Genomic DNA, 57,671 nt, shown 5'->3' on the forward strand with positions numbered 1-57,671 from the left:
ATATACCATATACTAATTGAAAAATTTAAAGACCAAGAAAAACGCCATGTATGTTACATACTACCACCTCCATATCTATTGCCGGCAAGCAGTTTAACCAGTTTCATTCTCTGATGCTTGTACAGCAGCTGGATCAGCATCACTTTTTTGAGCTGAAGATTGGCAACGACTGGTTACAGCAATCCGGCTCCAGCGTTGTTGCCGCATCCAAGTCATTCCTTGGAAAGGAAGTGAATATTACTATTCAGCCTTTTGAGTCCATACAGCATTATGATCCGTTGATCTTCAACGGCGTGGTAATGTCTGTGAGCGCCGGTAAGGAAAGTGACGGTACACACGGTTTCTGCATTATACGTGGTTATAGTCCAACAATCCTGCTGGATAATGATTTGCATATCCAAAGCTTTGAGAACCAGGACCTGTCTGCTATCGTCAACGCCAGTCTGAAGGCCGGCGGCCCGTATATTTCAAAGTCTTCCGTAGACCCGCTCACGAAAGGCCCGCAGAAGTATGTTGTGCAATACAAGGAATCTACGTTCGATTTCCTGCAACGCATGTCCCAGCGCTTCGGCGAATGGTTCTTCTACAACGGACAGCAGGTGATCTTCGGTAATTATCAACCTAAAGAAGCCTCACTGGTGCACCTCGTGGATATGATGAGCTTCGATATAGAAATGAAGGTGCAACCGAACAACCAGCAAATGCATGGGTTTGACTACAGAAATAATAAGGCTGTAGAAGATTCCACCACATCGCAGTCGGCCGGGAAGGTGAATGATTATACCCAACATGTGGAAGGCATCAGTGAGAAAATGTTCAGCAAGCCTTCGCAGTACAAAATGTTACATCCTTTCACCAGCAATGCCAAGTCAGAACTCGACACCTTGCTCCGCCGCCAGAAAAAAGGACGTATGGGGGATATGGTGCAGCTCTCAGGCAGCAGTAAGCATACAGCGCTTCGTGTAGGTGATCATGTATCTATAAAAGAAAGTGTTTATTCACATGATGATCATGGCAAATTCATGATCTGGGGACTTACCCATCATGTAACCGGTAATGGTGATTACTATAACGATTTCCAGGGCGTTCCTGCCGAAGGTGCAGCACCACAGGCACACCTGGGCAAGATTCCTTTCTCAGAAGCGCAGAGCGCTGTGGTGGTAGACAACAATGATCCTAAGGATCTGGGCCGTGTGAAGGCCCGCTTCAGGTGGCAGCAGCAAGGTACTACACCGTGGATGCGGCTTGTATCACCACATGGCGGCGGTAACAAGGGGGTATATATGATCCCTGAAAAAGGAGAAGAAGTGATTGTTGATTTTGAAGGCGGTAATCCTGAGTTGCCTTTTGTACTCGGAACTACTTATAACGGTGAAGCCAAAGCTGGCTTCGGTACAGCCGGGAACGACAAGAAAGTGATTAAAACCCGCAGCGGTATCACCATACTCATGGATGACAGCGACGGCAGCATCACCATCTCCGATAAGAGCGGCAGCAGTATCAAAATGGATGGAAAGGATAATATCTCTATCTCTTCCAAAACAAAAATTGATATTACTTCCAAAGAGGTCAATATCTCTTCCGAAACATTTTCCGTTTCTGCCTCAAAAGATGGAGGCGTCATGGCAAAATCGCTTGTCATGTTAGGAAAAGAAGATGCCGCACTGACCTCCAAAAAGACGTTGGTAAACGGAGGGGAAACGCTGGATCTGACTTCAAAGGCTTTCTCTGCCAATGGTACCAACACTACCAAGATCTCAGGCGGAACATCTACCAATATTGACGGAGGCACCATCGGTATGAATGGAACAGGGGATGTAACTGTCTCCGGCGGCCTTGTAAAGATAAATTCGTGATCCCCAGTAATCAAGGCTTATGACAACCTCGCCATCTATTGCCCAGGAATTCTATAAAATAAGGAATGAATGGGCTGCCATTGATAGAAAACGCCACTGGCAGCTGGCCATATGGTCAGTACAGTTTGCCGATGTGGATATCATCGACAAATTTATTGAGATAGAACGCACCGCTGTGGGTGTGTTTGAAGATATTTTCTTTCGCTTCGATACGCCATTCACGGAAGATACGGAAGCTTATGAAAAGGCGCTCTGGAATGAGTACGTATCCTGGTTTGAGCCGGTAGAACGTTCAGAATATGATATTTACGGCGCACTGAAGAAAGACGGTTTCCTGAAAGAGGAATATACACCTAATCTCAGTCTGCGCCCGTGCATAGACAGCATCTGGAGAGAACTGCTCCGTTTCAGGTCGTGTGTGAAGGTTATGGAGAAGCTACATTTCTGTATTTACTTCCCGCCGGTACGGCCTGATATGCCGGAACCGGGTCCCTGGTTTACTTCCATCCTGAAGAAAGGCGTGCCGGAAGGCATCCGTCTTGTTACCATTGATATAGTTACCAATCCTAAAGTAGTGCTGCCTCCGCAGTTGCTGCAAAGCAAAGTGGCTGTGCTTCAGCCGAAGCTGGAAATGGTGGCAGCCATCAATAATGAGATGGACAAAGGCGGTGGCAGTGCAGATACTATTAACGTTGATGCGCGCTTTCGCAAGCAGGTAAGAAAAGTGATGGAGTGTACATTGCAGCAGGATGTTTCTGTGATGGATACGGAGATCAGTACGTTGTTATCGCTCAGTAAAAAAATGGGCGGCACCTCCGCCGCTATTGCAGGGCTGATGATTGCTTCGCAGGCATATTTCATGATTAAGGAGTCAGACAGAAGTCTTCGTTACGCTGAGAAAGCCATTGCGAAGTCTGAGCTGGCGATGAAAGCCAATGATCCTGCGGGATATCCCACCTGGAAATCCTGTATGATGATAAAAGCCGCTATCCTGGTAGGTAAGAAGAAACGCAAGCAGGCAGTAGAGATCTATGAAACGCTGGCGGAAGAAGCGGCCAACAGGGCGGATGCCTTTATGATTATGGAAGGCTATCGCCTTAGCGGACATTTGTACTATGAGATGGGACAGATGAATACTGCCTTTGAATCATTGTTGCTGGCTATAGAAGGCGGCAGCTATATGGAGCTGTCTGTAAGAAGGCAGTCCACTTTCCTGCATGCGGCCTGCCTGGCTATGCATATAGGAGAGAAGATAAGGGGCGGTAGCGACGATATGGATATACTACGGGAACGGATACATGAATTATTAGGAGACGACTGGCAGGATCTGTTGCAGGAGGAGAATATGGAGAAAGCGATTATCAGGCGCAAGCCCTCACTTTTTGAGTTTAACTGATCCACGTTCCATAGGAACTAAATTCAATAAACATGGCTACTGAGAATAAAGGCTTCGGAGCATTGTTTGCGGAAAAGAAAAACCAGCTGGATCATATCCAGAAAAGCATGGCAAGCATATTACCGTCTTTCCCTGGTATGCCTGCCGCCAAGTATTTCGACTTAGGTATCGGCATTGATTTTCATGATACTGTTTTCCCACCGGCGCCGCTGCTGCCGGTTCCGCATATAGGGATGATATTCGATATTATCGGGGCTATTATGGGCGCTATTGCCAGCGTGGTGCCTCCTCCGCCTCCGCCGCCGGAAGTGGAGGAAGGTCAGGAACCGCCGCCCCAACCATTTTCACTGGCCAACACGGCCAAGATGCTGGTACATATGTTGAGCCCTTCTGTGAAGGTGCATAATCAGTGGATTGCCAACGCTGGTGCTACCATTCAGCATTTACCTGCTATTATTACGCATTTGCCTTTCCCTATTGTGAAGCCGATGGCTTCATCTGAAATGTGGATGGGCAGTTCTACCGTGCTGGGGGATGGCGGGCCTTTTTCTACGCAGTTTCACCCGGCATTGTCGTGTAACCTGGTGGGTATACCGGCGCCTTTCCGTCTTAGCAAGCCCAAAACCAAGATGGCGCTGATGGCGCCTACCTCTGTGTTGCTGGTGATGACGTCTGCCGGAAAGCCGGTATTGGTGGGCGGCCCGCCAACCATAGATCTGTTTCAGCTGATGTTTAAATTGGGATTGAAAGGAGTGACCAAGCTGGCAGGGAAGATCATGCAGAAATTCATCGATAAGATAAAGAGCCGCTTTCCCAGGCTGGCGGAGATTTTACAAAAGATGAAATGTAAGATGTTTGGTGAGCCTGTAGATGCAGCTACCGGCAGAGTGATAGCCAATAACATTGACTTTGAGCTGCCGGGACCTATTTCATTCGTCTGGGAAAGAAATTACTATAGTGATGCAGAAGTACCTGGGTCATTGGGTTATAACTGGCATCACAGCTATAATATGAGCGTGTATGATCTGGGTAATGGTTTCTTCAGCATCCGTTTACGTGATGGCCGTGAAACCGTTATGCCGGCGCTGGCTCCGGGAGAACGTTATTTTAACAGGGTAGAACAGTTGTGGTGGCATAATGACGGGAAGGAGTATTACCTGGAAGAAATTGCGGGTAATGAATACCGATTCTCCGGCAAACGCGCTCCGGATGATAGTCACCCGCTGGCGGAGATCCGTGATAAATCAGGCTTCAGGATTACCTTTAAGTATAACGGTACCGGCTATCTTGAAGAGATCATTGATAGTGGTAACAGGAGGTTAACGGTAGATACGGATAAGTATGGAAGAATTACGTGTATACATACACGTAATGGTGCTGAGGTTATCAAACTGGTACAGTATGCCTATGATGATGACGGCAACATGATCAGCACTACCAATGCGTTAGGTGTAAGCAAGTATTTCCATTATAAGGGCCATCTGCTGGTGAAACTCACTAACCAGAGCGGCATGAGTTTCTACTGGGAATACGAAGGCAAAGGAGATAATGCCCGCTGTGTGCGTACCTGGGGCGATGGCGGTGTGCTGGCCTATCAGGCCCGCTATGAAGAAGGCAAGACTATCACCACCAACAGCCTGGGACATACTACGGAATATTACTACGACGACAGCAAGCTGATATACAAAATCATTGATGGTAAGGGAGGTATTACTTTACAGACTTACAATGAGCACCAGGAGCTGGAAGTAGTGGTGGACCCCATTGGTAATACCATCAAGAACTTCTTTGATGAACAGGGACAACTCACTAAACACATCAATGAAAATGGGGAGGCCACGCTGTACTTTTATGATAAAGACAGCAGGCTTACGGGTGTGAAAAGCCCTGGTGGCATGCGACTGAGTTGGTCGTATAATGAAGATGGTTTGCTGGAAAGCAAGACACTGGTTGACGGCAACGTGCTACACTATGAATATGAAGGTATGCACCTACACCGTATTATCCACAGTAGCGGCCGTGCTTTCACGTTACATTATGATGAACAATATAACCTCTCGGACCTTATTACACCGGAAGGTGGTCACTACTTTTGGAAGTATGATGACCTTGGCCGTCTTACAAAGGAAATAACTGATCGTGGTTACTGGTACGAATATGCTTATGATGCCGCCGGTAATATGATCCATCTGGAAGAGGCTGATGGCAGTGTACATGGGTTTAAGTATGATGCCTCGGATAATATGATCAAAGCTGAAGATGGCCACCGCGAAGTATCTTTCACTTATGGGCCACTAGGTATGCTTACCGGTCGTAGCCAGAACGGTATTAGTGTAAGATTCAACTACGATGCAGAGTTGCAGTTACGCAGTATCGCCAACGAAGGTGGAGAGCTGTACCGCTTTGAGCTGGATGCCAAGGGAAACATTATTCACGAATGGGGCTTTGATGGATTGCACCGTGAATACCAACGTGATGAAGCAGGCCGCGTACGCAAGATACTCCGTCCCAATGATCAATGGACTACCTACGATTATGACGGCGTAGGCCGCACTGTTCGTGAAGAACATAACGATGGCAGCATTGCTGCGTATGGCTATAACAAAGATGGATTACTCACCGGCGCCTTCAATGAAGACGGCGCTGTTACTATAGAACGGGATTTCTGTGGCCGTGTAATAAGAGAAGTGCAGGGCGCTTATGAAGTAACGCGCCAGTACAATAAATTGGGTGATAGCACTTTTATTGGCAGTAACCTGGGAGCTGCTATCACATTGGAACACAATGCAGCTGGCTTCCTGGAAAAGATGCAGGCTGCTCAGGGGGAAGCAGTTTCCTGGCAGGCGCAGTGGCAACGTAATACCGACGGTTTGGAGCTGCAACGTGAGCTAACCGGTGGGGTTACGGTGCAAACACAACGCGACAAGCTCGGCAGAGTAGAACGACAGACTATCGGTGTGCATAATGTAGAGCAGAGTCGTACCCGCTATGAGTGGGGACGTGCATCACAGTTACGCCGTATTGTGAATGAGATCAGCGGCACACAGGCACAGTTCTCCTATGATGAATTTGACAACCTGGTGAGCGCTACCTACGCCAAGCAGGATGGTAGTGCAGCGGAAACCATTTATCGCGCACCGGATAAGCTGGGTAACCTTTTCAATAATCCTAATCGCACTGACCGCAAATATGGTAAAGGCGGGCGTTTGTTGGAATGCCCTTCTTATTACTATTACTATGATGGGGAAGGTAATCTTATCTTCAAAGAATTTAAACATAACAACAGTGCCTCCGCTGTTGACAGGCGGGTATATCTCAAAACGAGAAAGATAGAATCAAAAGGGAGCCGTACCGGATGGATATACGAATGGAAAGCCAACGGCTTGTTACATAGCGTACTCACGCCTACTAACACAGAGATCGTCTTCAGTTATGATCCGTTGGGGCGTCGCATTGCCAAAGTGAATAAGCGCCAGCAACAGGTGACCCGTTGGGTATGGGATGGTAATGTACCGTTGCATGAGTGGAGATATAATGGTGACTATCCACCGCATGTGCAATCTACGGAAGATGGAGATCTGCAACAACAGGAAGAACCAGTGGAAAACCTGGTCACCTGGGTATTTGAAGAAGGGAGTTTTGTGCCCTGTGCAAAGTTGGAAGATAGTGCTCAATATAGTATTATCGCTGATCACCTCGGCACGCCCACTCATGCCTTCGATGCATCAGGCAACAAGGTATGGGAAAGAGAGCTGGACTGTTATGGAAAAGTGCGCAAGATACATGGAGATAAAACGTTTTGTAGCTATCTTTATCAAGGGCAGTATGAAGATATAGAAACGGGTTTGGCGTATAACCGTTTTCGTTATTATTCGACCGAGGAGGGAATGTATATTAGTCAGGACCCAATAGGGCTGGATGGAGGTTTTGCACTGTATAATTATGTGATAGACCCTAACGAAGAGATTGATCAATTTGGATTAAGTCCTTATAGGCGAAAGAATGGTCAGTTTGGGAAGAAACCAGGGCCTAAGCCCAAACCGAAACCCAGTATACATGGTAATTCTCGAAACTCAACGCAACCGGCGGTTTTATATGGATTGTTTGATGATAAAGGAACTTTCCAAAAATGGGGAATTACGAATGAGGTGAAGAGCCCTCATAATAGATATGGAAATTCTATACCTGAGGGTTGGGATGTCCGGCCATACAAAAAAGGGAATAGATCTGATATGTTAGATCTTGAAAGGGAATTGGCTGAAAAAAGGCCGGGTCCATTAAACCATGAAAGCTGGGCTGGAGCAAAAAAAGGAGAAGCTCTAAGCAGCGATGCTGAGGCTGTTGCTAAAAAGGCGGGGCATCATTAATTTTTAAAAAAACAGATAAATGAAAATAGTATTAAATGGTAGACTTGGAGGAACCACTGAGATTGATGATCTGTTTCATCCTACTATTATAGCATTCAGGAAAAGTTTAAACGATGAATTTGAACCTATAGTTCCTGGTAATGATATTTCAACAATTCAGTACTTTATTTTCGTTAATGGTGAGGTTGCACATTATTACGATGAAATGGGTGTTTTGAATCCTATATATTTAAAGCAAAAAAAGGAAGTAAGGCTTGATTTAAGTCTTGCAAATCTATCTGAAAAGATAAAAGCACGAGAGGCGCAGGACATTTTAAGGAATTTATTGAAGCAGTCTGTTAAAACCATTGAAGATTTGTCAAAAAAAAAGAAACTTGACTTTGACGCCAGATTATTTGAGAATGCAATGGAAGCTGCTATAGATAAGCAACTATGATTGATTTTAAAGTTGATAAAGATATTTTATTGGAGATTAATCGTATTTGGATTCCCGTTAAGCAATTGAGGGAAGGGATAGAGCATGCCGTAAAAAATAAAATAGAATCGGTTTTTATTTGGAATGGTGGCGAAGCTGATGAACAGACTATAAATTTAGACTTACTGGTTAAAGTACCATTTGTCAAATCCTTAGAGATAGCAATACCGCTTAGTAAGGAGTCAAATATTGAAGGGATTTATTCTTTGTCCCAACTCGTTAGCCTGGCTTATTTTAGCTATGATCAATTCCCTTTGGAACACTCAGTGTTTAAGAAGTTGAGGTATCTATATACGCATTATTCAAAGAATCATCATACAGAGAAAAGCAGATTGAGCAGGTTGACTAATTTGGAATTTTTGAAGATCTGGCATGTTAATACTGAAGATTGTGAGTTTCTGATAGGTTGTAATAAAGTTACTAACCTGGAAATTACATGGGGAAGTGTTAATGCTCTATCAGGATTGAAAGACCTGCCAGCTTTGAGTGAAGTAAAGTTATATGGCTTGAATAAACTTTCTGACGTTGAGGACCTGTTATTGAGCAATTCAATCAAAGGTGTCAGCATTGAAAAATGTAAAAAATTGACAGATAACCTGCCGTATGGCTTATTTGGCAAGATCCAATCACTATTTATCGATAAGATAAATTCCTGGAATGGTGTAGAAAAGCTATTAGAAGTAGAGCATCTGGGATTTCTCAACACTGCAGATGGAAATCTGGAACCTTTACTGAAATTACCTAAAGTCAGTGAGATTTCTTTTTATCCGAATAAGAAGCAATATTCTCATACTAAAGAGGCACTTAATGAAATGCTGAAAGAGAGAAAGTAGGCAAGATAGTAAATTATTATTTCTAATTGGGGACTGATTTCTGCTGAAGATAGAGTTGCTATTGGAAGTATAAAGGAATACACTGCGAACAGAAAAGAAGAATTTCTCCTTATATCCGGAGAGTTTGAAATAACCTCTCCGGATTATGCGATGGGGAAAGTATTTTATGAAAATAGAGTTTATACCAGCATTTATGAAATATTTTCTTGAAAAAATGGGAAAGCACATTCCCATGGTAAAACGTATAGCTATCACTAACGGATGAAAAAATGCCTGAATTTCATAGTGTAGTAAAAGAGTTTAACAACCTAATTGAAAAGTATGAGTTTAAACTCCCCAAAAAATTGTGGTATGATAATGTTGTGATTCTATCCAAAAATATAGAAGATATTTTTTATTGCTACGTAATTGCACGTGTTTTCAAACACGATGGATCGTTGCAAACAGATTTTTGGATTGGACCTCTGAATCGGCCAGATGACGGTTTGGTGAATTTATCAGCAAACATAAATATACGGATTGGGTATACCCAAAAATTAGATGAGACATTTTTTATAAGCTGTGAGAAGAAAATTATCAACTTGCTTGAAGGGGGATGCGCCTCTAAATTGGTAGTATCAGCTAAAGAAGAATTGAAAAATCCTTCATTCAGAAATATCCGTTACGAAGTTTATACAAATTACATGCTTCCTTCTTTTCAGTTATTAGCAGATAAGTTCGGGGAAAAGAAGAAAACCTTGTCAAGTAAAAAAGAGCTTGAAGAAATTATTCCATCTTTATTAAAAGATGTACCAGAAGAGATGTCTTCCTTCTTTAAGAAACTTGGAGATAAAGCAACAATAGAGAAAATATGGGAATTATGCTATTTATATTCATTATAATGCCAAGCTAATTTTTTGATCAGTTTGTGAACTAAAAGGGAGGGAACCGGTTATTGACGATAAGAATGAGTCTTGGAGAGAAATGATCAAAAAATAAATTATGCATAATATTGAATCACTGAAATTAGTGTTACTTAAATCAGATTTTAAAGCATTGAAGGAAGCACTGGATTGCTATAATATCAACGAAACTGATAAGTTTGGTAATAATATTTTACATTATTATATCAAGGAGTCAGGACATCTTAAATTAGATTACAAGGCAGTAATAGATCTGATATTAAGTAAGGGGCTTGATATTAATGCTAAGCAAACAGAAGGTCCGTATAAGAGGAGTCCTCTGAATCTTGCTGTAACTTTAACATTAAAAGAAATAGCTGACTATCTGATAAAAGAAGGGGCTGATATTAATTCAACGGATGCAAATGGTAATTCTGTGTTATGGGCAGCTGTTATGTGGTATCGTGGAGATGGTTTCCTGATCAAGAGACTAATTGAGAGTGGGGCGGATGTGAATCAAAAGAATGATGCAGGAATAAGTCCTATAAAGCTGGCTAAGAGCATTGAAAATTATGATGCAGACAAGTTTTTCCCACGATAGGTAAATTGAATTTAAGGGATGTTTAGTAAAATTACGAAAGTGGAGCCGCTAAAGGGATAGATATCAGGTGGAAATAGATGAGTCGATGAACTTGTGTTTAAAGAAAGTTAAAGCTTGTTAGCGAATAGAATAATGTCAAGTATGATACATAAGACAGAACTTGGTAAAAGGATATTAAAATCTGTCATCAGCCATGATGAAAGCCTGCTGTTGGTTCTATTCGATAATTCACAGGAGTTTATAATATTAAAAATTAAAGAAACACGGCTTGATATATGGTATCATTTCGATCTCGGATTTATTATAACTGATGCGCAGTTCAATAAGAACAAGAATTCAATTCTTTTTAGTGGGTTGAATTCAGAGATTATTGAATGGGATTACAATAACCAAACGGTGTTAAACAGGGTAGGTTCGGTTGTTCCGAATTCACTGGATTCAAGTCTGAGCGGTTATTCATGTGTAGGCATATTTGAGAAGAGAAATCTGATTATCGCCGCAAATATTGGTACAAACAGACTGGATTTTTTTAGTCTTGACAAACTGGAAGCAAAGAAGGATATAAATGCGCTATGTGAAATATTTGCAAGACAGATTTGTATACATCCCGGTGGGGACGTTTTTGCGCTTTTAGTGACTGATACAGAAGATAGTGGAGTGATTAAGTTATATGATTGGAGTAGTGATGTTCCACGGCTGTACACAAAGTATATTAATACGCTTTTTGCTCCCGGTTCTTTTCAGTTTAATGCCGTGGGTAATTTTATATACATTACAGGGGGATATCCACCGTTTTCTTACCAGGTAACCGAATATCCGTCATTGGATCTTATTCATGAATACGAAGATGACAACGGCGCAGATATGCCCGAACCGTGGGGGAATGTTCATGGAATTTCATTGAACTGTGATATTATCCTGGGTAAGAATGATTTAATGTATGTTCCCTATTTTGATGGAAGCATTAAACAAATAGAAGGAAGTTCAGGAAGAATTACAGCGTCGTTCCCATGTAATACATCCACCTCTGTATCCCTGGTGAATGTTGAGTCAAAATCCAGGATAATATGTTCCTCTGTAAGCGGAGAGGTGTCTCTTGTGGACAAGTTGGTCGTTTCGGAGAAAGACGCCGGAAGTATTGTACTGCAACTACCTCTTGAAGACACTGTCACAAATTTAATGACACCTCTCGCAGATATGGATGCCGTTGTTTCTGATTTTGATGAGGCTACTGCCATTACTTATTAAGACTAAACAGTTTATGAAAATAGAGTTGATGCCATTAGTTGGCGCAAAGATTGAAGGAGCGGGTGAAATTAATTTCAAACAGACAATTCAGGAAGTGAAAAGTATTCTGGGCGAATCAACAAAGGACGAAGGCCGGAAGCTGTTTTATGATCAATTTGAGTTCAGGATTGATTTTGACAAGAAAGGAAAGCTGGAATTCATTGAAATGATATATGGCCCTAATTGTGAAAGGGCTGAGGTAGTTATCTATGATATTGATCCGTTTAAATTACCGGCACAGGAGTTGGTGGATTTATTAACCGTAAGAGGGGGTAACGAGGTGGATGATAGTGAAGCTCCATATTCCTATGCCTTTCCCCAAATATCTGTTGGCATTTGGCGTGACCTGACTGAAGAAACAATGCTGGCGTCCATTGAAGAACTGAGAAAAACGGGAGAATACGAGCAGGCAAAAGATAACTATGATGAAGACCTGGAGAAATCCAAGTTTTTTGGGACCATAGGCATTGGAGTGAAGAAATATTATGAATAACAACGTATAGTGCTCATCAAAAGCGAGACAGGTGATCTTATAGCCGAATGAACTAATAAACTATGTTTGATAAAACGGATGTTAACAATTTGTTTGACTCCTTTGAAAACAGGGAGAACATAATTAAGAATACGGATAAAATTCCGGTGAAAGATCCTACTTATCTATCTTTCATATCCAATTATCAGGAGATTGTGATTACTGCAGATATTCAGCTTTTGGGATACGAAGAGGCATTGAATGAAAATCGTTATGTGGAAAAGAACTATCCTGATCTGTATTCAAAAGCCTGGATGTTCGGACAGTCAGGCCAGGGGGATGAATGGTTTCTGGATAGGGAGACATCCTCTGTTTTGTACTATGCTCATAATAAGGGTGATTACGCAGGTATGGATGCGTTTCTGGATTTTCATATTGATTTTGCAAGATTTGTTCAGGCAGCGTTATTAGTACAACAATTAGAAAAACAGTTGGATGAAATAGAAGATGGAGGAGATGGTAGTATGGAGGATTTGGAAGCAGCGTTCAAAGAAATATTAAAAACCGTCGATTTAGAATTCTACGAGTTGTATCCCTATAAGTATTTTTAATTGGTACTGAAAGATGGAAAATGGGCAATAAAGTTATCACATTGGGTCAATTCTGATTAATGAAACGGAGAAGAGTATGAAAAACAAAGTCTCCATATGGGCAGGTAAATTCAGTTCGCAGGAAGAGCTGGAGAGCTACCTGGATTTCGTGTATAATGATAATGATGAGCTGTCGGTGTCACCCTTCCGTTCTGATTATGGGATAGGGCATTATGATGAAGATTTTCAGGAGGCGTATTGCGAAGATACGCTTACAGACCTGTATACACTGGCAGAGCCACTCTCTTATGCGGAAAGTTTTCTGCATCTGCTTCCAAAAGATGTATCCGGTATCAATACCATCATCGCTATTTATAGTTTTGCATATCCCGGAGAAGTGGAACGTGCAGGCAGGACATTCTTCGTAGGTGTGTATGACTATGAGTACGAGGAAGGATGAGAATAAAATCATATAACAATTCTCCCGAATAGTGTAATGTTCACGGGCTGCGCTGCAACTAACTTTGTTGCATCATATTAAAAAACGCCTTATGAACACACATACAACAACCGATACATCGAATGTCGCTATTAGCATGCATCTCTTAACCGGATCTTCTTCCCTTACAAGCGGAGAAAATGTTCAACTCTCTTTTAAACCGGTAAATCATCATGAGCCCTTTGCTATCGTGCCACTGGCAGTGCAGCATGAATCAGCTTTTCACCTGATCGTCTTAAGTGAAGATCTTCGGCTGTTTCAACACCTTCACCCCGAACTACAGCCGGATGGTACTTATAATGTTACGCTTACCTTCCCGGTTGGTGGTGATTATCTCCTTGTAGCAGACTATCAACCTGTAGGGCATGCACCGATTGTAGATAAAATTCCTGTACAGGTAAAAGGTGGCAACACCGGGAAACCAGTTGAAGATACAACAGAAACTTTAGTCTCTGTCGCCGACGGATTCAGGGTTAGTATTGAAGCAACATTACCTTTCCTTTCAGGAGCGCACAGCCTTATTCCTATCCGGATTGAGAGAGATAATAAAGCCGTGACAGCAGCAGATATAACACCGTATCTCGGCGCAGTGGCGCACATGATCCTGGTGAGCAAAACAGACAAAGACTTCCTGCACATACACCCGGAAGCGGGCACAGACTACCCGGTGGTTGGCCACACGTTATTCAGTAAGCCGGACATTTATCGCATGTGGGTACAGTTCCAGGTAGGCGACCACCTGCACACAGCCGACTTCACCCTGGATGTAAAGCAAGGTACAAGCCATCATGAGCATGCAGATGCACACGCACATCATCACCATCATTAAACGCGGGTTAGGTTTTAGCCTTTAACTGCTAAAGGCTAAAACCTCTCTTTCCTATCAACTGCAATCATTCCCGCCGTAATAATTCGTAAATTGGTAGTCCTTTTAACCCAATTATTTTTCATGATTAAAGCCAAAACCAATGCAGTACAAAGAAGAGGTGGAAAAAGCGCTCTTTTCTCCCAGACCTATAGAAGCCCTCAAAGACCTGGCGCTCTCCCTCAATGAGAAAGGTCTGGACAGGCACCAGATCTACAATATTTTTCTTTCGCTCCAGCAAGATTTGCAGAACAAAGACAAAGATGCAGAAATAGCCATACTGGAAGACGTTATGGACATGATCACCGATTGGTACTCACCGCTGAACCTCCATCTGAAATAAGGCGCCTCCTTTATATAAGAGACGCCTGAAAGATGATCAGGGCGCAGCTTCTGCATAAGAAGAAGCTATCTTTAATGCGCCTACGTAGTTGGTAAGGTCTTCACTGTCGCCGCCATATATTCCCCACTTTGGATCGCAGTAATCTGCATCCAGCGTACGTGCATAATAACGGGTGGAGCCATTGCTCAGCGTTTGCTGTACGCCATTGTACCAGAACTCTATATAGCCCTGGGTGGAATCTTTCGATACCCTGATCCGCATGACATAACTATTCCAGCTATTGGTGACTAATGTTGTATTCCAAAGCTCGGTACCGATCTTTCCCGGTGCGAAGTGGAACAGGCGCAGCTTTCCGCCGATGGTTTTTATCACGATCGGGAAGTTTTGCTGCATGTTGCTGCCATATGCTTTCCACTGAAACACGGCGTTAGTGGTGAGCCCCTGCGGCATTACCAGTTTGGAGCGCCACCCCAGATATATGTTGCTGCCTTCTACGGCCTGGAAGCCTTTGGCGCCGTGTCCTTCCGTGCGGTGGCTGCCGGCTGGTTTATAGAACTCCCACACCTTGCCATAAGCAGGATCAGTAGGGGTATTGATGGTACCTTCGCCTTCAATGTTTCTCACTTTCCATACGTTGGAGGAACCCAGCGATGCGTCGCCGTTCCATAGCAGTGATTCTACTGCCGGGGTACTGTTATTACTGCGGTCAGCGGAGGGCTGTGGTTGTGCGGCAAGGTCGGTGTCTTGTTTGAGGCAGCTGGTGAGTGTCAGGATGCCGGCGAGGAGCAAGCCGGAGATTGCATTGTGTGTTTTCATAGACGTTCGTGGATTTTTATAAAGGGTGATGAAATGCAGGGTTATTATTAAATTTAAACAAATGGCGGCCCTGATGCAGATACGATATTATCTTATCATTGTAGGATCTTCGTCCGCGGCAAGACAGCAGTGTTCTGAAGTGTTGCTGGCCCTGAAGCGGGAGTATGGATTGCTGATAAAGTTGTGACTTAATGTTAAGAAATTGAAAAAAGCCTTTGATTTCCGGATTTACTTACTATTTTTGTACCCGACATTATGATTATCAACATACATATCCATCATCACCATCATTTCTTACCGGAGCGGTAGGCTGGGATGATAATGTGTATAATTACCATATTAGATCATCAAAGGGGCTTACCACAACGGTAAGCCCCTTTTTTATTTTACCCGCAATGAAACTTAAAATCGCCATCCAGAAATCAGGCCGCCTGCACGATGATTCTATCAAACTGCTGAAAGAATGCGGCATCGACATCAATAATGGTGTCAACAAGCTGAAGACAGAAGCCAGCAACTTTCCACTGGAAGTATTTTTCCTGCGCGACGACGATATTCCGCAGTACATCGAAGATGGTGTGGCTGACATCGGGATTGTGGGTGAAAATGTTGTATTGGAGAAGAAGAAACAGGTGAATATTGTAGAGAAACTGGGCTTCGGCAAATGCCGGTTGTCAATGGCTGTTCCAAAATCGCTGGAATATGCCTCCATCAAGGATCTCAACAAAACGCGCATTGCTACCAGTTATCCGGTGATCGTAGCTGATTTCCTGCAACGTAATAACATTACCGCTGAGATCCACGAGATCAGCGGCTCCGTGGAAATAGCGCCTGGTATTGGCCTCGCAGATGCCATCTGCGACCTTGTCAGCAGCGGCTCCACCTTATTCATGAATGGCCTCAAAGAAGTGGAAACAGTGCTGAAGTCGGAAGCTGTATTGGCAGCCTGTCATAACCTGCAACCGCAGCAGCAGCAACTGCTGGACAAGCTCCTGTTCCGTATTCAGGCCGTGAAGAAAGCCAAGAACAACAAATATGTGTTGCTGAATGCGCCGAATGAAAAGCTCAGCGAGATCATCAAGCTGCTGCCGGGCATGAAAAGTCCTACCGTACTGCCACTGGCAGAAGAGGGCTGGAGTTCCGTACACTCCGTACTGAATGAAAATGATTTCTGGGATATCATCGAAAGCCTGAAAGCCGCTGGTGCGCAGGGCATCCTGGTAGTGCCTATCGAAAAAATGGTGATCTAAACTCATGTAAGATGCAGATAACGAAATTTCCCGACAGGGCTTCCTGGAATACACTGTTGCAACGTCCTGTGATGGACACTTCCGCGCTGGAGCAGAAAGTGGGCGACATCTTACAGGATGTGCGCATCAACGGCGACAAAGCCGTGCGCAGGTATGCACAGGAGTTTGATAAAGTGACGCTGGAGGAGCTGCAGGTATCGCCCGCAGTTATTGCAAAAGCAGCCGATGAGCTGGAACCTGCACTGAAGGCAGCTATCCAGCAGGCAGCCAGGAATATAACCACCTTCCACAAAGCGCAACAGGAACCTTCCCGTATTATAGAAACGATGCCCGGCGTACATTGCTGGCGCAAGGCTGTGGCTATACAGAAGGTAGGACTGTATATTCCCGGTGGTTCCGCCCCGTTGTTCTCTACTATCCTGATGCTGGGCATACCGGCCATGATAGCGGGCTGCAAGGAGATCGTGCTGTGTACACCCTCATTGCACCCTGCCATATTGTATACTGCCGGCCTGGTTGGTATTGAGAAAGTGTTCACCATTGGAGGGGTACAGGCCATTGGCGCGATGGCTTATGGTACAGAAACGGTGCCGCAGGTATACAAGATCTTCGGCCCCGGCAACCAATACGTAACCTGCGCGAAGCAGCTGGTTAATAAAAGCGGTGTGGCGATAGACATGCCTGCCGGGCCTTCGGAAGTAGCCGTGCTGGCGGATGACAGTTGTGTACCTGCTTTTGTGGCAGCAGATCTGCTCTCACAGGCTGAACACGGACCAGATAGTCAGGTCGTGCTCGTCAGTACCAGCGAGCAGGTCATCAAAGATGTGGAAGCCGCTTTGAATGACCAGCTGGAGCAACTTCCCCGCAAAGGCATAGCTACAGCCGCATTGGAAAACAGCCGTATGATACTGGTGGAAGATATGACCACCGCTGTAGATCTGCTCAATGCCTATGCGCCTGAACATCTTATCCTGGCATGCAGGAATCCTGAGAATGTGGCGGATCATGTAACCGATGCCGGCTCCGTTTTCCTGGGTAACTACACGCCTGAAAGTGCCGGCGATTACGCGTCAGGTACTAATCATACCCTGCCTACGAACGGCTATGCGAGAGCATACAGCGGCGTATCATTGGATAGCTTCGTAAAAAAGATTACTTTTCAGCAGATCTCGCCAGAGGGACTGCAACAGATAGGCGCTGTTATTGAAGCTATGGCCGCCGCAGAAGGGTTGGATGCACATAAGAATGCAGTGAGCATAAGACTGAATATTTAATTATGTAAGTATTTGGTTATTTAGTTATTAGTTTAAAGGATGTTCATCTGAAAACATTACTAATACTGTCTCTCCGGAAATACAATAAGAAAATAAAGAAGTAACTAAATAAAGAATATTACGAATGTTTAATCTCGAATCTCTGTTGAGAGAAAATATAAAAAGACTCGTTCCGTATTCTTCTGCCAGGGATGAGTTTAAAGGAGAAGCGTCCATCTTCCTGGATGCGAATGAAAACAGTTTCGGATCGCCGCTGCCGGTGAATTACAATCGCTATCCCGATCCGATGCAGTGGCAGCTGAAGTACAAGCTCGCTGACGTAAAGGGTGTACCGCCGCAGAATATCTTTATCGGTAATGGCAGTGATGAAGCGATAGACGTGCTTTTCCGTGCGTTCTGCCAGCCCGGAAGAGATAATGTGGTACTTTGTCCGCCTACCTACGGCATGTATGAAGTGAGTGCGCACATCAATGATGTGATCATCCGTAAGGTAAGCCTGACAGCGGATTTTCAGCTGGATATTGAAGGGTTGCAACAGGCCATAGACGAAAATACCAAGCTCATATTTATCTGCTCTCCTAATAATCCTACCGGCAACTCCATTCATCGCTCTGATATTGAGTTGTTGCTGAATAATTTCGATGGCATCGTAGTGATAGATGAAGCCTATATTAACTTCTCCCGCCAGAAGTCTTTCATACAGGAGCTTACAGAATATCCCAACCTTGTGGTGCTGCAAACGCTCTCCAAAGCGTGGGGACTAGCTGCATTACGCGTGGGAATGGCATTTGCGGGCGAAGACATCATCAACGTGTTCAATAAAGTGAAACCGCCGTATAATATCGGACAGGCTACACAGGAGCTGGCATTGCAGGCTCTGGAGAACGTAAGCCGCGTGAATGAATGGATACGTGAGATCGTGATTGAACGCGACCTGCTCTCTGCCGGCCTTGAACAATTACCAGTAGTACTGGAAGTATATCCCAGCGATGCCAACTTCGTGCTGGTGAAAACAACCGACGCCAAGGACATCTACAGTTATCTTACCGCCAAAGGCATTGTGGTGCGTGACCGCTCAAAGGTAGAGCTATGCCTGAACTGTCTGCGTATAACTGTTGGTACTCCTGACGAAAATCAGCAACTGCTGGAAGCGCTGAAATCTTACAACCTGAAAACTGAAACACCTGTATCCGCATGAAACGAGTGCTCTTTATAGACCGCGATGGTACGCTTATCAGAGAAGTGCCGCCCACTTACCAGATTGATAGCCTGGAGAAGGTGGAATTTTATCCGAAGGTATTTTTGAACATGACCCGCATTGCTGCTGAGCTGGACTACGAGCTGGTGATGGTGACAAACCAGGATGGCCTGGGTACGGCGTCTTTCCCTGAGAATACTTTCTGGCCTGCGCAGCATATGATCATCCGCGCGTTTGAAAATGAAGGTGTGAAGTTTGATGAAGTATTTATTGATAAATCCTTTCCGGCAGATAATGCTCCTACGCGTAAGCCGGGAACAGGTATGCTGACGAAGTATTTTTCAGATGAATATGATCTGGCCAATTCCTTTGTTATCGGCGACCGCATTACAGATGTGCAGCTGGCCAAGAACCTGGGTGCAAAAGCTATCTGGATCAACGAAGGCAGCGGCCTGGGGAATGCTGAAGTAAAAGACGATGCAGCGGCGCTCCAATCAGTGGTGGCTCTCGAAACCACAGACTGGGGCCGTATTTACGAGTTTCTGAAGCTGGGCCTTAGAACGGTAACGCATACACGGAAAACCAACGAAACGGATATATCCATTTCTCTTAACCTGGATGGAACCGGTAAGGCCAGCATCAGCACGGGGCTGGGTTTCTTTGACCACATGCTGGACCAGATAGCCCGTCACGGCTCTATAGACCTGGCTATTACCGCCAAGGGGGATCTGCATATAGATGAGCACCACACGATAGAAGATACCGGCATTGCGCTGGGAGAAGCCATTGCAAAGGCGCTGGGCGATAAGCGAGGTATTGAGCGCTACGGCTTCTGCCTCCCTATGGACGATTGTCTGGCACAGGCGGCCATTGATTTCGGCGGCCGTAACTGGCTGGTGTGGGATGCAGTGTTCAAGCGGGAGAAGATAGGGGAGATGCCCACTGAAATGTTCTTTCATTTCTTCAAATCCTTCACGGACGGGGCGAGAGCTAACCTGAATATCAAAGCGGAAGGAGAGAATGAGCACCATAAGATAGAGGCTATCTTTAAAGTGTTTGCGAAAGCTATTAAAATGGCCGTAAGACGTAATACGGATAAGATGCAGCTGCCAAGTACGAAGGGAGTATTGTGATTTTGGGATTTATTTATTTCGCTATTTAGTTATTTTAAATGCAGCGGAGATTAATAATTGTTTATACAAATTGATCTCCGCTGCATTTAAAATAACTAAATAGCGAAATAAATAAATTCACAAATAACTTGTTTTTCTTGAAAAATTGTTTCAATTTTGTCTCGCTATGAAGAATATCATTACAAATAAACATTGGTGGTGGCACGGAATCAATTCCTGATCTGTGTTACAGTGCCATGTTTCGTATGAAATATAATTGGAAGGCTCGCTGTTACACAGCGGGCCTTCCGGCTTTTTAGACCTTCCCTTTTTAATCACAAAACCACTTTCACCCTGATATCATGCGTACCATTCAAGTAAAAACAAGATCCAAACAGATGCTGGCGGACATCTTCACGCCGGTAGGCGTCTACCTGCGGTTGCGCGATAAATTTCCGGGCTCCATCCTCCTGGAAAGTACCGACTCCCGCGCCAGCGAGAACAGTTATTCCTTTATCTGTGTAAAGCCTATTGCAGGAATTGAGGTTACCTCCACTACAGGTTTTGAATTTAAATACCCCAATCTGCCTGTTGAAAAGAAACCCATTACAAGCAAACAAAGTGTTCCCGAAGAACTGGGGAAGTTCCTCGGTAGCTTCTCTTTTACAGGCCAGCCGCCGGTTCCGGCCATGCAGAGCCTCTTCGGATATACCACCTTTGATGCCGTTCAGTTTTTTGAGACAATTGAGTTCAATAAAGACAAGAAAAACGGCAATACCATTCCGTTGATGCGTTACCGTTACTATCAATACGTGATTGCCATCAACCACTTTAAAGACGAACTATATCTCTGTGAAAATCAGATAGAAGGCATTGACAGCGAGTTTGAACTGATAGAATCACTGATACGCCACAAAGACTCGCCCAGCTATCCTTTCAGGGCCATCGGTGATGAAACGAGCAACATGACGGACAGTGAGTACATGCAGCTGGTGGAGAAAGGAAAGCAACACTGTTTCCGCGGCGACGTTTTCCAGGTAGTACTTTCCAGAGCATTCGAACAACCCTATGCCGGCGACGAATTCAATGTTTACCGTGCACTCCGCTCCATCAACCCCTCTCCTTATCTCTTCTTCTTCGATTACGGCGATTACAAATTAATGGGTTCTTCACCTGAGTCACAGCTGATTGTGAAGAATGGTAAGGCTATCGTGCATCCTATCGCAGGTACTGTACGCCGCACCGGAGATGATCAGCAGGACAAAGAATTAGCTGAAAAGCTGCTCCAGGACCCGAAAGAGAACGCAGAACATGTGATGCTCGTGGATCTGGCCCGTAATGATCTCAGCAGGAATGCTACCCATGTGGAAGTAGCCACTTACCGCGAAGTACATTACTATTCGCATGTTATACATCTGGTAAGTGAAGTGATTGGCCAGGTAGATACGGCTATGAATCCATTTAAACTGCTGGCAGATATATTCCCTGCGGGAACATTATCCGGTGCACCGAAGTACCGCGCTATGCAGCTTATTGATCAGTACGAGCCTACGGCCCGCGGATTCTACGGCGGTTGTATCGGTGCTGTTGGTTTTGATGGCAGCTTTAACCACGCCATCATGATCCGCTCCGTGCTGAGTAAAATGAATACACTGTACTACCAGGCAGGCGCCGGTATTGTGGCCAAATCTGTGGCTGCCAGCGAGCTCGATGAAGTACGCAATAAACTCAATGCTATCAAACAAGCCATCATCCTGGCACAAACTATATAGTATGAACATCCTGGTTTTCGATAATTACGACTCCTTTACATATAACCTTGTTCATCTCACTGAGAAGATCATCAACGGCAAAGTGACCGTAGTCCGCAATGATGAAATTCCTTTAGAGAAAGTGAACGACTACGATAAGATCATTTTATCTCCTGGTCCGGGTATTCCGGAGGAAGCAGGGTTGCTGCTGCCGCTGATAAAAGAATATGCCGCCACTAAATCCATCTTCGGTGTGTGTCTCGGCTTACAGGCCATCGGACAGGCTTTCGGGGCAGAACTTATCAACCTGAAAGAAGTCTATCATGGGGTAGCTACCAATGCAAAGGTAGTGGCAGATGATGGCGTGCTCTTTAAGAATATGCCGCGCGAGTTACAGGTAGGCCGCTATCATTCATGGGTGATAGATAAGAATACCTTGCCTGCTGAGTTAGTGATAACTGCAGAAGATGAAGAGGGGTATATCATGGCGCTGCAACATAACAAGTATGATGTAAGCGGTGTGCAGTTTCACCCGGAAAGCGTGCTCACGCCGCAGGGCGAGCAGATACTCAGGAATTGGTTAAGCTTATAATATTCCCTGCTTTAATCATCCTCAGTAAAAACATTCGCTAACTGCTTAACAGCTATAAAGTCAATATAGTCATGAAGAAGATCTTAAATTACCTCTTCGAACATAAAACATTCAGCCGCGAAGCGGCCAAAGAAATCCTGCTCAACATCTCCAAAGGCATGTTCAATGAAAGTGAACTGGCAGCCTTTATGACAGTATATCTCATGCGCAGCATCACTATCGATGAGTTGCTGGGTTTCCGCGATGCGCTCCTGGAGCTATGTGTGCCGGTGAATCTCAACGGCTACGATGTACTGGACATCGTGGGGACCGGAGGAGATGCAAAAAATACCTTTAATATTTCTACCTTGTCGTGCTTTGTGGTGGCCGGCGCCGGAGGTAAAGTGGCCAAGCATGGTAACTACGGTGTGTCTTCTATCAGCGGGGCTTCTAACCTCATGGAGCTGGTAGGTTACAAGTTCAAGGCCGACGAAGCCAAACTGAAAACAGAGCTGGAAGAATCAGGCATCTGCTTCCTGCATGCGCCACTGTTTCATCCTGCCTTGCGCCATGTGGCTGGCATCCGTCGTCAGTTGGGTATCCGCACGTTCTTTAACATGCTTGGGCCGCTCGTGAATCCCGCTTTTGCGAAGCATCAGCTGATCGGCGTTTACAGCCTGGAAATGGCGAGGGTGTACAACTATCTCTTTCAGCAGACTGATAAACAGTTTGTGATTGTTCACAGCCTGGATGGTTATGATGAGATCTCGCTGACAACTGATACCAAAGTGATCACCAACAGCGGAGAGCAGAATATGACACCAGAGCAGCTGGGTAAGCGCAAAGTGCATCCGGAAGATATTTACGGCGGCAACAGTGTGGAAGAAGCAGCCAAAATATTTATGAAGATCCTGAAGGGAGAAGGCACCTGGGCGCAGAACTCCGTAGTGATGGCCAACGCGGCGATGGGACTTCATACACTTGGCAAGTACGCCACCTATGATGAGGCATTTGATGCAGCGGTAGATTCTCTGGAATCCGGCAAGGCACTTACGGCATTTAAGAAACTGATAGAATTACAGTAATATGAAGAATATACTGACAGAAATTGTTGCTCACAAACATATAGAAGTAGCTGCCCGCAAGCAACAACGCAGTGCGGACGAGTTGCGGCAGTCGCCCGGCTTCGACCGTGAGCCGTTATCGCTTCGCAGCTTCCTGCAACAGGCTGATAAGACCGGTATTATCGCTGAGTTCAAACGCCGCTCTCCCTCTAAAGGACTGATCAACGGCGATGTGACCGTACAGCAGGTAACGACTGCGTATACGCGCTATGGCGCTTCCGGACTTTCGGTACTGACAGATGAAAAGTATTTCGGGGGCAGCACTGATGACTTACAGCAGGCACGCAGCTTTAACCAGATACCAATCCTGCGGAAAGATTTTGTGATAGATGAATACCAGATCCTTGAAGCGAAGGCGATTGGCGCTGATGTGATACTGCTGATTGCCGAATGTCTGGATGCTGCGCAGGTGGCCTATCTCGCGGCGTTTGCACATAACCTTGGTCTTGAAGTACTCCTTGAAGTGCATAGTGAATCACAACTGGAAAAAGTGACTGCACACACACACCTTGTGGGAGTGAACAATCGTGACCTTACTACTTTCAAAGTGGACTTCAACCGTTCCTGCGAGCTGGCACCAAAGATTCCGGCAGACAAGGTGAAGGTAGCAGAAAGCGGCATCAATGATCCTAATGCTATCATTACCCTCAAAGCCGCCGGTTTTCAGGGATTCCTGATAGGCGAACATTTTATGAGACAGGAAGATCCTGCACGCGCTTTTGAAAATTTTGTTCAGGAGTTGCATGATCTTCAGGCAAAACAAAATCAGTGATGCGTATTAAAGTTTGTGGTATTACCAGGGCTGCTGACTTACAGGCGCTGGTGGATAACAAGGTGGATTATGCCGGTTTTATTTTTTACGAGAAATCCCCGCGTTTTGCTGCCAGTAAAATTGATGCCCGCACTGTACGTGAAACGGCAGGTATCAGCAAGGTGGGGGTATTTGTAAACGCTCCGGAAGAGCAGGTGAAGCGCACCGTGGCTGATTATGCACTGGATATGGTGCAGCTGCATGGCGACGAAACACCAGCCTTCTGTGCTGCTATACGTAAAGTGGTACCGGTGATCAAAGCATTTCGGATAGGTGATGATGTTGACTGGACAACGTTGTTAACACCTTACCTCACCGTTACGGATTATTTTCTCTTTGACACGGCTTCTGCAAAAGGCTATGGCGGTACCGGAGAGCGCTTCAACTGGGAGTTGCTGGCGTCTTATCCATTTGATCATCCGTTCCTGCTGAGCGGAGGCATTGCGCCGGAACATGCGGGAGGATTGGGCGTGTTGGATATTCCGGCTTTGTTTGCGCTGGATATTAACAGTCGTTTTGAAGACAGTCCTGGTGTGAAGAACATCCCGAAAGTACAACAGTTTGTAAAACAGATTCACTCAACAATTATAAAATAATCGGTCATGGACATTGCGATAAATACCAGCAGCTCCAGGTATCATGTTGATAAGAACGGTTACTATGGCAGGTTTGGAGGTGCATATATACCGGAGATGTTGTATCCCAACGTAGACGAGTTGCAGCGCCGGTATCTCGAAATACTCAGCGACCCTTCTTTCCAGCAGGAGTTTGAGGCCTTGCTGCGCGACTATGTGGGCCGCCCTTCTCCGCTTTATCTGGCGAAGCGATTATCGGAAAAATATAAAGCGCAGATCTACCTGAAAAGGGAGGATCTCAACCATACCGGTGCGCACAAGGTCAATAACACTATCGGCCAGATCCTGCTGGCACAGCGACTGGGCAAGAAACGTATCATCGCAGAAACGGGGGCAGGTCAGCACGGTGTAGCTACGGCTACTGTTTGTGCGCTGATGGGCATGGAATGCGTGGTGTATATGGGTAGTATTGACATTGAAAGGCAGGCGCCCAACGTGGCGCGTATGAAGATGCTGGGCGCTACCGTAATACCCGCCACCAGCGGCAGCAAAACGTTGAAAGATGCTACCAACGAAGCAATTCGCGACTGGATCAATAACCCGGTGACCACACATTATATACTCGGTACTGCCGCCGGTCCGCATCCTTATCCGGATATGGTGTCCCGTTTTCAGTCGGTGATCAGTGAGGAAGTCAGGAAGCAACTGCTGGAAAAGACCGGGAGTGAGCATCCGGATTATGTAGTGGCCTGCATCGGTGGCGGCAGTAATGCGGCCGGGGCTTTCTTCCACTACCTGGATGAAGATGCCGTAAAACTGGTGGCCGTGGAAGCTGGTGGAAAGGGAATTCACAGCGGATTTTCGGCTGCATCCACCCAATTGGGAAAAATAGGTATCATTCACGCCAGCAAAACGCTGCTGATGCAAACGGAGGACGGACAGATTGTGGAGCCACACTCTATCTCCGCAGGGTTGGATTATCCAGGTATCGGGCCAATGCATGCTCACCTGTATGAAACAGGCCGCGCGCAATTCCTCAATGCTACAGATGACGAAGCGCTGGAAGCTGCTTACGAGCTAAGTAAGCTGGAAGGCATCATCCCGGCAATGGAATCCGCACACGCGCTTGCCAAGCTGAAAGATCTGCCATTGAATCCCGATGATGTAGTGGTGGTTTGCCTTTCAGGCCGCGGTGATAAAGACCTGAATACCTATATCCATCACATGAATAAATAAAAGGAAGTATGGAAAATCGTATAGATCAACTCTTTGCTACCAAGAAGAATGGTATTCTGAATATATACTGTACAGCGGGTTTTCCGAAGCTGGAAGACACACTGCCTGTGATGACAGCCCTGCAAGCACACGGCGCAGACCTGATAGAGCTGGGTATGCCTTTTTCTGATCCGCTGGCCGATGGTCCTGTGATCCAGGAAAGCAGCACCAAGGCCCTGCAGAATGGCATGAGCATCCGTAAGTTATTTGAACAGCTGGACGGCTTCAGACAGCGTATAGATGTTCCCGTTATACTCATGGGTTACTTTAATCCGGTGCTTTTATACGGTGTGGAAGCCTTTGTGAAGAAGTGTGCAGAAACCGGTATCGATGGTGTGATCATTCCTGATCTGCCGATGGCGGAGTATGAATCGGACTATAAAGTTATCTTTGAGCAATATAATGTTCACCTGATCTTCCTGGTAACGCCGGAAACAAGTGAAGCACGCATCCGCAAAATAGACAGCCTCAGCAAAGGTTTTCTCTATGCGGTGTCTTCTTCTTCTACTACAGGCAAGGATAAAGACATGGGCAACCAGCAAGCTTATTTTGAGAAGCTGCAGCAACTGAAGCTGAGCAACCCGGTGCTGATAGGTTTTGGGATTAAAGATAAAGCCACCTTTGAGGCCGCCAGCAAATATACCAACGGGGCGATCATCGGAACAGCTTTTATCCGGGCCATCGAGAACAGTACCGATATTGACGCTGATGTGAAAAAATTTATTTCAGCTATAAAAAACTGACATGAAAACTGTTATCATTAAGTACAATGCCGGCAATATCCGTTCTGTGCAATTTGCGTTGGAGCGTTTAGGTGTTAATGGCATTGTGACAGACAATCCGGAAGAGATCATGTCGGCAGATAAAGTGATCTTCCCCGGTGTGGGCGAGGCCAGTACCGCTATGGGGTACCTGCGTGAACGTAATCTCGACAAACTGATCACCGGTCTGAAACAGCCTGTGCTGGGTATTTGCCTGGGCATGCAGTTGATGTGCCGCTGGTCGGAGGAGAACGATACTACCTGCTTTGGCATTTTTGATACGGATGTCAAACGCTTTCAGTCGCCGGTGGATAACCTGCTGAAGATACCACAGATAGGCTGGAATAATATCACGGGCCTGCATAGTGTAATCTTTGAGCATGTGCCGGAAAACGCTTATATGTACTTTGTGCACAGTTATTATGCAGCACTGGGCGCAGATACCGTGGCTACCAGCAACTATGTGATCAATTACAGCGCTGCATTGCAGAAAGATAATTTCTATGCGGTGCAGTTTCACCCGGAGAAGTCGGCTGATGGAGGCTCCCGCATTATTGACAACTTTTTGAATTTAAGATGAATATCAGTAAGATAACAGCTGATGATACTTTGCAGCTGCGCCGCGATGTACTATATCCGAATGAAGAACTGTCGGCTGTAAAGGTTGATGGAGACGAAGACGGGCTACATTTTGGTGTATTTGAAAACGGACAACTGGTAACAGTTGTTTCGTTGTTTTTAAGCGGTAAGGAAACGGCGCAATTCCGCAAACTGGCTACACATCCTGCCGCTCAGGGAAAAGGATATGGAAAAGCCATCCTGGCCCATCTGGTGAGTGTCTGCCGAAATGAGAAAGTAAAACTGCTCTGGTGCAATGCCCGTGATACCGCTGCCACCTTCTATGAGCAGCTGGGATATTACCGTAAAGGGGATTATTTTGTGAAGGGCGGTATCAACTATGTAAGGATGGAATTGCCGCTGGAACAGGGCAATAAGACGCCGGCATTCGAGATCATCCCGGCTATTGATATTATCGATGGTAAATGTGTGCGCCTCACGCAGGGCGATTACAACCAGAAGAAAGTATACAATGAACATCCGCTGGAGGTAGCAAAAGAGTTTGAAGCGTTGGGTGTGCGCCGTCTGCATTTGGTGGACCTTGATGGTGCAAAGAAAGGCCAGGTGGTGAACTGGAAGGTGCTGGAGAATATTGCTGGTAAAACTACATTGGTGACAGATTTTGGCGGAGGTATCAAAACGGATAAGGACCTGGAGATCGTATATGAATGCGGTGCAGCGCTTGCCACTATCGGCAGCGTAGCGGTGAAGTCGCCGGAACTGTTTTTCAGCTGGGTGAAGCGTTATGGTGCTGAAAAGATCTTCCTGGGCGCTGATGTGAAAGATGAAAAGATTGCAGTGAGCGGCTGGCTGGAGGATACAGACCTTTCGGTGTTCGACTTCCTGGAGAGTAATATCGCACAGGGCGTGAACCAGATCTTCTGTACAGACATTGCCAAAGATGGTTTGCTACAGGGGCCTTCCGTGGATCTGTATAAAAAGATCCTGGACAGGTTTCCGGATATTAACTTTGTGGCCAGTGGCGGTGTGAGCAATATTGCAGATGTAGCCGCATTGCAGGAGGCTGGCTGTAGCGGTGCTATCATCGGTAAAGCTATCTACGAAGGAAGAATAACAATGGAAGAATTAAAATCATTCCTGTAAATTATTTCTGTATGCTGACTAAACGTATTATACCATGCCTGGACATTAAGGACGGCCGCACGGTGAAAGGCGTGAATTTCGAGAATATACGCGATGCGGGTGATCCCATTGAACTGGGTGCTTTATATGCCGAACAGGGCGCCGATGAGCTGGTATTCCTGGATATAACGGCAACGAACGAACGAAGAAAAACATTGTCGGAGCTGGTTGCGAATGTGGCCCGTCATGTGAACATCCCGTTTACGGTTGGAGGCGGTATCGCTTCTGTAGAAGATGTGAGTGTGCTGTTGCAGTCGGGTGCTGATAAAATATCTGTCAATACTGCTGCTTTTAAAAACCCTGATCTGCTGGACCAGCTGTCCCGTGAATTTGGCAGCCAGTGTATTGTGCTGGCGATTGACACGCGGTATGAAGACGGCGACTGGTATGTGTATCTCAACGGAGGCCGTGTGAAAACGGATACCAAAGCTTACGACTGGGCGAGGGAAGCGGTTAACAGGGGCGCTGGTGAAATATTGCTTACTTCCATGAACAATGACGGCACCAAGCAGGGTTTCGCGCTGGACATCACCGGGAAGCTGTCGCAGCATCTGAATGTGCCTGTTATTGCCTCTGGTGGTGCTGGTACTATGGAACATTTCCTGGATGTATTTGGCACGGCGCAGGCGGATGCGGCTCTTGCGGCCAGTATCTTTCACTATAAAGAAATCGAAATACCAGCACTCAAAACCTTTCTTTATCAGAAAGGACTGAACATCAGGTTTTAATGAATCGAGAAATAAAAATCTTATGCAGATAGATTTTCAGAAGTCGGCGGATGGCCTTGTACCGGCCATTATCCAGGATGCAGCCACCAGCAAGGTGCTCATGCTGGGATATATGAACAGGGCCGCGCTGGACAAGACCCTGGAAGAAGGGAAAGTGACCTTCTACAGCCGCTCCAAGCAGCGCCTGTGGACAAAAGGGGAGGAGAGTGGTAACTTCCTGCTGATGCAGGATGTGAAAGTGGATTGCGATTCTGATACCCTCCTGATCAAAGCGAATCCTGTAGGGCCCGTATGCCATACCGGCGCAGATACGTGCTGGGATGAGAAAAACATTACTACCGACTTCCTCGCGAAGCTCGAAAGTATCATCGCTGACCGCAAGAACAACCCTTCTGAAAAGTCCTATACTTCCCAGTTGTTTGCACGCGGCATCAATAAGGTGGCGCAAAAGGTAGGAGAAGAGGCAGTAGAAGTGGTGATAGAGGCCAAAGACAACAACGATCAGCTTTTCCTCAACGAGTCTGCCGACCTGTTGTATCATTACCTCGTATTGCTTCAAGCCAAAGGGTTTACACTGGCGGATGTAGTGGAGATCCTTAAGGAAAGGCACGGGAAATAGAACTGTGATTTATGTGATTTGGATGATTTTCCTGATGAGCGAAGATAATATAGGAGATAAGAGCGAAAGATGATTTAGAGCGCTTTGTGATGAAGTATCATTCTATATATCTATATAATTTTCGCATATCAGGAAAATCATCCAAATCATATAAAACACCGTTAAATTCCTGTATCCGAAAATTCCTGTATCTAAAATTCCCTATCTTGCTGGCTGATTAATTAAAAATATTTATAATGAAAGGATTATTCCTGTTAGCTGTGGGCACTCTGATGGCTGTAGGAGCGGATGCCCAGCAGGTATCCGGCACTGTGAAGGGTGGTAACGGCAAAAAAATTTATCTTTTTGATGACCGCGATAATAGCCCGGATGACTCGTTGCTGATCAGCAATGAGCAGTTTAATTTTAAGGTAAAGAGTGGCAAGGAGCCTTCTGTATATGCGCTGATTTTGCAGGATGTGAACTACCCGATGTTGTTTGTATCTGGTAAGGATCCCATTCATTTCACTACGTCGGTAGCCACCTATCCGTTGGCATCCGCTGTGAAGGGGAATGAGAATACGCAGGCGATGCAGCAATACCAGAAAGCATTTGACCCCTTGATTAAGCGGGCAGGGGCGCTTAACAAAGAAGCAAAAGATATTAATCCGGATGACGAACCATCTAAGAATGCGTTCCGCACCAAAGCGGAGCAGTTTAGTGCCGATGTGGTAAAAACCGGTACAGATTTTATAAAAGAGCATCCTAAGGACCTGGCCAGCATCTGGCTACTGATGAATGAGTTGCGTTCCCGCGTGGAGCCTGGTGAATTTCAGCGGCTCTTTTCTTCCCTGGACAAATCTTTACAGGAAGGACAATACGGACAAAGCGTAATGGGTTATATCAGGAGCCTGAAAGCCAATGCGATCAATATTCCTGCAGATGATTTCTCACAACAGGATGTAAAGGGGCAGCCGGTGAAACTTTCCTCTTTCCGTGGAAAATATGTGCTGGTTGACTTCTGGGCCAGCTGGTGTGGTCCGTGCAGGCAGGAGAATCCTAATGTTGTAAAAGCGTATAACAAATATAAAGGCAAGAATTTCACGATCCTTGGCGTATCGTTGGATGAGGACCGTGACAGGTGGCTGAGGGCTATTAACCAGGATGGTCTTACCTGGACACAGGTATCAGATCTTCGCGGATGGGGCAATGAAGTGGCCCAGCAGTACGGTGTGCAGTCGATTCCTACCAACTTCCTGGTGGACCCTGACGGCCGGATCATCGCCAGAAATCTGCGTGGAGAACAGCTGGAAGCCAAGCTGGAACAGGTGCTAAAATAGCCGCTTATCAAAATCAGGTTGACAATGACCGGCTGATTTAACAAATTTGTTATTCGTAAAATTAAAAACCAATGAAAGCAACGATTGTAAGCGCAGCGATACTCTTGCCAACAGTATTGTTCGCACAGGAAAAAAAGAAGGCAGCCCCGGCAGGTAGCCCATTTACCATACAAGGTACCGTATCTGAGCAACAGAAGCCTGCTACCGTGTATCTCCGTATGCGTAAAGGCGGCGAAACTGTGCTGGACAGTGCGCAACTGAGTAACGGTAAATTCACTATTACCGGTAATGTGGAAGAGCCTTCCCTGGTGAGCCTGATGCTGGTGCAGAAAAGCAAGGAGAAGCTGATGTCTATGGGCCGTGATATGCTTGCGCTTTATGTCGATAACGGAACGATTACAGTTACCACTACTGATTCTATCAGCAAGGCTACCGTAACGGGTTCCAAAGCGAATGATGACTATATGAAATTGCAGGAGCAGCTGAAGGATGTAAATGCCCAGGCTGCCGCGCTGCAGAAGAAATACCGTGAAATGGCGAAGAACAAGGATGAAGAGGGGCTGAAGAAACTGGAGACAGCGTACGATGCACTGGATGCGGAAGAGAAGAAAATTGAAAGGGAATTCCTTCTGCAAAATACCTCTTCGCCGATTGCCATGTATGTGCTGAACCAGGTAGCTGGTTATGATATTAAGCCTAACGAAATACTACCGCTGTATAAAAAGCTCAGCAAAGCCGCCCGGAACTCCCCTTCCGGTAAGGACCTCGGTAAGCGCCTCGAGTCTGCAAAGAAGACGGCTGTAGGTGAGTCTGCACTTGAGTTTTCACAGGCAGATTCCAGTGGTGCTAATATCAGCCTGGCCTCCTTCCGTGGGAAATATGTGCTGGTTGATTTCTGGGCCAGCTGGTGTGGTCCCTGCCGTGCAGAGAACCCTAACGTAGTAAAGGCTTACGATAAGTTCAAATCCAAGGGCTTTGAGATCCTCGGTGTTTCCCTGGACGATAAGAAAGAGAAATGGCTGGCTGCTATTACCGCTGATAAGCTCACCTGGACACATGTTTCTGACCTCAAAGGCTGGAAAAACACCGTGGCAGAGCTTTATGGTGTGCGCGCCATCCCGCAGAATGTGCTGATAGACCCTAAGGGTAAAATCATTGCCAAGAATCTGCGTGGCGAGGAGCTGGAGAAGAAGCTCGCCGAAGTACTGTGATTGATGTGATTGTAGTGATTTTCCTGATAAGCGAAGATCAGTAACGAAGATTATTTTATAAGGGCTGGCTGGAAGGCTGGCCCTTTTTCTTTGCCCGGATAACTGAAGGGGGTGCGCTTTTGATTTTTTTGAGCGCAGGTAGCTGGCGGGTTAGCGGCTCTTTCCTAATAAAAGGCGTACAATTATTTGTTTTTCTACGAAACATTCGTAGATTTACGAAACAATCGTAGTTTAAGATGGAGAAACTCACTCAACAGGAAGAAGCGGCTATGCAGGCCATATGGAAAGCAGGAAAGGGTTTTGTTAAGGATTTCCTGGAAGTACATGCCGCTCCGGCGCCGCCATATACCACGCTGGCTTCTACCATTAAGAACCTGGAGAAAAAGGGATTTGTGGAAAGCAGGAAAGCAGGCAATGTTTATGAATACACCCCAGTGATGGATGAGGCTGTGTATAAGAAGAAGTTCATGAACGGGTTCGTGAAGAATTATTTTGAAAACTCCTACAAGGAGCTGGTTTCTTTTTTTGCGAAAGAGAAGAAGATCAGCCCGGATGAACTGAAGGAGATCATCCGTATGATAGAGAAAGGCAAATAATTAAATCACTGCACATGATACCGGCAATTCTGATATACCTGCTGAAGGCCAATATTGCGCTGACGTTGTTTTATCTGGCTTACCGCCTGGGTTTGCGCAGGCTTACTTTTTATACGCTCAACAGGGTATTCCTGATAACGGGTATATTATTTTCCTCCCTTTTTCCACTGATTTCCATTGATGCGTTCATCAACAGGCATGAAGCGATTGCCGGCCAGGTGATCATATATATCCCTGATCTTAACATGCTGCAGTCAACGGCGCCGGTGTTCAGTACCTGGTATGTATTAGTTGGGATGTTCTGGTTGGGGGTATCGGTAATGACTATACGTTTTCTGATAAAACTGTTATCGTTATGGAAGATACACCGGTTATCCGAACATGCACAGGTAGCGGATCACAAGATACGGTTGCTGCAGCAGGAGGTGAGTCCATTTTCCTTCTTCCGGCATATTTATCTGAATCCTTCCCTGCATACACCTGAAGACCTGGCATCTATCCTGCAACATGAGAGTGTGCATGTACGCCAGTGGCATACTGTAGATGTGTTGCTGGGGGAGCTGAACAATATTTTTTACTGGTTCAATCCGGGGGCATGGCTGATGAAGACAGCCATACGGGAGAATCTTGAATTCATTACAGACAGGTACCTGCTCCGGCAGGGCATTGATAAGAAACTGTACCAGTACAGCCTGGTAAAAGTAAGTGGGATCCCATATGCGACGGCCATCGCAAACAATTTCAATTTCTCACACTTAAAAAACAGGATTATTATGATGAACAGGAAAAAGTCATCTGGTTATCAGTTGGTGCGTTACCTGTTGCTCGGTATACTGGTTGGCGGATTGGTATTATCGCTCAATTACAGGCAGGCATCAGCGGCGCTGCATCTTTCTTTGCCGTCAGATACCACTATATTGCCGCCGCCTCCACCGCCACCTGCTCCTCCCGGTGTGCCACCGCCACCCCCTCTGCCGCCAATACGGAAGCAAGCTATCAAACAACTGCCAACGCCGCCTTTGCCGCCGGCTCCTCCCAAAAGGGGCCAGATACCTGATAATGCGGTATATCTTATTGATGGAAAGCAGGTCAGCAAGCAGGATGTTGATGGGTTGTTACCCTCAGATGTTGTTACTGTGTCGGTTTGGAAGCAAACAGACTATAATCTGACGGAAAAGTACGGCCCGGATGCAAAAAACGGGATTGTAAGTGTTACGACCAAAGCAGCATCTCAGTTGTTGGATAAAGAGCCGTCGATCAGTATTACATCGCGTATGAGTGATAAAAGTCTGCTCGACTCACCTGAAGCATTTACCGGCGCATATGTTGTTAACGGAACAGTGGTTCCTCCTGCCACAGTGAAAGCATTGAATCCAGGTAAAGTCCAAACTATTATGGTTGTTGGCGGAAAAGAAGCTGCCACTATTTATGGCAGTGCAGCTGAACACGGAGCTATTGTTATCAATACAAGTGGGAATGGGGCTGTCAGAGAGATTCACAGACTTCAGGCGGATACTATCAGATTTGTGATTGACACGGCAAGAGTTAAGTAAACCTAATTATTATCAACGCAATTGCAAGGCCACGGTCCGCCATCCGTGGCCTTGCTGCGTGTATTACTTTATAGATCTTACACAGCGGAATCCCAGGTTGGATAACCCTGATTCAGGTGTTGTTTTCATCCTGGCGGATACGCGGTAACCGCGGCAGTATTCATCACTGCACATGAAAGAACCTCCTCTTATTACACGTTTGTCTGGTCCGGGATCAGCCGGATCATAGCCTTTGTCCGGACCGGCGGGGTTATGTGTGTTCCCTTCTTTTGTATAATAACCGGCATCATACCAGTCGGCACACCACTCCCATACGTTGCCGGACATATCATAGAGGTAATAACGGTTAGGATTATACGTTTTTACCGGTGCGAGGGCATAGAAGCCATCTGTTTGGGTATTACGGTATGGGAAATTACCGTTCCAGGTATTGGCTTTGGGCTTACCGGTGGTAAGCGGTTCATCGCCCCAGGGATACAGTTGTCCTTTTAGTCCGCCGCGTGCGGCATATTCCCATTCTGCTTCGGTAGGCAGCCGTTTGCCGGCCCATTTGGCGAATGCCTGGGCATCCTGCCAGGAAACCTGTGTTACGGGCTCATTCTCGCGTCCTTTGATGTCTGACTGCGGTCCTTCGGGATGGCGCCAGCTGGCGCCGGCAACAAATTTCCACCACTGCGAAACATCATCAAAAGGTACAGCATGGGATGGCGGTGTGAACACCAGGGAGCCGGCGGCCATGAGGCTGCTGTCGGGTTCTGGTGAGCCGGGTGGCATGGCAGCCATCAGTTCTTCTTTTGAAATGGGCTTTTCGGCGGTGGTTACATATCCGGTGGCGGCTACAAAGGCGGCAAATTCGGTATTGGTGACTTCATGTTCATCCATCCAGAAACTATCCAGCTGTACTGTATGCTTTGGTAATTCATCCGGCATACCGGTGCTGTCGTCTGCGCCCATACTGAAAGCGCCGCCGGGAATGAGCACCATTTTATTGAGTGTATCCGTTTCCGTGATTATGCTGTCTTTAGCCTGTGGGGGGCGCTGCTGGCTGTTGCCACAGGCCGCGCCGGTTCCCAGCAATATGCTGATGTAGAGATAATACCTGTTCATTTGAAGCATCGCTTTTGTATTCAGGGAATAATAACTGTTGGCGGTTTACAACTGGTAAAGCTAATGTTTAATGCTAAAAAGAGAAAGCCGGTTCCGGATTTCTGTATGTCAGTCCCGGAAAGTTAAATGATGTTTCTTAACAATTATATAATCGTCTATTTAGTCAAACTATTGTAAACTGCACTTTTATTACAGGAATTGCTTATGCAACATACTGCTGCACCCTTTACACGCGGGGACTTCGGCAATGATTTTCTCTGGGGAGTGACGATATCTGCTTTTCAGAATGAAGGAGCTTTCAATCATGATGGCCGCGGCGCCTCCGTCTGGGATACTTTCGCCGGGCGTAAAGGCAAGATTAAAGACGGCACTAATGCACGCATCGCCTGCGATTTTTATAACCGTTACACACAGGATATTCTGCTGGCCAAACTGCTTGGCTTTTCTATATTCCGTTTTTCTATTTCCTGGACGCGCATCCTACCTCATGGCACTGGTGCGGTAAATCAGGCAGGTATTGATTTTTACCATCGTGTTATTGATGCCTGTCTGGAACTGGGTCTGGAACCATATGTTACATTATATCACTGGGATCTGCCGCAGGTGCTGGAAAACAAGGGTGGCTGGTGCCATCGTGGTGTGATTTTCGCTTTCGAAGAGTTTGTACGCATATGTGTGCGGGCTTACGGCAATAAAGTAAAACACTGGATTGTGCTCAATGAGCCTTTTGGTTTTACTGCATTGGGATATATGTTGGGCGTACATGCTCCCGGAAAATTCGGTCTTTCCTACTTTCTGCCCGCTGTGCATCATGCGGTGCTGGCACAGGCGGAAGCGGGCCGCGTGATCCGCAATGAAGTCCCTGGGGCCGTCATTGGTACGGCATTGTCCTGCTCGAAGATCGTTCCTTACACAGATAATGAACAGGATTTGTATGCAGCACGCCGTGCAGATGCCCTGTTTAATCGCCTCTTTCTGGAACCTGCGTTGGGCATGGGTTACCCGGTGGAAGATTTTCCGTTGTTGCGACGTATTGAGCGACGCTATGCCTTGTGGCGCGACTGGGACAAGCTGGCATTTGATTTTGATTTCATTGGTGTACAGAATTATTTTCCGCTTGTTGTAAAGTACAATGCCTTTATGCCGATTGTGAGAATATCCGAAGTGAAGGCAAAAGCGAGGGGGGTACCCTTAACCGGCCTTGGATGGGAGATCAGCGGTAATGGTATGTATGAGATACTGAAGCAGTTTGGTAGTTATAAGCAGATAAAGAAGATCATTGTTACGGAGGGCGGGGCTGCCTTCTCTGATCAACTGGAAAGTGATGGCAGCATACAGGATGCCGACCGTATCAGCTATTTCACAGAATACCTCAGCGGCGTGCTTTCAGCACGCCGCGAGGGCGTTCCGGTAGATGGCTATTTTGCATGGACTCTTACTGACAATTTTGAATGGGCGGAAGGATACCGTGCGCGCTTCGGGCTTGTCCATATTAATTTCGATACGCAGCAGCGCACTATAAAGAACTCCGGATACTGGTTCCGGCAGCTGCTCACGGGTCATCTCAACGGTGCTGAAATAAAATAGACCTGTTAGCAGCTGCAAAGAGATTTTAGTCTGCCAGTCGTTTGATGAACCATATATCCCGCAGGCTGAAATGGAATACTGCGTTCACATAGTTTTCTTTCACCAACCCTTCGGCCTTGCTGCCGCGTTGTCCGGCTTCGATACCTACATAATAGCGCAGCTGCCCGTTTTTGCTGGGTAATGAAACACCTATTGTACCTGATATATCTGTGAGGGTAGCACTCTTTACTACCAACGGCAATTTATTGTAGCTAAAGCCTGCCTGCAGGATGGCGCCTTCAAAGGTTCTGTTGTAGTAGTGTTTGGTAATAGCGTATTCGATTCCTGTTGAATATCTTTCTCCATCCTGATAGTAATAGTTGGTGCCTTTATTGTTTAGCCCATTCCATTGCTGGTGGCGGTAATCGGCTACCCATGTTATTTTGCCATTGGTGAGTGAGAGCCCCGCCCCGTATTGGGCGGGCAGTGTGAAATAGCTGGGATCCTGATCCTGTTTAAAGTAGGAGTTGCTGTTCTCATCTGTGATGTTGAGATTTTCCTGGAATTTCAGTTTCGTCTGGAAGCGGTAGGTGGCGCCGACCCCCAATTGCCAGTCTTTTGATACTTTGCCATTGTATTGTGCGCCCACAGTGAAGTTGGGCTTGAAGGCATACTGGTTGTGATGTGTAACGATAGAGTCGGACCCGAGTGTTTGTGAAACGTTGACAGGTCCGAAGAGGAATCCTGTTGAAACGCCTACGGAGAAATGTTTGTTCAGCTGGAAGGCATTGGAGATATAGGCGCGGTTGATCCCGCCGGCGCCTTCAATATTGGAGGTTACGGGGTTGCCGGTGCCGGTGATGAACTTATTGTTCAGCAGTTTGTAGTCCACGGTGCTGAAGGGGGTGACGCCTGCGCTTATTCCCCAGAACCTGGCGGCTTTAAACCCGATTGCAAGGCGTTTAAAATTGATGTCGCCGCCGGTCTGGGATATGCCTGCGCCTTCGTAGCTGACGCGCTGTGCTTTGACGGATATGTCCAGCATGAAGTTCTGCATTGGTAATGCGCTGTAGGAGGCCGGATTCAGCTCGTTCAGGTAGCTGGAGCTACGTCGGCCTATACCGGTGCTCCCGAGGCCGAAATTGCGGCTGTAATCCTTTTCTTCCAGATCACCGATGCCATAAGCGGAATAAATAGAGTTGAGGCCCTGTTGCGCCTTCAGGGTGGAGGCGCATAGCAGGAGTATAAAGGAACAGGTATATAGTTTTAAGTGCATGTGCATGGTTTCAGTTATTTATAAAGCAGATAGTATAGCTGCGCGGTGATTTTGTTTTTACGGGCCTGTTTGTCGTTGACGGTGAAATTTGTGATTGTGGTTTTACCATCGCCGCTGCGTGGTGTAAGCAGCAGACCGCGTGAGCCAAGATCGTCGGCGGTGATTTGTTTTGCGCAGTAGTTGGAAATATCGAAGCTATAGTTTGTGTATTCGTTATATTGTTTGTCTTCTACCAGTGAGCCAAATGCGAGCGTATCTGTTACATCATTGTTTTTGTTGACGGCGCAGAGTGCCATTACCTGTGGCAGTTTGTCGCCGCCACTGCTGCCGTTTACAGGCTTCACCACCAGTATTACTTTCATGATCCTGAAGAATTTTCCAAGGAATGGAAGATTTTTAAGATAGGGTATATCAATTCGTGTAGCCACTCCTGTTACCGGCTGCATAAAGCCGGCGTTGCCGGTTTGCTCGGACGGCAGCTCTTTTACGGCGCCTTGCAGGGTTGCCAGCGGCGTGCCGCTGCGGTCGGCCAGTACACGGTTGAACTGCAGTTCCGGTGCATCCATTTTAAAATCTACATACTTCACGGTGGTGATCAGTTCATTGATATGATAGTAAAGTCTTAGTACGACGGTGGTATCTTCAGCCCGGAAACCTGTCATGGTACGGCTTGCAGCCCCTGGTCTTACCTGCATTCCTTTGAAGAACTGAAGGAAGTTACTGAGGGTAGTGATGTTTGGATTTTTATCACGGAGCATCGTGAACAGTTGTTGACCCAGGTTATCCGACATGCGGATGGAGATCTTTTTATCAGCGTGTGGGCGCACTGTTCCTGTAAAAGTTCCCAGTGGTGTGGATTCTGTAGGGAAGTTGCTGTTGTTGTAGAGGTAATAGAAATTTTTTGCCGGTTGGATAACGGACGTAACCCTGTATACTTCCAGGTTCTGCGGGATGAGTGAATCACCGGACACATAACCGTTGGGCTGCAACAGGAGCGCCATTGAATCATATTTAGCGCCGTTGACGGGAATGTTCACATCTGTAGGGGATGCCAGCTGAAAGAAAGAGGATGCGTTGGTGGTTCCGAAAAGCGGATCTGTTTTAATGCCTGTCAGCAGTGCGCCTGCACCAGAGGTGGCAACAGAATCGTACCGGATGGTTTTCATTTGTACGGTCAGCGTATCGGTCAGGATATAATCGGTGGACTGATCGTTATCCACAATATTATCGTACACAAATCCTTTTTTATCACAGGAAGAGAAGACGGTCATTAAGATGATGACGGCGATGTATCCTGTTAAACGTGTGTAGGAATGATGATGCATAAACTGGTTCATGGTGCGCAATTTTAGACAGGATGGGTACTTACCGCAGGTGTAATATGCCAATAGCCATTATTTGCCGACGAAGCCGGAAATATGTTCCCTGTGCTGGCAATAGCGCCCGAAAAGGCGTTACAGACGGAAGTTTGCTGCTGGTAGATGAAATAACCGGATCTGTCTTTTTAAAAGGGGGGAATATCTATTTCCTCTTTGCCGGAATGCAGTGGCGGATAATTTTGGCAGCACTAAAACAGATCATGCTAATGCGTTATTTCAAAGGTTATCACTTATTGTTACTTGCCTCGCTGGCAGCTTGCTCTAAAAGCAGCACCACTACTGATAAAGTAGGCAACTGGATCAGACGCTCCCAGTATTCGGGAGTGGCGAGAAGTGCGGCCGCATCTTTTGTAATCAATGATAAAGCCTATGTTGGTACGGGTTTCAACGGTACTGACAGACTGAATGATTTCTGGATGTATGACCCTGATCAGAACTCCTGGACTAATAAAAGCATTTACCCTGGAACTGCGAGGAGCGGCGCCGTTGGATTTGCCGCGGGTAACATGGGTTATGTTGGTACCGGCTATGATGGCACCAATAAACTGAAAGACTTTTATAAATACGATCCTTCCAGCAATCAGTGGAATCCTGCTCCTATAGCTCCATTTGGAGGAACGGCCCGCTACGGTGCAGTGGCCTTCACACTAAAAGGGAAGGGCTATGTCACCACTGGTTGGGACGACAACTGGCTCAAGGATATGTGGCAGTATGACCCTGCCACTGATAAATGGACGCAGGTGAAGGACATTCCTAATGGCAAGAGAACCGATGCATCCAGTTTCGTGATCGGGAACAGAGCCTACGTAGTGATGGGAACAGCTAACAATGCACCGATCACTGACTTCTACGCATATGATGCTGATAAAGAAAACTGGGTGCAGCTGAACCCGATCGATAATGTATCAGATGACTCATTTGACGATAGCTATAATTTCAAAGGCAGCGCGGCCGCGGCTTTTGCTATGAGAGGAAAAGGATACGTTGCCTGTGGTACCAATAGTAATGCCGTATGGGAGTATACGCCGGAAACCGACCGTTGGGTACAGAAAACGGATTTCGAAGGCGCAGGGCGCACCTATTCCACTGGCTTTACTGTGAAGGACCGTGGTTTTGTGGTACTAGGCAGCAGCTCCAGCCTGTACCTTGACAATATGTTTGAATTTGATCCAACCGCAGCATATAACAAGAATGACTAAACGGAATATGATTATAACAGGCGGAGTTGTAGTATTACTGACGCTGGCAGCGGTATACAGAAAATACAACCCGCCTTCAACGTCTAATGATATGGTACCTATTGCCGTAGAAACTTTTCAGGTAAATGGCGGATGGGGGTATCGTATAATAATAGATAGGCATCCTTACATTTACCAGGATATTATACCGGGTATTCCCGGTAATCATCCTTTCCATTCAAAGGAAGATGCACAGCGTGTAGGTAATGTGGTGATGCAGAAACTTATGCAGGATAAAAATCCGGGCATGAGCCCTGAAGAGCTGTCCAGGCTTGGGGTTATTTAGTGATTTAGGAATTATGTGATTTGTGAATTTATAAATTCACAAATCACATAATTCCTAAATATTTTTAACATTCCCTTATACCAGACTTAACAAACTTTAACACAAGTGTAACCCTATCTGGCGTATGTTTATCGCATCAAACCAAATGATGCTAAACTATAAGCAGATTCTTAAGTATCGTCCGTTTATTATTTCCCTGCACATACTTGCATGGGCGTGCTTTTTATTCTTTCCTTTCTTTATTTACAGGATACAAATCCTGCACCTGAATTTCTTTTTAAAAGAGCTGGTGGATAACCTCTTTCTGATAGGTATCTTTTACCTGAATATTTATGTGTTGATACCCCGTTATTTTAACGGGAGGAAGATAGTAGTGTATTTCTCCTGTGTGATATTACTGCTGGTGTCGATAACGCTGCAACAGGTGGCGGTGGACTATTATTTTCTGAACAGGTTTTTTCCTGCGTCGCGTGGGATGGCGATACGGATGGAAGAGTTTAAGCAAACGAAAAATATGGGAGGTGTAACATCGGACAGCTTTGGTCCGTTTCATCACAGGCCGCGTTTTTATTTTAGCCAGGCGATGCCTCTTCCAACGGTACCTGCCCTTCCATTATCTGAAGCAGGACTGGCGAGAAAGACGAATGTTGCATTTGGAACAGCCAGAGCAGACGGGGGGGCAATGGCTTTCACGCGGTTGATCAGGCCATCCTTCTGGGAGTACCTGATGTTTCCGGAGGTGTTGCGGCGTTCCGGGTTCTTTGCGTTATTGATGCTTTTCATGAGCGGGTTTATAAAGATTGCACAGGAATGGTTTAAAAGTGAAAAGCAACGCGAAGATCTGAAAGTAGAAAAGCTGAATGCAGAATTAAAATTTTTAAAGTCGCAGATTAATCCTCACTTCCTTTTTAATTGTCTTAATACTATTTATTCACTGGCACACAAGCAGTCTGTTCAGACAGAACACGCGATTTTGAAGTTATCGACGATCATGCGATACATGATTTATGAATCAAATGAAGATACTGTGCAGTTGTTACAGGAGCTGAAGTACCTGCAGGATTACATAGATATACAGCGGCTGAGGTTACCGAAGGATATTGTTGTTGATTACCGGCAGACGGGTAATCCGGCAGGCATTCAGATAGAGCCTATGCTACTGGTGCCCTTCGTGGAAAATGCCTTCAAGCATGGTATCAGTTATACCGAAGATTCATTCATTGACATAGAAATCACTATAGCTGAAAATATGATCCGATTAATTGTCAGGAACAGCCTCTTCAAGGAGCGAGTATCCGAAAGGGGGGGCATTGGGTTACAGAATGTGTTTAAACGCCTGGAAATGTTGTATACCGACAGGCATGAGGTAGATATCCGGGAAGATGATAACCAGTTTATTGTTGATCTTAAAATTGTATTGAAAAAATGATAAAGTGTATTGCCGTGGATGATGAGCCACTGGCGCTGGAAATCATGGAAGATTACATTCGCAGGGTGCCCTTTTTGAGCTTTGCGGGAAAATTCGAAAATGCCGCCGCCGCCCTGCACTTTCTCCAGGAAGAACCGGTGGATCTTGTTTTCCTTGATATTAAAATGCCTGATATCACTGGTATTCAGTTCCTGAAGTCCATGAAATACCCGCCTATGGTTATTTTCACGACCGCCTATGGCGAATATGCCCTGGATGGTTTCAACCTTGATGTAGTGGATTATCTCCTGAAGCCTGTGCCATTTGAACGTTTTCTGAAAGCCGCCTCCAAAGCGAATGAAACCTGGAGCGCCAATCAGCAGAAAGGCAATGTATTACCGGCGGAAGGGGCATGGCTCAATGACTACATTTTCATTAAAACAGAATACAAAATCATCAAGATCAATCTTGAAGATATTCTTTTCATCGAAGCGCTTAAAGACTATACGAAAATCTATACTCAGAATCTGCCGGTACTGACGCTGCGCAGCCTTAAATCTTTTGAAACGCGTTTGCCTGCTGATAAGTTCATCCGCGTGCATCGCTCTTACCTGGTATCACTGAATAAGATCAATTCAGTAGAGAAAAACACGGTGATGATCGCCAACCAGTCTATCCCCATCAGCGATGGTTACAGAGACCGGTTCTATGACGTGATCAACCGCAATTCATGATATTTAATTCGTATTTTTTTCGGACATTTGCTTCCACCATTAGAATTTATTATTCTTTTTTATCAAAAACCACCACAAATTGGAAAGAATATATTTTGACAATGCAGCCACCACGCCCCTAGACCCCGTGGTGTTGGAAGCAATGCTGCCGTATATGACAGAGAAGTTCGGCAATCCTTCATCTATCTATTCTTATGGAAGGGAAACAAGACTAGGTATTGAAAATGCGCGTAAAACAGTTGCCAAGCTCCTGAATGCGCATCCAGGTGAAATCTTCTTTACTTCCGGCGGTACAGAGAGCAGTAATACGGCTATCAACGCTGCGGTGAAAGACCTGGGTTGTAAACGCATTATCTCTTCCTCTATTGAGCACCATGCCACGCTGCATACCGTGGAGCATCTGCACCATCACGACGGTATAGCGTTGGATTTTGTGAGAATCCTTCCCAGCGGTCACGTTGACATGGAGCATCTCCGGGAGTTGCTCACCGCTTCGAAAGAAAAGTGCCTGGTAACGCTGATGCATGCCAACAACGAGATCGGCAACTTGCTGGATCTGCATGCCGTGGGTACTCTCTGTAAGGAGTTTGATGCAATCTTCCATTCAGATACTGTGCAGACGGTAGGTCACTATCCGTTTGATCTCCGTAATACGCCGGTTCATTTCATCACTGGTGCGGGTCATAAGTTTCATGGCCCTAAAGGTGTGGGGATCCTTTATATCAATGAAAATGTAAAGATCACGCCATACATCCAGGGAGGCAGCCAGGAGCGTAATATGCGCGCCGGCACCGAAAACCTGTATGGTATCATCGGTTTTGCCAAGGCGCTGGAACTGGCGGCGGCAAACTATGAGAAAGACAGCCAGCATATCGACGCGGTACGTCATTACATGGCGGACCAGCTGACTAAGCATATACCGGGCGTTATTTTTAACGGCGATCTGAATGGCCGCAGTTTGTATACCGTGCTGAATGTATCTTTCCCCAAGTCGGAGAAAAGTGAGATGATTCTGTTCAATCTGGATATTAACGGTATCTGTGCCTCCGGTGGCAGTGCCTGTACATCCGGGGCCAATGCGGGTTCTCACGTGATCCGTGCTATCAGCAGCAATCCAAATCAGATTGCGGTACGTTTTTCTTTCTGCAAGAATAATACGAAGGAAGAGGTAGACAAAGTGGTGGAGAAGTTAAAGGAGCTGATTTGATATTTGGGGATTTTCGGATTATCTGATGTAGGAATTTTATAAATGCAGCGAAGACCAACGTAGTTTTTAAAACAATTGTTGGTCTTCGCTGCATTTATAAAATTCCTACATCAGATAATCCGAAAATCCCCAAATATTAATGCATGAATTCTTTAATGTCCTGCATGATTCTCTTAGCAATGTTATCTGCGGTGGTTTCGTTCTGACTTTCCGCATAGATCCTGATGATAGGTTCTGTATTGGAGGTGCGGAGGTGTACCCAGTCTTTATCGAATTCTATTTTCAGACCGTCTTCGGTATTCACTGGCTGATTTTTGTATTTGCCTTTGATTTTTTCGAAGATGGTTTTAACGTCTACACCTTTGTCCAGCTCTATTTTGTTTTTGGAGATGAAGTAGTCGGGGTAGCTGTTACGCAGTGCTTTGATGTTTTTCTTGCTATGAGCAAGATGGCTCAGGAAAAGGCCGATACCGATCAGAGCGTCGCGGCCGTAGTGCAGATCCGGAACGATGATACCGCCGTTGCCTTCTCCGCCGATAACGGCTTTGGTTTCCTTCATTTTCTTTACTACGTTCACCTCACCTACAGCAGAAGGGTTGTAGCGTCCGCCATGTTTCAGCGTAACGTCCTTCAGTGCCTGTGTAGACGACATATTGGAAACGGTATTGCCTTTGCGTTTGCTTAGTACGTAGTCAGCAACGGCCACTAGTGTATATTCTTCACCAAACATGCTGCCGTCTTCGCATACGAAGCAGAGGCGGTCCACATCGGGATCTACGGCGATACCGAGATCAGCTTTGGACTTATTCACTTCATTGGAGAGTGCAGTGAGGTTTTCCGGAAGCGGCTCCGGATTATGGCTGAACTTACCGTTCACTTCAGGGAAGAGCACTTCTACTTCTGTCACGCCAAGTGCTTTCAGGAGTGGCGGTACAAAGATTGCGCCTGTTGAGTTAACAGCATCAACCACTACTTTGAAGTTACGCGCTTTGATAGCGGCTACATCCACAAGCGGGTAGTTCACTACCAGGTCGATATGTTTCTGCAGGTAGGAATCATCTGTGGTAGTGGCGCCAAGTTTGTTCACATCGGCGAAGTTGAAGTCTTCGCGTTCTGCGATGTCGAGCAGTGCGGCGCCATCTTCACCGGAGATGAATTCACCTTCTGCATTCAGCAGTTTCAGGGCGTTCCATTCTTTGGGGTTGTGACTTGCAGTGAGAATGATGCCACCTGCAGCCTTTTCCATTTTAACGGCAATTTCTACTGTCGGAGTAGTGGACAGACCCAGATCTACTATGTCTATTCCTAATCCGTTGAGGGTAGATACTACCAGGTTTTTCACCATTTCGCCGGAGATACGTCCGTCGCGGCCGAGTACTACTTTACGGTTGTCTGTATGCTGGCTCAGCCAGGTCCCGTAAGCTGCTGTAAACTTAACCACATCCAGTGGAGAAAGTCCTTCACCGGGCTTACCACCTATGGTTCCGCGTATGCCGGATATTGATTTGATCAGTGCCACAAGATTCGATTTTAAGGAAGGCAAATATAAAAAAATCTATCCCGGATTTCCTAATTAACAGTAGGTTGTGTTTGTGTCATTTCCCGGAAAGAGGCAGAGAGAGCAGCGGCGCGAAAGATTTTTATATTTTTTATAAGATAAAATTAAACATCGAAGTATTTTCTAATGCAAGGGCTTAATGGTCTTTGTCGCTTTGCTTCTTCTCCTCCTTTGCGAGAAACTCCTATATTTGCAGCTACGCTTTTAAAAAAACAGCTATACGTTGCATGCAATATTTTTGGAAGAATATACCCCGGTATATTCGTTATGTGCTCGTTCAGACGCTTTATCTCTTTTTGCTGATGGTGATGTTCAGGGCCATATTTTACCTGTTCTTCATGAAAACCAAAATAACAGACAGCGCTGTTATTGCCAAAGCATGGTATCTGGGGTTGAAGTTCGATATGCGGCTGGCGCTGATCCTGGTAATTCCTTTAGCGTTTACTGCTGTCATTGCCCGTAACCGCTTTTTCACCTCAAAGGCTATACGAAGAAGCGTCCTCACCTATATATTTATCGTATTCACGGCACTCACCTTATTATATATACTGGACCTCGGCAACTACGATTACCTGGGCCTCCGTCTGGATCCTTCTATTCTGCGGTTCCTGGCTAAAGGAGAGCGGGCCGACAATGCGCGCATGGTATGGCAAAGTTATCCGGTGGTACGCGGTTCCCTGGCCATCATAGTATTTATGTTCCTGGTGTACCGCCTGCAGGCGCGTACCTGGAGGCGTTTTGAAGCACAGCCACCGGTATACCTGCGTAACTGGCCTTTTACCGGTTATGTAGTTGCGCTCACGCTGCTGATAGCTGCCGGTATCTACGGCAACTTTGCGTACTTCCCACTACGTTGGAGCCAGGCCATGTTCACCCGTGACAATGGCGTCACCAGTCTGGGGCTCAATCCTATCCTGTATTTTGCGTCTAACTTCAGTGTGGAGGGAGATACATTTGATCTTAACGCAACAAAGGAATATTATCCTTATATATCTTCTTATCTTAAAACAGATACTACAGATGTAAATAATCTGAACTACGTTCGCACGGTGGCGGCCAATCCATCCAAGCCCAGACTTAACGTGGTTCTTGTGATGCTGGAATCTACCGGAGCGGCTGTTACCAGTATGTACGGCAATCCTATGCAGGCTACACCTAATATGAAACGGATAGCTGACAGCGGAATACTGTTCAAAAACTTTTATGTACCTGCCATCAGTACAGCCAAAACTGTGTTTGGCGTGACTACCGGGTTGCCGGATATCACTGCGGTAAGAACAGCCAGCCGTCATCCAAAGATGCTGGATCAGCGTATCATCATGGACCAGTTTAAAGGCTATGAGAAATTGTATCTGCTGGGAGGCAATACCAACTGGGCTAACATCCGCGCGGTGTTCACCAACAACGTGGAGGGGGTACGCATCTATGAGGAAGGAATGTATAAGTCTGCCAAGGCGGATGTATGGGGCATTTCGGATTATGACCTGATCACCGAATCCAGTGCTATCTTCAAAGCAGAGAATGATAAGAAACAACCGTTTGTGGCCTTCCTGCAACTGGCAGACAATCATCCGCCGTACACCACTACGCAGGGAGCCGGTGATTTCAAGAAACTGACGGAGAAAGATATTGACATGGAGAAATTCAAAAAATCCGGGTTTGTATCTATCGATCAGTTCAATGCATTGCGCTATGAGGACTATAATGTAGGGCACCTGATTGATATGGCGCGTAAGGACGGTTATCTTGATAATACGGTATTCATGTTCTTTGGCGACCATAACTGTATTCTCAATGCTTATAATTTTATGCCGCTGCCGGAATACGATATGGCTACCGGAGGGGTGCATGTGACTGCGTTTATGTACGGTCCGGGCCATATTGCCCCACAGGTTATTACCACGCCGGGAAGCCTGCTGGATATATACCCTACCATGGCCAGCCTGGCAGGTGTACCTTATAAGAATTATACCTTGGGTGTCGATCTGTTTGACACAGCGCGGCAGCAGAACAAGTATGTGTTTATGACCTATCTCCGCAATCAGCAGCCGTATTTCGCTGTGACCGGCGAGCGTTACCTGTATGAGATAAATATGAAAACACATGCCACCGCTTTGTATGATCTACAGGTTGATCCGTTGAAGAATATACAGGCACAACAGCCGGATACTGCAAAAAATCTGGATAATTTAACACGTGGGTTCTTTGAAAGCACGCGATATTTGATGTTTAATAATAAGAAAGGTTAGCGTTCAGTTTTTAGCTTTCAGGAGAAAGAAATATATTTTCGTACTGAAAGCTAAGGGTTTGAAGCTAAAAGCTATATTATGGAAATAGACAAGCAATGGTTTAAAGACTGGTTTAATTCTCCTTACTATCATCTCCTGTATAACAACAGGGATGAGAAGGAAGCAGCGGCTTTTATTGACAAGCTGTTGGCCTACCTGCACCCGGTTCCAGACGCGGAAATGCTGGATGTGGCCTGTGGAAAGGGCCGTCATGCAAAGTACCTGGCAGACAAGGGTTATAATGTAACCGGGATAGATCTTTCCATTGAAAGTATCACCATTGCTAAAAAGCTGGAGAATGATCATCTCAGCTTTTTCCAGCATGATATGCGCCTACCTTTCCGTGTCAATTATTTCGACGTGGTGTTTAATTTCTTTACCAGTTTCGGTTATTTTGATACGCAGCGTGACAATGACAATGCGTTGCGAACGTTGCGTAATGCGCTGAAACCCGGTGGCAGGCTGGTGCTTGATTACCTCAACAGCACCTACGTGGCGGAACACCTGATTGTGGATGAAGTGAAGGAAAAAGACGATGTGGTGTTTGACATTCGTCGTGAATACAAGGACAAAAAATTCCTGAAGCATATAGGTATACTCGATAAAGTACAGATGCGCAGAGCCGCCTTTAATGAAAGTGTGAATGCCTTTACCAGGGTTGATTTTGAGCAGATGTTCTCCAGGCAGGGGCTGACTATAACGGAAATTTTCGGTGATTATCACTTTAACAGCTATGATGAACAGCGTTCGCCGCGCCTTATTCTCATTGCGACAAAATCATAGCCATGCTTGAAAATATACTTAAAGGAGATCTGAGACTGTTCTTTCATATAAATGGACAATGGCACAATGTATGGCTGGATGTGATCATGCCGTTTCTGCGTGAGCCATATGTGTGGGCGCCACTGTACTTGTTCCTGGCTTTATTCGTGACTATCAACTTTGGCTGGAGAGGTTTGTTCTGGATCTTGTTCTTTCTGCTCTGTTTCGGGATGTCTGACCAGGCCAGTCTGTACCTCAAGGAAACGATAGGAAGGGTGCGGCCCTGCCGTGACCCTGTTGTATCGCATTTTGCCCGCGTGCTGGTGGTATATTGCCCTATGAGCGGGAGCTTTACTTCCAACCATGCGGCCAATCATTTTGCGCTGGCTACATTTTGTTTCTTAACTTTAAAATCATTTTTCGGCCGATATACCTGGTTATTTTTTGTATGGGCTGCATTGATAGCCTATGCGCAGGTGTATGTAGGTGTGCACTATCCGCTGGATATTACCGGCGGCGCGGTGCTGGGCCTTTTGATCGGGTTGCTGAGCGGCAGCTTTTTCCAACGCCGCATAAGACTGGAACCTGAAATAACATCATGAACTGGAGCTATTTAATACTCATACTACTGGCGACGCTTGCAGGAGGGCTTATCCCGATGCTGATGAAGCGTACGTACGCCAACCTTTCCATTTACCTGCTGGCCTTCACGGGAGCTTTTCTCTTTGGCATTATCATTATGCACTTGTTGCCGGAAGTGTACCACGAACTGGGTCACACTGCCGGTATCTATATTGTGCTGGGCTTCTTCCTGCAGGTGTTTCTGCAGCAGCTTTCACACGGTATGGAGCATGGGCATACGCATATACCGGGGGAGAACCACCATCATATTGCTGTGATGCCGTTACTGTTGGGCCTTTCGATCCATGCATTTATGGAGGGGCTACCGCTGGGATTCAAATATGATGATCAGTCGGCGCTACCGTCGCTGATGCTGGGCGTGGCGGCGCATAAAGTGCCGGAAGCGCTTACGCTCATGACTGTAATGATACATGCCCACAAAAAGAAGGCGGAGCTGTGGCGGATACTGTTTGTGTTTGCAGCTGTGACGCCGCTGGCGGCTATACTGGCGGCATGGATGGGCAACCGTTTTGAGGTAGTGTCGCAATACCTGTTGTATGTAGTGGCTTTGGTGATAGGCGCTTTCCTGCATATCTCCACCACTATCTTTTACGAAAGCGGCACCAAGCATCACGAACTCAGCGGGCGTAAGGTAATGGCTATTGCGGCGGGGCTGCTTTTGGCATTTCTTACCCTGATATTTGAATAATTTTTTATTTTTAGACTTTAAATCATGGAAGTCGTCATTATCCTCATCCTTATTTTATTGAACGGGTTGTTCTCAATGTCGGAGATTGCAATGATATCCGCACGCAAAAGCCGCCTTGAACACCTGGCCAATAGGGGGGATGAAAAAGCAAAAGCCGCACTGAAGCTGGCAAGCCAACCAGACACATTTCTCTCAACTGTACAGATAGGCATCACGCTCATCGGTATCCTTACCGGTATCTATTCTGGTGAAAGCATCAAAGTCCATGTCGTTAACTGGCTCAACCAGTTTGCATCCCTACAGCCTTACAGCAACCACCTTGCTACAGTCATCATTGTAATAGTTATTACCTTTTTCTCCATGGTGTTGGGGGAACTGGTTCCCAAGCGTATTGCAATGGCTAAACCTGAAGCCATAGCCAAAGTCATGGCGGGACCTATGCAGGTGTTGTCATGGATTACTTTCCCATTCATCTGGCTGCTGACCGCTACCAGTAACCTCATTGTAAAAATATTCAACCTGCAACCAAAGGATTCGCAGGTAACGGAGGAGGAAATTAAAGCGATTATCAATGAGGGGACACATTCCGGCGCTATTGAAGAGCAGGAGCAGGAGATTATTGAGCGTGTGTTTCACCTGGGAGACAGGAACATTACGTCTCTCATGACCTATCGTAATGATATTACCTGGATTGATATTAACGAAACGCCGGCTGATTATCAGCAGAAAATCCACAGCAGTCTGCATTCGGTATACCCGGTATGTGATGGAGAGATTGACAGTATCCGCGGGATTATCTCGATCAAAGACCTGTATGCTGTGGCCGGTAAATCCATGACACTTGCACAGATCATCAAGAAACCGTTATTTGTGCCGGAAAACAATACTGCTTACCAGGTACTGGAAAAGTTTAAGCAGACCCATGTTCATGCTGCTTTTATTGTTGATGAATATGGCACACTGTTGGGTATGATCACACTGAACGACATACTGGAAGCCATTGTGGGCGATATGCCGGAAACCGAGGAGCCCGATGATTATGAAATGGTGTTGAGAGAAGACGGTTCCTACATTGTAGATGCCCAGATACCATTCTACGATTTCCTTGCAGAATTTGATAAAGAAGACTGGATGAATGAATTCGACCAGGACTTTGACACGCTGGCAGGCTTTATCCTGCATCATCTTGAGCATATTCCGAAAACAGGTGAGAAGTTTACCTGGCGCGATTTTGAATTTGAAATAGTAGACATGGACGCTCACCGGATTGATAAAGTACTGGTTACGCCACCAGCCCAACCGGATGAAGAATAAGTGTACCCCCCAGGATGCCAACAAGTATTTACCGCATACGTAATTACCCGTAATTCGTATCAGCATTGATGGATTACTTTGAATAAATCCATCTTTGTACTATTTTTGAGCACTTTTTTCACATTAATAAATATTAAATATAACTGTAAATAAAATGGTTGAACTAGGAAGTAGGTCGCTGACGCTGGAACAGGTGTACAGGATCCTTTTCGGCGGGGAAGAGCTGGGATTGCAGGAAGCGGCATTACAGCAGGTGGAAGCGAGCTTTTTGTTTCTCAAGAGATTTTCTGCAAAAAAGCTGATTTATGGTATCAATACGGGCTTTGGCCCGATGGCACAGTACCGAATCAGCGATAGTGACACATTCCAGTTACAATACAACCTTATACGCAGTCATAGTTCCGGTTCTGGTAAATGTATGCCGCCGCTGCTCACGAAGGGGCTGATGATTGCCCGTCTGAGCAGTTTCATGCAGGCGCATTCCGGTATACATCCCGAAGTGGTTCATCTGCTGAAAGACCTGATTAATAAGAATGTTTATCCGTGCGTGTTTGAGCATGGCGGCGTGGGCGCCAGCGGCGACCTTGTGCAGCTGGCACATCTGGCGCTGGTACTGATCGGCGAAGGAGAAGTATGGTATGAAGATAAGATGCAGCCGACAGCTGAAGTATTTGCAAAATTAGGGCTGAAGCCTATCGGTATACATGTGAGAGAAGGGTTGGCTATTATCAACGGCACTTCCGCCATGACAGGCGTAGGATTGGTGAACCTGATAGAAGCAAAGAAACTGCTGGGTTGGTCTGTGATGCTTTCCGCTATGATTAATGAGATTGTGGAGGCGTTTGACGATCATCTTTCTGCAGAACTGAATGCTGTGAAGATGCACGAAGGCCAGAACAAAATAGCTGAGTGGATGCGTGGTATCCTCAGTGGCAGCAAAATGGTGCGACATCGTCCGGACCATCTTTATAAAGAGCTGGAAGAGGAGATCTTCAAGGATAAAGTACAGGAGTATTATTCCCTCCGCTGTGTACCGCAGATCCTCGGACCTGTGTATGACACGCTGGTACAGGCAGAAAAAGTGGTTGTGGATGAACTGAACTCTGTAAGCGATAACCCGGTGGTAGACCACCACAAAGAGAATGTATTCCACGGCGGTAATTTCCACGGGGATTATATCTCGCTGGAGATGGACAAGCTGAAAACGGCCATCACCAAGCTGTCTATGCTATCTGAGCGGCAGCTCAACTACCTGTTGAATGATAAGCTGAACCACAAGTTCCCGCCGTTTATGAACCTCGGTAAACTGGGCTTCAACTTCGGTATGCAGGGTGTGCAGTTCACGGCAACATCTACAGTGGCGGAGAACCAGACATTGTCTTTCCCGATGTATGTACACAGTATTCCCAATAACAATGACAACCAGGATATTGTGAGCATGGGATGCAATGCTGCGCTCATGACGAACAGGGTTATAGAAAATACGTTTGAAGTGCTGGCCATCCAGATGATGACAGTGTTACAGGCGGTAGACTATCTCAAATGCCAGGACAGGCTGGCGGCGCATACTCACAAGGTATACAGTGAAGTAAGGGCAATTTTCCCTAAATTTATTGATGACAGTCCCATGTATACAAAGGTGAGAAAGATCAAGGAATACCTGGTTAATAATGAACCGGTAAAGATCTGACCATTAGCTATAGCCAGGAAATCTATCTGTAATTTCTAACAGTAATCAGTAATCTCATGAAATGTGCCTTAGTAACAGGCGGGTCCAGAGGTATAGGCAGGGCAGTATGTATCAGATTAGCGGCGTTGGGATACCATGTTCTCATTAACTATAAAGGTAATGAAGCCGCTGCAAAGGAGACGCTGGAAGCGGTGACCGCAAAGGGTAGTACCGGCGAATTGCTGGCTTTCAATGTCGGTGATGCGGCGGATGTGCAGAACGTTTTGGGCGGCTGGATTGAGAATAACAAAGACAACCATATAGAAGTGCTGGTGAATAATGCAGGCGTGCGTGAAGATTCACTTATGTTCTGGATGACCGAAGCACAATGGAATAATGTACTTAACACCAGTCTGAATGGTTTTTACCATGTAACCAAGCAGGTACTGAATGGTATGTTGCTGAAGCGTTTTGGCCGCATCGTCAATATGGTATCGCTGTCTGGCCTCAAGGGGCTTCCGGGACAGGTGAACTATTCTGCTGCCAAAGCGGGCATGATTGGCGCCACCAAGGCGCTGGCACAGGAAGTGGCCAAACGCGGGGTAACCGTGAATGCCATTGCGCCAGGGTATATTAAAACTGATATGACTGCTGAGCTGAATGAAAAGGAGCTGGCTGCACAGGTGCCAATGAACCGCTTCGGTACGCCCGAAGAAGTAGCGGAAGCGGTGGCCTTCTTTGTTTCCAGGGGAGCAGGATATATTACAGGTGAGGTGCTTAATATTAATGGAGGCTTACACACCTGATTAAAGAATTTAACCGCAAAAATCTGCTGATGAACCGCGTAGTGATCACTGGAATGGGAATCTACTCTTGCATAGGTAAAAACATGCAGGAGGTGAAGGATTCATTGTATCAGGGGAAATCAGGCATTGTGCTGGACCCGGAGAGAAAAGTATTTGGCTACCGTTCCGGATTGACAGGATATGTGGAAAGACCTGAGCTGAAAGGTTTACTGGATCGCAGGGCCAGGCTGATGATGCCTGAACAGGCCGAATTTGCTTTTATGGCTACCCGCGAAGCATTGGCGCAGTCGGGTATTGACCAGGATTATATTGATAAGACACCGATAGGTCTTTTATACGGCAACGATAGTTCCGCAAAGCCTGTAGTTGAAGCTACAGACATTATGCGTGAAAAGAAGGATACTATGCTTGTGGGCTCCGGGTCTGTGTTTCAGACCATGAATTCTACTGTGAACATGAACCTGGCCACTATTTTCAAGCTACGTGGCGTGAATTTCACGGTGAGTGCAGCCTGCGCCAGCGGCTCGCACGCCATTGGCCTCGGCTATATGTTCATCAGGAATGGCATGCAGGACGCCGTGATCTGCGGCGGAGCACAGGAGGTGAACATTTATGCGATGGGTAACTTCGATGCTATCGCTGCTTTCTCTGTCAGAGAAGATGCTCCTACCAGGGCATCGCGGCCGTTTGACCGCGACCGCGACGGGCTGGTACCCAGCGGGGGCGCTGCCACAGTGATTCTGGAAAGCCTGGAATCTGCGCAACGCAGGGGCGCTACTATCCTTGGTGAAGTGCTCGGATATGGCTTTTCGTCCAATGGCGCTCATATCTCCAATCCTACAGTGGAGGGGCCTATGCGCTCTCTGGAGATAGCCCTGAAAGACGCGGGATTGCAGCCTTCAGATATTGAATACATTAACGCGCATGCTACCTCGACACCGGCTGGCGATGCCAGTGAAGCCCGTGCTATCCATGAGGTATTTGGTACATCCAATCCATATGTGAGCTCTACGAAGTCGATGACCGGCCATGAATGCTGGATGGCGGGGGCCAGCGAGATTGTGTACTCGATGCTGATGATGCAGAACGGTTTTATCGCGCCTAATATCAACCTGGAGAATCCGGATGAAGATGCGGCCAGATTAAATATCGTCACCAATACCATTAATAAAAATTTTAATATATTTTTGTCTAACTCTTTCGGCTTTGGCGGAACCAATTCATCGCTGATCGTACGGAAATGGCAAGGAAGTTGAGCAACGGATTGTTTTTTTTGTGATGATATTTTCCTGCGTGTTCCTTAAATCCGGGATTCACCGAAAAATACCTAAATAAAAAAATGATAACTTTGGAGTCTAAGTTCGGAATATATTCAGGTCAGAGCTGTCAAATATTTTATTGTAAACGACCTATATCTGATTCACACTTTAAATTATGGAGATCAAAGAAATTATAGCTGTTACTAACAGGTTTCTGGTGGAGGAGTTTGAAGCAAACCCCGAAGATATTACGCCTGAAGCGAACCTCAAATCCACGCTGGATCTTGACAGCCTGGACTATATTGATATGGTGGTGGTGATAGAAGACAATTTCGGCTTTAAGGTGAAGCCGGAGGATTTTCAGTCTATCGTTACATTCCAGGATTTTTATGATTATGTAACTGCTCGTGTTCAGCAAAAAGAACTGGTATAATGCCTTCCTGGGAGGGAAAGTCAAAAGGAAATAAGCTGGGGTACAGCATTTTTATCTTTATCCTCCGTTACGGAGGCGTTTATCCGGCTTATTTCCTGTTGAGATTTGTAGCCTTTTATTATTTCCTGTTTTCCTGGAGTTCTTCAAAACCCATCTACCATTATTTTCGTGACCGTATAGGATACAGCAGGTGGAAGTCGATCTTCAGCCTGTATCGTAACTACTATGTGTTTGGCCAGACGCTTATCGACAAGATAGTGGTGATGGCAGACATGGCCAACAAGTTTACCTTTCATTTCGACGGGGAGCACCATTTGCATGAAATGGTATCGGGGAAGCGCGGTGGTATTCTGCTGAGCGCTCATCTGGGTAACTGGGAAGTGGCAGGCCACTTGTTCACGCGTCTCGAAACCCGCATCAATATTGTCATGTTTGATGGTGAGCATCAGCGTATCAAAGATTATTTGTCGTCGGTAACGGGAGGGCGGAATATGAATATCATCGTGATAAAGGATGATATGTCTCACATTTATGCCATCAATGAAGCCTTGAGTAATCAGGAGCTGGTATGTATGCATGCCGACAGGTTCCTGCCGGGTAACAAGACCCTGACAGCATCATTATTGGGGCATGACGCACGTTTCCCGATGGGGCCATTCCTGCTGGCTGCCACCTTCCGGGTGCCGGTATGTCAGGTGTTCGCCTTCAAGGAATCGGCTACACATTATCACTTCTATGCTACGGAACCGCGTCAGTATAATGGGCGCCGTAACCAGGGTATAGAAACGGCGTTGCAGGACTTTGTAGTGCAACTCGAAGAAAAGATCCATCTTTATCCTGCCCAGTGGTTTAATTATTATGACTTTTGGGAATAAATCCGTGTTTTTACGCTTAATAATGTCAGATAATTCGACTTATTTCGTGTTTTACTATTAATAATATTTTTGTGCCGATGTTTATTCATACAGATGATATTACCACGTATATCCCGCAACGTGCTCCATTCGTAATGATCAGCGGTATTATGGAAGTGAACGGACCTGTAACCCGCACTGGTTTTCATATCCAGCCAGACAATATTTTTGTTGACAATGGCCATTTCATGGCGCCTGGTCTCATGGAAAATATAGCGCAGACGGCCGCCGCACGTATTGGTTATATTGCCCAACAGGAAAATGCGCCAGTGCCTTTGGGCTTTATCGGTGCAGTGAAGGACCTGGAGATATTTGAACTACCGCAGGCCGGGAAAACCATTGAGACTACTACGGAGATTGGCGGAGA

At 46.1% G+C, this 57,671-nt stretch carries 54 protein-coding genes (1 of these 54 running past the window's edge); 49 read left to right on the forward strand and 5 right to left on the reverse strand.

Translation table 11 applies throughout. From position 1 onward, the window contains the following. Positions 1-50 precede the first annotated feature (50 nt). The 13 genes from VM802_RS21940 (at position 51) to VM802_RS22000 (ending at position 14,465) form a co-directional block, all read left to right on the forward strand. Positions 51-1,856: a type VI secretion system Vgr family protein gene (locus VM802_RS21940; RefSeq protein ID WP_325534588.1), complete on the forward strand. Its 1,806-nt coding sequence runs from the start codon at positions 51-53 to the stop codon at positions 1,854-1,856. Positions 1,857-1,875: 19 nt separating this feature from the next. Beyond that, positions 1,876-3,252 carry a tetratricopeptide repeat protein gene (locus tag VM802_RS21945; RefSeq protein ID WP_325534590.1) on the forward strand — a complete coding sequence of 459 codons (1,377 nt, stop codon included), beginning with the start codon at positions 1,876-1,878 and terminating at the stop codon, positions 3,250-3,252. Positions 3,253-3,284: 32 nt separating this feature from the next. Beyond that, positions 3,285-7,619, forward strand: a complete 4,335-nt coding sequence (locus VM802_RS21950; RefSeq protein ID WP_325534592.1) for a DUF6531 domain-containing protein — start codon at positions 3,285-3,287, stop codon at positions 7,617-7,619. A 19-nt stretch (positions 7,620-7,638) separates the two neighbouring features. Next, on the forward strand, positions 7,639-8,055 hold the full coding sequence (locus VM802_RS21955) for an Imm12 family immunity protein (protein ID WP_325534594.1): 417 nt from the start codon (positions 7,639-7,641) through the stop codon (positions 8,053-8,055). Further along, positions 8,052-8,927: a hypothetical protein gene (locus VM802_RS21960; RefSeq protein WP_325534596.1), complete on the forward strand. Its 876-nt coding sequence runs from the start codon at positions 8,052-8,054 to the stop codon at positions 8,925-8,927. The genes VM802_RS21955 and VM802_RS21960 overlap by 4 nt, the downstream gene beginning before the upstream one ends. A gap of 269 nt (positions 8,928-9,196) precedes the next feature. Next, on the forward strand, positions 9,197-9,808 hold the full coding sequence (locus VM802_RS21965) for an Imm25 family immunity protein (protein ID WP_325534598.1): 612 nt from the start codon (positions 9,197-9,199) through the stop codon (positions 9,806-9,808). Positions 9,809-9,908: 100 nt separating this feature from the next. Further along, positions 9,909-10,409: an ankyrin repeat domain-containing protein gene (locus VM802_RS21970; RefSeq protein WP_325534600.1), complete on the forward strand. Its 501-nt coding sequence runs from the start codon at positions 9,909-9,911 to the stop codon at positions 10,407-10,409. 141 nt (positions 10,410-10,550) lie between these two features. Continuing rightward, positions 10,551-11,657, forward strand: a complete 1,107-nt coding sequence (locus VM802_RS21975; RefSeq protein WP_325534602.1) for a hypothetical protein — start codon at positions 10,551-10,553, stop codon at positions 11,655-11,657. 13 nt (positions 11,658-11,670) lie between these two features. Then, positions 11,671-12,189, forward strand: coding sequence for a hypothetical protein (locus tag VM802_RS21980; RefSeq protein WP_325534604.1), 519 nt, complete (start codon positions 11,671-11,673; stop codon positions 12,187-12,189). Between the two features lie 62 nt (positions 12,190-12,251). After that, complete coding sequence (locus VM802_RS21985) at positions 12,252-12,779, forward strand: hypothetical protein (protein WP_325534606.1); 528 nt, start codon at positions 12,252-12,254, stop codon at positions 12,777-12,779. Between the two features lie 76 nt (positions 12,780-12,855). Continuing rightward, positions 12,856-13,218: an immunity 22 family protein gene (locus tag VM802_RS21990; protein ID WP_325534608.1), complete on the forward strand. Its 363-nt coding sequence runs from the start codon at positions 12,856-12,858 to the stop codon at positions 13,216-13,218. Positions 13,219-13,309: 91 nt separating this feature from the next. After that, the gene (locus tag VM802_RS21995; RefSeq protein WP_325534610.1) at positions 13,310-14,086 is read left to right on the forward strand and encodes a DUF8832 domain-containing protein; all 777 of its coding nucleotides are present in this window, start codon (positions 13,310-13,312) and stop codon (positions 14,084-14,086) included. A 139-nt stretch (positions 14,087-14,225) separates the two neighbouring features. Then, entirely contained in the window at positions 14,226-14,465 is a 240-nt protein-coding gene (locus tag VM802_RS22000) for a hypothetical protein (protein ID WP_325534612.1), read from the forward strand. 36 nt (positions 14,466-14,501) lie between these two features. On the opposite strand, the gene VM802_RS22005 is transcribed toward VM802_RS22000, so the two are convergent. Next, positions 14,502-15,281 carry a heparin lyase I family protein gene (locus VM802_RS22005; protein WP_325534614.1) on the reverse strand — a complete coding sequence of 260 codons (780 nt, stop codon included), beginning with the start codon at positions 15,279-15,281 and terminating at the stop codon, positions 14,502-14,504. Between the two features lie 395 nt (positions 15,282-15,676). On the opposite strand from VM802_RS22005, the gene hisG reads away from it, so the two are divergent. The 19 genes from hisG to VM802_RS22100 all read left to right on the forward strand — a co-directional run bounded on the left by hisG (position 15,677) and on the right by VM802_RS22100 (position 34,770). After that, the gene (gene hisG / locus VM802_RS22010; RefSeq protein ID WP_325534616.1) at positions 15,677-16,531 is read left to right on the forward strand and encodes an ATP phosphoribosyltransferase; all 855 of its coding nucleotides are present in this window, start codon (positions 15,677-15,679) and stop codon (positions 16,529-16,531) included. 11 nt (positions 16,532-16,542) lie between these two features. Continuing rightward, positions 16,543-17,805: a histidinol dehydrogenase gene (gene hisD / locus VM802_RS22015; protein ID WP_325534618.1), complete on the forward strand. Its 1,263-nt coding sequence runs from the start codon at positions 16,543-16,545 to the stop codon at positions 17,803-17,805. Positions 17,806-17,929: 124 nt separating this feature from the next. Next, the gene (gene hisC, locus VM802_RS22020) at positions 17,930-19,003 is read left to right on the forward strand and encodes a histidinol-phosphate transaminase (protein ID WP_325534620.1); all 1,074 of its coding nucleotides are present in this window, start codon (positions 17,930-17,932) and stop codon (positions 19,001-19,003) included. Continuing rightward, on the forward strand, positions 19,000-20,136 hold the full coding sequence (gene hisB, locus VM802_RS22025; RefSeq protein WP_325534622.1) for a bifunctional histidinol-phosphatase/imidazoleglycerol-phosphate dehydratase HisB: 1,137 nt from the start codon (positions 19,000-19,002) through the stop codon (positions 20,134-20,136). The genes hisC and hisB overlap by 4 nt, the downstream gene beginning before the upstream one ends. A gap of 341 nt (positions 20,137-20,477) precedes the next feature. Next, on the forward strand, positions 20,478-21,887 hold the full coding sequence (locus VM802_RS22030) for an anthranilate synthase component I family protein (RefSeq protein WP_325534625.1): 1,410 nt from the start codon (positions 20,478-20,480) through the stop codon (positions 21,885-21,887). Position 21,888: 1 nt separating this feature from the next. Then, positions 21,889-22,458, forward strand: a complete 570-nt coding sequence (locus VM802_RS22035) for an anthranilate synthase component II (protein WP_325534627.1) — start codon at positions 21,889-21,891, stop codon at positions 22,456-22,458. A gap of 71 nt (positions 22,459-22,529) precedes the next feature. Further along, positions 22,530-23,522 carry an anthranilate phosphoribosyltransferase gene (trpD, locus tag VM802_RS22040; protein ID WP_325534629.1) on the forward strand — a complete coding sequence of 331 codons (993 nt, stop codon included), beginning with the start codon at positions 22,530-22,532 and terminating at the stop codon, positions 23,520-23,522. Position 23,523: 1 nt separating this feature from the next. After that, positions 23,524-24,333 carry an indole-3-glycerol phosphate synthase TrpC gene (gene trpC / locus VM802_RS22045; RefSeq protein ID WP_325534631.1) on the forward strand — a complete coding sequence of 270 codons (810 nt, stop codon included), beginning with the start codon at positions 23,524-23,526 and terminating at the stop codon, positions 24,331-24,333. Further along, complete coding sequence (locus VM802_RS22050) at positions 24,333-24,968, forward strand: phosphoribosylanthranilate isomerase (protein ID WP_325534633.1); 636 nt, start codon at positions 24,333-24,335, stop codon at positions 24,966-24,968. The genes trpC and VM802_RS22050 overlap by 1 nt, the downstream gene beginning before the upstream one ends. Before the next feature lie 6 nt (positions 24,969-24,974). Then, positions 24,975-26,183, forward strand: a complete 1,209-nt coding sequence (gene trpB / locus VM802_RS22055; protein WP_325534635.1) for a tryptophan synthase subunit beta — start codon at positions 24,975-24,977, stop codon at positions 26,181-26,183. A gap of 8 nt (positions 26,184-26,191) precedes the next feature. Continuing rightward, a complete protein-coding gene (gene trpA, locus VM802_RS22060) occupies positions 26,192-26,965 on the forward strand; it encodes a tryptophan synthase subunit alpha (RefSeq protein WP_325534637.1) in 774 nt (257 codons plus the stop codon). 1 nt (position 26,966) lies between these two features. Beyond that, positions 26,967-27,563 carry an imidazole glycerol phosphate synthase subunit HisH gene (gene hisH, locus VM802_RS22065; RefSeq protein WP_325534639.1) on the forward strand — a complete coding sequence of 199 codons (597 nt, stop codon included), beginning with the start codon at positions 26,967-26,969 and terminating at the stop codon, positions 27,561-27,563. Continuing rightward, positions 27,560-28,705: a 1-(5-phosphoribosyl)-5-[(5-phosphoribosylamino)methylideneamino]imidazole-4-carboxamide isomerase gene (hisA, locus tag VM802_RS22070; protein ID WP_325534641.1), complete on the forward strand. Its 1,146-nt coding sequence runs from the start codon at positions 27,560-27,562 to the stop codon at positions 28,703-28,705. Before hisH ends, hisA begins: the two co-directional genes overlap by 4 nt. A gap of 11 nt (positions 28,706-28,716) precedes the next feature. Next, positions 28,717-29,472, forward strand: coding sequence for an imidazole glycerol phosphate synthase subunit HisF (gene hisF / locus VM802_RS22075; protein ID WP_325534644.1), 756 nt, complete (start codon positions 28,717-28,719; stop codon positions 29,470-29,472). A gap of 22 nt (positions 29,473-29,494) precedes the next feature. Continuing rightward, positions 29,495-30,091 (forward strand): bifunctional phosphoribosyl-AMP cyclohydrolase/phosphoribosyl-ATP diphosphatase HisIE, encoded by a 597-nt coding sequence (hisIE, locus tag VM802_RS22080; protein ID WP_325534646.1) that lies wholly within the window; start codon positions 29,495-29,497, stop codon positions 30,089-30,091. 236 nt (positions 30,092-30,327) lie between these two features. After that, complete coding sequence (locus VM802_RS22085) at positions 30,328-31,410, forward strand: redoxin domain-containing protein (RefSeq protein WP_325534648.1); 1,083 nt, start codon at positions 30,328-30,330, stop codon at positions 31,408-31,410. Between the two features lie 71 nt (positions 31,411-31,481). After that, positions 31,482-32,621, forward strand: a complete 1,140-nt coding sequence (locus VM802_RS22090; RefSeq protein ID WP_325534650.1) for a redoxin domain-containing protein — start codon at positions 31,482-31,484, stop codon at positions 32,619-32,621. Positions 32,622-32,857: 236 nt separating this feature from the next. Continuing rightward, positions 32,858-33,217, forward strand: a complete 360-nt coding sequence (locus VM802_RS22095; RefSeq protein WP_325534652.1) for a BlaI/MecI/CopY family transcriptional regulator — start codon at positions 32,858-32,860, stop codon at positions 33,215-33,217. Positions 33,218-33,231: 14 nt separating this feature from the next. Then, complete coding sequence (locus tag VM802_RS22100) at positions 33,232-34,770, forward strand: M56 family metallopeptidase (protein ID WP_325534655.1); 1,539 nt, start codon at positions 33,232-33,234, stop codon at positions 34,768-34,770. Positions 34,771-34,833: 63 nt separating this feature from the next. Here the strand turns inward: VM802_RS22100 and VM802_RS22105 are convergent, their stop codons facing one another. Then, positions 34,834-35,877, reverse strand: coding sequence for a formylglycine-generating enzyme family protein (locus tag VM802_RS22105; RefSeq protein ID WP_325534657.1), 1,044 nt, complete (start codon positions 35,875-35,877; stop codon positions 34,834-34,836). Between the two features lie 204 nt (positions 35,878-36,081). Between VM802_RS22105 and VM802_RS22110 the strand changes: the two genes are divergently transcribed. After that, a complete protein-coding gene (locus VM802_RS22110) occupies positions 36,082-37,464 on the forward strand; it encodes a GH1 family beta-glucosidase (protein WP_325534659.1) in 1,383 nt (460 codons plus the stop codon). A 25-nt stretch (positions 37,465-37,489) separates the two neighbouring features. Here VM802_RS22110 and bamG read toward each other — a convergent pair whose 3' ends face one another. Both bamG and VM802_RS22120 read right to left on the reverse strand, forming a co-directional pair. Continuing rightward, positions 37,490-38,719: a beta-barrel assembly machine protein BamG gene (gene bamG, locus VM802_RS22115; protein WP_325534660.1), complete on the reverse strand. Its 1,230-nt coding sequence runs from the start codon at positions 38,717-38,719 to the stop codon at positions 37,490-37,492. Positions 38,720-38,733: 14 nt separating this feature from the next. After that, on the reverse strand, positions 38,734-40,056 hold the full coding sequence (locus tag VM802_RS22120; RefSeq protein WP_325534662.1) for a DUF4270 family protein: 1,323 nt from the start codon (positions 40,054-40,056) through the stop codon (positions 38,734-38,736). 248 nt (positions 40,057-40,304) lie between these two features. Here VM802_RS22120 and VM802_RS22125 point away from each other — a divergent pair, with 248 nt between their 5' ends. From VM802_RS22125 to VM802_RS22145, 5 genes are all read left to right on the forward strand, one after another. Continuing rightward, entirely contained in the window at positions 40,305-41,297 is a 993-nt protein-coding gene (locus VM802_RS22125; protein ID WP_325534664.1) for a Kelch repeat-containing protein, read from the forward strand. Beyond that, a complete protein-coding gene (locus VM802_RS22130) occupies positions 41,290-41,622 on the forward strand; it encodes a DUF4907 domain-containing protein (protein WP_325534666.1) in 333 nt (110 codons plus the stop codon). The genes VM802_RS22125 and VM802_RS22130 overlap by 8 nt, the downstream gene beginning before the upstream one ends. 145 nt (positions 41,623-41,767) lie before the next feature. Next, a complete protein-coding gene (locus VM802_RS22135; RefSeq protein ID WP_325534668.1) occupies positions 41,768-43,051 on the forward strand; it encodes a sensor histidine kinase in 1,284 nt (427 codons plus the stop codon). Then, positions 43,048-43,764, forward strand: a complete 717-nt coding sequence (locus VM802_RS22140; protein WP_325534670.1) for a LytR/AlgR family response regulator transcription factor — start codon at positions 43,048-43,050, stop codon at positions 43,762-43,764. Before VM802_RS22135 ends, VM802_RS22140 begins: the two co-directional genes overlap by 4 nt. A gap of 79 nt (positions 43,765-43,843) precedes the next feature. Next, entirely contained in the window at positions 43,844-44,971 is a 1,128-nt protein-coding gene (locus VM802_RS22145; protein WP_325534672.1) for a cysteine desulfurase family protein, read from the forward strand. Positions 44,972-45,107: 136 nt separating this feature from the next. Here the strand turns inward: VM802_RS22145 and glmM are convergent, their stop codons facing one another. Beyond that, entirely contained in the window at positions 45,108-46,490 is a 1,383-nt protein-coding gene (gene glmM / locus VM802_RS22150) for a phosphoglucosamine mutase (RefSeq protein WP_325534674.1), read from the reverse strand. A 266-nt stretch (positions 46,491-46,756) separates the two neighbouring features. On the opposite strand from glmM, the gene VM802_RS22155 reads away from it, so the two are divergent. From VM802_RS22155 to VM802_RS22205, 11 genes are all read left to right on the forward strand, one after another. Further along, entirely contained in the window at positions 46,757-48,778 is a 2,022-nt protein-coding gene (locus VM802_RS22155; RefSeq protein ID WP_325534676.1) for an LTA synthase family protein, read from the forward strand. 78 nt (positions 48,779-48,856) lie between these two features. Next, the gene (locus VM802_RS22160; protein ID WP_325534678.1) at positions 48,857-49,600 is read left to right on the forward strand and encodes a class I SAM-dependent methyltransferase; all 744 of its coding nucleotides are present in this window, start codon (positions 48,857-48,859) and stop codon (positions 49,598-49,600) included. A 2-nt stretch (positions 49,601-49,602) separates the two neighbouring features. Further along, entirely contained in the window at positions 49,603-50,181 is a 579-nt protein-coding gene (locus VM802_RS22165; protein ID WP_325534680.1) for a phosphatase PAP2 family protein, read from the forward strand. Further along, positions 50,178-50,909 carry a ZIP family metal transporter gene (locus VM802_RS22170; RefSeq protein ID WP_325534682.1) on the forward strand — a complete coding sequence of 244 codons (732 nt, stop codon included), beginning with the start codon at positions 50,178-50,180 and terminating at the stop codon, positions 50,907-50,909. Before VM802_RS22165 ends, VM802_RS22170 begins: the two co-directional genes overlap by 4 nt. A gap of 24 nt (positions 50,910-50,933) precedes the next feature. Further along, positions 50,934-52,223, forward strand: a complete 1,290-nt coding sequence (locus VM802_RS22175; protein ID WP_325534684.1) for a hemolysin family protein — start codon at positions 50,934-50,936, stop codon at positions 52,221-52,223. Positions 52,224-52,377: 154 nt separating this feature from the next. After that, on the forward strand, positions 52,378-53,913 hold the full coding sequence (gene flxA / locus VM802_RS22180) for a flexirubin biosynthesis tyrosine ammonia-lyase FlxA (RefSeq protein ID WP_325534686.1): 1,536 nt from the start codon (positions 52,378-52,380) through the stop codon (positions 53,911-53,913). 56 nt (positions 53,914-53,969) lie between these two features. Further along, positions 53,970-54,698, forward strand: coding sequence for a flexirubin biosynthesis SDR family reductase FlxB (flxB, locus tag VM802_RS22185; RefSeq protein ID WP_325534688.1), 729 nt, complete (start codon positions 53,970-53,972; stop codon positions 54,696-54,698). 29 nt (positions 54,699-54,727) lie between these two features. Continuing rightward, complete coding sequence (locus VM802_RS22190; RefSeq protein WP_325534690.1) at positions 54,728-55,954, forward strand: beta-ketoacyl-[acyl-carrier-protein] synthase family protein; 1,227 nt, start codon at positions 54,728-54,730, stop codon at positions 55,952-55,954. Between the two features lie 178 nt (positions 55,955-56,132). Further along, the gene (locus tag VM802_RS22195; protein WP_325534692.1) at positions 56,133-56,390 is read left to right on the forward strand and encodes an acyl carrier protein; all 258 of its coding nucleotides are present in this window, start codon (positions 56,133-56,135) and stop codon (positions 56,388-56,390) included. Next, the gene (locus VM802_RS22200) at positions 56,390-57,265 is read left to right on the forward strand and encodes a lysophospholipid acyltransferase family protein (protein ID WP_325534694.1); all 876 of its coding nucleotides are present in this window, start codon (positions 56,390-56,392) and stop codon (positions 57,263-57,265) included. The genes VM802_RS22195 and VM802_RS22200 overlap by 1 nt, the downstream gene beginning before the upstream one ends. A 77-nt stretch (positions 57,266-57,342) precedes the next feature. Then, a protein-coding gene (locus VM802_RS22205; RefSeq protein WP_325534696.1) for a hotdog family protein crosses the window boundary here: on the forward strand, positions 57,343-57,671 show its 5' portion. It continues 97 nt past the right edge of the window; the window shows 329 of its 426 coding nt (coding positions 1-329); its start codon is at positions 57,343-57,345; its stop codon lies off the right edge, out of view.

Origin of the sequence: Chitinophaga sp., assembly GCF_035538455.1 — a bacterium.
In the GTDB taxonomy this organism is placed as follows: domain Bacteria; phylum Bacteroidota; class Bacteroidia; order Chitinophagales; family Chitinophagaceae; genus Chitinophaga.

What these genes read in the sequence shown, in the direction of transcription:
- VM802_RS21940 (WP_325534588.1), top strand. Translation starts at nt 51, where the DNA reads ATGTTACATACTACCACCTCCATATCTATTGCCGGCAAGCAGTTTAAC.
- VM802_RS21945 (WP_325534590.1), top strand. Translation starts at nt 1,876, where the DNA reads ATGACAACCTCGCCATCTATTGCCCAGGAATTCTATAAAATAAGGAAT.
- VM802_RS21950 (WP_325534592.1), top strand. Translation starts at nt 3,285, where the DNA reads ATGGCTACTGAGAATAAAGGCTTCGGAGCATTGTTTGCGGAAAAGAAA.
- VM802_RS21955 (WP_325534594.1), top strand. Translation starts at nt 7,639, where the DNA reads ATGAAAATAGTATTAAATGGTAGACTTGGAGGAACCACTGAGATTGAT.
- VM802_RS21960 (WP_325534596.1), top strand. Translation starts at nt 8,052, where the DNA reads ATGATTGATTTTAAAGTTGATAAAGATATTTTATTGGAGATTAATCGT.
- VM802_RS21965 (WP_325534598.1), top strand. Translation starts at nt 9,197, where the DNA reads ATGCCTGAATTTCATAGTGTAGTAAAAGAGTTTAACAACCTAATTGAA.
- VM802_RS21970 (WP_325534600.1), top strand. Translation starts at nt 9,909, where the DNA reads ATGCATAATATTGAATCACTGAAATTAGTGTTACTTAAATCAGATTTT.
- VM802_RS21975 (WP_325534602.1), top strand. Translation starts at nt 10,551, where the DNA reads ATGATACATAAGACAGAACTTGGTAAAAGGATATTAAAATCTGTCATC.
- VM802_RS21980 (WP_325534604.1), top strand. Translation starts at nt 11,671, where the DNA reads ATGAAAATAGAGTTGATGCCATTAGTTGGCGCAAAGATTGAAGGAGCG.
- VM802_RS21985 (WP_325534606.1), top strand. Translation starts at nt 12,252, where the DNA reads ATGTTTGATAAAACGGATGTTAACAATTTGTTTGACTCCTTTGAAAAC.
- VM802_RS21990 (WP_325534608.1), top strand. Translation starts at nt 12,856, where the DNA reads ATGAAAAACAAAGTCTCCATATGGGCAGGTAAATTCAGTTCGCAGGAA.
- VM802_RS21995 (WP_325534610.1), top strand. Translation starts at nt 13,310, where the DNA reads ATGAACACACATACAACAACCGATACATCGAATGTCGCTATTAGCATG.
- VM802_RS22000 (WP_325534612.1), top strand. Translation starts at nt 14,226, where the DNA reads ATGCAGTACAAAGAAGAGGTGGAAAAAGCGCTCTTTTCTCCCAGACCT.
- VM802_RS22005 (WP_325534614.1), bottom strand. Translation starts at nt 15,281, where the DNA reads ATGAAAACACACAATGCAATCTCCGGCTTGCTCCTCGCCGGCATCCTG.
- hisG (WP_325534616.1), top strand. Translation starts at nt 15,677, where the DNA reads ATGAAACTTAAAATCGCCATCCAGAAATCAGGCCGCCTGCACGATGAT.
- hisD (WP_325534618.1), top strand. Translation starts at nt 16,543, where the DNA reads ATGCAGATAACGAAATTTCCCGACAGGGCTTCCTGGAATACACTGTTG.
- hisC (WP_325534620.1), top strand. Translation starts at nt 17,930, where the DNA reads ATGTTTAATCTCGAATCTCTGTTGAGAGAAAATATAAAAAGACTCGTT.
- hisB (WP_325534622.1), top strand. Translation starts at nt 19,000, where the DNA reads ATGAAACGAGTGCTCTTTATAGACCGCGATGGTACGCTTATCAGAGAA.
- VM802_RS22030 (WP_325534625.1), top strand. Translation starts at nt 20,478, where the DNA reads ATGCGTACCATTCAAGTAAAAACAAGATCCAAACAGATGCTGGCGGAC.
- VM802_RS22035 (WP_325534627.1), top strand. Translation starts at nt 21,889, where the DNA reads ATGAACATCCTGGTTTTCGATAATTACGACTCCTTTACATATAACCTT.
- trpD (WP_325534629.1), top strand. Translation starts at nt 22,530, where the DNA reads ATGAAGAAGATCTTAAATTACCTCTTCGAACATAAAACATTCAGCCGC.
- trpC (WP_325534631.1), top strand. Translation starts at nt 23,524, where the DNA reads ATGAAGAATATACTGACAGAAATTGTTGCTCACAAACATATAGAAGTA.
- VM802_RS22050 (WP_325534633.1), top strand. Translation starts at nt 24,333, where the DNA reads ATGCGTATTAAAGTTTGTGGTATTACCAGGGCTGCTGACTTACAGGCG.
- trpB (WP_325534635.1), top strand. Translation starts at nt 24,975, where the DNA reads ATGGACATTGCGATAAATACCAGCAGCTCCAGGTATCATGTTGATAAG.
- trpA (WP_325534637.1), top strand. Translation starts at nt 26,192, where the DNA reads ATGGAAAATCGTATAGATCAACTCTTTGCTACCAAGAAGAATGGTATT.
- hisH (WP_325534639.1), top strand. Translation starts at nt 26,967, where the DNA reads ATGAAAACTGTTATCATTAAGTACAATGCCGGCAATATCCGTTCTGTG.
- hisA (WP_325534641.1), top strand. Translation starts at nt 27,560, where the DNA reads ATGAATATCAGTAAGATAACAGCTGATGATACTTTGCAGCTGCGCCGC.
- hisF (WP_325534644.1), top strand. Translation starts at nt 28,717, where the DNA reads ATGCTGACTAAACGTATTATACCATGCCTGGACATTAAGGACGGCCGC.
- hisIE (WP_325534646.1), top strand. Translation starts at nt 29,495, where the DNA reads ATGCAGATAGATTTTCAGAAGTCGGCGGATGGCCTTGTACCGGCCATT.
- VM802_RS22085 (WP_325534648.1), top strand. Translation starts at nt 30,328, where the DNA reads ATGAAAGGATTATTCCTGTTAGCTGTGGGCACTCTGATGGCTGTAGGA.
- VM802_RS22090 (WP_325534650.1), top strand. Translation starts at nt 31,482, where the DNA reads ATGAAAGCAACGATTGTAAGCGCAGCGATACTCTTGCCAACAGTATTG.
- VM802_RS22095 (WP_325534652.1), top strand. Translation starts at nt 32,858, where the DNA reads ATGGAGAAACTCACTCAACAGGAAGAAGCGGCTATGCAGGCCATATGG.
- VM802_RS22100 (WP_325534655.1), top strand. Translation starts at nt 33,232, where the DNA reads ATGATACCGGCAATTCTGATATACCTGCTGAAGGCCAATATTGCGCTG.
- VM802_RS22105 (WP_325534657.1), bottom strand. Translation starts at nt 35,877, where the DNA reads ATGAACAGGTATTATCTCTACATCAGCATATTGCTGGGAACCGGCGCG.
- VM802_RS22110 (WP_325534659.1), top strand. Translation starts at nt 36,082, where the DNA reads ATGCAACATACTGCTGCACCCTTTACACGCGGGGACTTCGGCAATGAT.
- bamG (WP_325534660.1), bottom strand. Translation starts at nt 38,719, where the DNA reads ATGCACTTAAAACTATATACCTGTTCCTTTATACTCCTGCTATGCGCC.
- VM802_RS22120 (WP_325534662.1), bottom strand. Translation starts at nt 40,056, where the DNA reads ATGAACCAGTTTATGCATCATCATTCCTACACACGTTTAACAGGATAC.
- VM802_RS22125 (WP_325534664.1), top strand. Translation starts at nt 40,305, where the DNA reads ATGCGTTATTTCAAAGGTTATCACTTATTGTTACTTGCCTCGCTGGCA.
- VM802_RS22130 (WP_325534666.1), top strand. Translation starts at nt 41,290, where the DNA reads ATGACTAAACGGAATATGATTATAACAGGCGGAGTTGTAGTATTACTG.
- VM802_RS22135 (WP_325534668.1), top strand. Translation starts at nt 41,768, where the DNA reads ATGATGCTAAACTATAAGCAGATTCTTAAGTATCGTCCGTTTATTATT.
- VM802_RS22140 (WP_325534670.1), top strand. Translation starts at nt 43,048, where the DNA reads ATGATAAAGTGTATTGCCGTGGATGATGAGCCACTGGCGCTGGAAATC.
- VM802_RS22155 (WP_325534676.1), top strand. Translation starts at nt 46,757, where the DNA reads ATGCAATATTTTTGGAAGAATATACCCCGGTATATTCGTTATGTGCTC.
- VM802_RS22160 (WP_325534678.1), top strand. Translation starts at nt 48,857, where the DNA reads ATGGAAATAGACAAGCAATGGTTTAAAGACTGGTTTAATTCTCCTTAC.
- VM802_RS22165 (WP_325534680.1), top strand. Translation starts at nt 49,603, where the DNA reads ATGCTTGAAAATATACTTAAAGGAGATCTGAGACTGTTCTTTCATATA.
- VM802_RS22170 (WP_325534682.1), top strand. Translation starts at nt 50,178, where the DNA reads ATGAACTGGAGCTATTTAATACTCATACTACTGGCGACGCTTGCAGGA.
- VM802_RS22175 (WP_325534684.1), top strand. Translation starts at nt 50,934, where the DNA reads ATGGAAGTCGTCATTATCCTCATCCTTATTTTATTGAACGGGTTGTTC.
- flxA (WP_325534686.1), top strand. Translation starts at nt 52,378, where the DNA reads ATGGTTGAACTAGGAAGTAGGTCGCTGACGCTGGAACAGGTGTACAGG.
- flxB (WP_325534688.1), top strand. Translation starts at nt 53,970, where the DNA reads ATGAAATGTGCCTTAGTAACAGGCGGGTCCAGAGGTATAGGCAGGGCA.
- VM802_RS22190 (WP_325534690.1), top strand. Translation starts at nt 54,728, where the DNA reads ATGAACCGCGTAGTGATCACTGGAATGGGAATCTACTCTTGCATAGGT.
- VM802_RS22195 (WP_325534692.1), top strand. Translation starts at nt 56,133, where the DNA reads ATGGAGATCAAAGAAATTATAGCTGTTACTAACAGGTTTCTGGTGGAG.
- VM802_RS22200 (WP_325534694.1), top strand. Translation starts at nt 56,390, where the DNA reads ATGCCTTCCTGGGAGGGAAAGTCAAAAGGAAATAAGCTGGGGTACAGC.